Source organism: Clavibacter sp. GW821-FHT01D01 (assembly GCF_059422605.1).
This window is the reverse complement of sequence record NZ_JBWKXC010000009.1, coordinates 55,486-109,093: the sequence shown is the minus strand read 5'-3', so window position 1 is coordinate 109,093 and position 53,608 is coordinate 55,486. Positions and strand designations below refer to the sequence as shown.

General features: G+C 76.0%; 61 protein-coding genes (2 of these 61 running past the window's edge). 30 read left to right on the top strand and 31 right to left on the bottom strand.

All coding sequences use genetic code 11. From position 1 onward, the window contains the following. Window positions 1-216, top strand: the final stretch of a protein-coding gene (locus tag AC07VC_RS12780) for an endonuclease/exonuclease/phosphatase family protein (RefSeq protein ID WP_494675187.1). It extends 606 nt beyond the left edge of the window; only the last 216 of its 822 coding nucleotides appear in the window; its start codon lies beyond the left edge, outside the window; the stop codon is at window positions 214-216. A gap of 107 nt (window positions 217-323) precedes the next feature. Continuing rightward, on the top strand, window positions 324-1,307 hold the full coding sequence (locus AC07VC_RS12775) for an ATP-grasp domain-containing protein (protein WP_494675186.1): 984 nt from the start codon (window positions 324-326) through the stop codon (window positions 1,305-1,307). A gap of 76 nt (window positions 1,308-1,383) precedes the next feature. Here the strand turns inward: AC07VC_RS12775 and AC07VC_RS12770 are convergent, their stop codons facing one another. The 7 genes from AC07VC_RS12770 to AC07VC_RS12740 form a co-directional block, all read right to left on the bottom strand. Continuing rightward, on the bottom strand, window positions 1,384-1,767 hold the full coding sequence (locus AC07VC_RS12770) for a chorismate mutase (protein ID WP_104290379.1): 384 nt from the start codon (window positions 1,765-1,767) through the stop codon (window positions 1,384-1,386). A gap of 85 nt (window positions 1,768-1,852) precedes the next feature. Beyond that, window positions 1,853-2,272, bottom strand: a complete 420-nt coding sequence (locus AC07VC_RS12765) for an organic hydroperoxide resistance protein (RefSeq protein ID WP_094115150.1) — start codon at window positions 2,270-2,272, stop codon at window positions 1,853-1,855. 139 nt (window positions 2,273-2,411) lie between these two features. Next, window positions 2,412-3,134, bottom strand: coding sequence for a response regulator transcription factor (locus tag AC07VC_RS12760; RefSeq protein WP_494675185.1), 723 nt, complete (start codon window positions 3,132-3,134; stop codon window positions 2,412-2,414). Next, window positions 3,131-4,498, bottom strand: coding sequence for a sensor histidine kinase (locus AC07VC_RS12755; protein WP_494675184.1), 1,368 nt, complete (start codon window positions 4,496-4,498; stop codon window positions 3,131-3,133). The genes AC07VC_RS12760 and AC07VC_RS12755 overlap by 4 nt, the downstream gene beginning before the upstream one ends. A gap of 41 nt (window positions 4,499-4,539) precedes the next feature. Next, on the bottom strand, window positions 4,540-6,651 hold the full coding sequence (locus AC07VC_RS12750) for a serine hydrolase domain-containing protein (RefSeq protein WP_494675183.1): 2,112 nt from the start codon (window positions 6,649-6,651) through the stop codon (window positions 4,540-4,542). A gap of 179 nt (window positions 6,652-6,830) precedes the next feature. Next, complete coding sequence (locus AC07VC_RS12745; RefSeq protein ID WP_317231333.1) at window positions 6,831-7,226, bottom strand: VOC family protein; 396 nt, start codon at window positions 7,224-7,226, stop codon at window positions 6,831-6,833. Continuing rightward, window positions 7,223-7,495 carry a hypothetical protein gene (locus AC07VC_RS12740; protein WP_494675182.1) on the bottom strand — a complete coding sequence of 91 codons (273 nt, stop codon included), beginning with the start codon at window positions 7,493-7,495 and terminating at the stop codon, window positions 7,223-7,225. The genes AC07VC_RS12745 and AC07VC_RS12740 overlap by 4 nt, the downstream gene beginning before the upstream one ends. Window positions 7,496-7,698: 203 nt before the next feature. Here AC07VC_RS12740 and AC07VC_RS12735 point away from each other — a divergent pair, with 203 nt between their 5' ends. Beyond that, complete coding sequence (locus tag AC07VC_RS12735) at window positions 7,699-8,334, top strand: hypothetical protein (protein ID WP_494675181.1); 636 nt, start codon at window positions 7,699-7,701, stop codon at window positions 8,332-8,334. Between the two features lie 21 nt (window positions 8,335-8,355). Here the strand turns inward: AC07VC_RS12735 and AC07VC_RS12730 are convergent, their stop codons facing one another. Continuing rightward, the gene (locus AC07VC_RS12730) at window positions 8,356-8,997 is read right to left on the bottom strand and encodes a GNAT family N-acetyltransferase (protein ID WP_494675180.1); all 642 of its coding nucleotides are present in this window, start codon (window positions 8,995-8,997) and stop codon (window positions 8,356-8,358) included. Window positions 8,998-9,067: 70 nt separating this feature from the next. Then, on the bottom strand, window positions 9,068-9,811 hold the full coding sequence (locus AC07VC_RS12725) for a hypothetical protein (RefSeq protein WP_494675179.1): 744 nt from the start codon (window positions 9,809-9,811) through the stop codon (window positions 9,068-9,070). Between the two features lie 146 nt (window positions 9,812-9,957). Here AC07VC_RS12725 and AC07VC_RS12720 point away from each other — a divergent pair, with 146 nt between their 5' ends. The 5 genes from AC07VC_RS12720 to AC07VC_RS12700 all read left to right on the top strand — a co-directional run bounded on the left by AC07VC_RS12720 (window position 9,958) and on the right by AC07VC_RS12700 (window position 14,003). Next, window positions 9,958-10,626: a response regulator transcription factor gene (locus tag AC07VC_RS12720; RefSeq protein ID WP_494675178.1), complete on the top strand. Its 669-nt coding sequence runs from the start codon at window positions 9,958-9,960 to the stop codon at window positions 10,624-10,626. After that, window positions 10,623-12,059, top strand: coding sequence for a sensor histidine kinase (locus AC07VC_RS12715; protein WP_494675177.1), 1,437 nt, complete (start codon window positions 10,623-10,625; stop codon window positions 12,057-12,059). The genes AC07VC_RS12720 and AC07VC_RS12715 overlap by 4 nt, the downstream gene beginning before the upstream one ends. Before the next feature lie 67 nt (window positions 12,060-12,126). Next, window positions 12,127-12,819 (top strand): hypothetical protein, encoded by a 693-nt coding sequence (locus AC07VC_RS12710; protein WP_494675176.1) that lies wholly within the window; start codon window positions 12,127-12,129, stop codon window positions 12,817-12,819. Further along, a complete protein-coding gene (locus tag AC07VC_RS12705) occupies window positions 12,806-13,060 on the top strand; it encodes a helix-turn-helix domain-containing protein (RefSeq protein WP_317230198.1) in 255 nt (84 codons plus the stop codon). The genes AC07VC_RS12710 and AC07VC_RS12705 overlap by 14 nt, the downstream gene beginning before the upstream one ends. A 4-nt stretch (window positions 13,061-13,064) precedes the next feature. After that, a complete protein-coding gene (locus tag AC07VC_RS12700; protein ID WP_494675175.1) occupies window positions 13,065-14,003 on the top strand; it encodes an alpha/beta fold hydrolase in 939 nt (312 codons plus the stop codon). Between the two features lie 10 nt (window positions 14,004-14,013). Here AC07VC_RS12700 and AC07VC_RS12695 read toward each other — a convergent pair whose 3' ends face one another. Then, complete coding sequence (locus tag AC07VC_RS12695) at window positions 14,014-14,442, bottom strand: BLUF domain-containing protein (protein WP_094115137.1); 429 nt, start codon at window positions 14,440-14,442, stop codon at window positions 14,014-14,016. A gap of 157 nt (window positions 14,443-14,599) precedes the next feature. Between AC07VC_RS12695 and AC07VC_RS12690 the strand changes: the two genes are divergently transcribed. Continuing rightward, entirely contained in the window at window positions 14,600-15,196 is a 597-nt protein-coding gene (locus AC07VC_RS12690; protein WP_494675174.1) for a P-loop nucleotide/nucleoside kinase family protein, read from the top strand. Here the strand turns inward: AC07VC_RS12690 and AC07VC_RS12685 are convergent. Next, a complete protein-coding gene (locus AC07VC_RS12685; protein ID WP_494675173.1) occupies window positions 15,159-15,977 on the bottom strand; it encodes a hypothetical protein in 819 nt (272 codons plus the stop codon). The genes AC07VC_RS12690 and AC07VC_RS12685 overlap by 38 nt on opposite strands. Window positions 15,978-16,056: 79 nt before the next feature. Then, entirely contained in the window at window positions 16,057-16,425 is a 369-nt protein-coding gene (locus AC07VC_RS12680) for a VOC family protein (protein ID WP_494675172.1), read from the bottom strand. A gap of 61 nt (window positions 16,426-16,486) precedes the next feature. On the opposite strand from AC07VC_RS12680, the gene AC07VC_RS12675 reads away from it, so the two are divergent. Continuing rightward, on the top strand, window positions 16,487-16,939 hold the full coding sequence (locus AC07VC_RS12675) for a MarR family winged helix-turn-helix transcriptional regulator (RefSeq protein WP_494675171.1): 453 nt from the start codon (window positions 16,487-16,489) through the stop codon (window positions 16,937-16,939). Between the two features lie 233 nt (window positions 16,940-17,172). On the opposite strand, the gene AC07VC_RS12670 is transcribed toward AC07VC_RS12675, so the two are convergent. Next, window positions 17,173-18,462: an adenylosuccinate synthase gene (locus tag AC07VC_RS12670; protein WP_494675170.1), complete on the bottom strand. Its 1,290-nt coding sequence runs from the start codon at window positions 18,460-18,462 to the stop codon at window positions 17,173-17,175. Between the two features lie 91 nt (window positions 18,463-18,553). Continuing rightward, a complete protein-coding gene (locus AC07VC_RS12665; RefSeq protein ID WP_317230191.1) occupies window positions 18,554-19,030 on the bottom strand; it encodes a DUF3151 domain-containing protein in 477 nt (158 codons plus the stop codon). 120 nt (window positions 19,031-19,150) lie between these two features. Between AC07VC_RS12665 and AC07VC_RS12660 the strand changes: the two genes are divergently transcribed. Next, the gene (locus tag AC07VC_RS12660; RefSeq protein ID WP_494675169.1) at window positions 19,151-20,353 is read left to right on the top strand and encodes an exonuclease SbcCD subunit D; all 1,203 of its coding nucleotides are present in this window, start codon (window positions 19,151-19,153) and stop codon (window positions 20,351-20,353) included. Further along, complete coding sequence (locus tag AC07VC_RS12655) at window positions 20,353-23,364, top strand: AAA family ATPase (protein ID WP_494675168.1); 3,012 nt, start codon at window positions 20,353-20,355, stop codon at window positions 23,362-23,364. Before AC07VC_RS12660 ends, AC07VC_RS12655 begins: the two co-directional genes overlap by 1 nt. 13 nt (window positions 23,365-23,377) lie before the next feature. On the opposite strand, the gene AC07VC_RS12650 is transcribed toward AC07VC_RS12655, so the two are convergent. Continuing rightward, window positions 23,378-23,581, bottom strand: coding sequence for a hypothetical protein (locus AC07VC_RS12650; protein WP_317231029.1), 204 nt, complete (start codon window positions 23,579-23,581; stop codon window positions 23,378-23,380). Between the two features lie 313 nt (window positions 23,582-23,894). On the opposite strand from AC07VC_RS12650, the gene AC07VC_RS12645 reads away from it, so the two are divergent. The 5 genes from AC07VC_RS12645 to AC07VC_RS12625 all read left to right on the top strand — a co-directional run bounded on the left by AC07VC_RS12645 (window position 23,895) and on the right by AC07VC_RS12625 (window position 29,097). Further along, window positions 23,895-25,145, top strand: coding sequence for an AraC family transcriptional regulator (locus AC07VC_RS12645; RefSeq protein WP_494675167.1), 1,251 nt, complete (start codon window positions 23,895-23,897; stop codon window positions 25,143-25,145). Between the two features lie 30 nt (window positions 25,146-25,175). Continuing rightward, entirely contained in the window at window positions 25,176-25,577 is a 402-nt protein-coding gene (locus AC07VC_RS12640) for a hypothetical protein (RefSeq protein WP_494675166.1), read from the top strand. An 87-nt stretch (window positions 25,578-25,664) separates the two neighbouring features. Then, the gene (locus tag AC07VC_RS12635) at window positions 25,665-26,336 is read left to right on the top strand and encodes a TetR/AcrR family transcriptional regulator (protein WP_494675165.1); all 672 of its coding nucleotides are present in this window, start codon (window positions 25,665-25,667) and stop codon (window positions 26,334-26,336) included. Next, window positions 26,333-26,995 carry a hypothetical protein gene (locus AC07VC_RS12630; RefSeq protein ID WP_494675164.1) on the top strand — a complete coding sequence of 221 codons (663 nt, stop codon included), beginning with the start codon at window positions 26,333-26,335 and terminating at the stop codon, window positions 26,993-26,995. The genes AC07VC_RS12635 and AC07VC_RS12630 overlap by 4 nt, the downstream gene beginning before the upstream one ends. Then, window positions 26,992-29,097, top strand: coding sequence for a YhgE/Pip family protein (locus AC07VC_RS12625; protein ID WP_494675163.1), 2,106 nt, complete (start codon window positions 26,992-26,994; stop codon window positions 29,095-29,097). Before AC07VC_RS12630 ends, AC07VC_RS12625 begins: the two co-directional genes overlap by 4 nt. A 31-nt stretch (window positions 29,098-29,128) precedes the next feature. Here the strand turns inward: AC07VC_RS12625 and AC07VC_RS12620 are convergent, their stop codons facing one another. Further along, entirely contained in the window at window positions 29,129-29,398 is a 270-nt protein-coding gene (locus AC07VC_RS12620) for a hypothetical protein (RefSeq protein ID WP_494675162.1), read from the bottom strand. Then, entirely contained in the window at window positions 29,395-30,000 is a 606-nt protein-coding gene (locus tag AC07VC_RS12615) for an HD domain-containing protein (protein ID WP_494675161.1), read from the bottom strand. Before AC07VC_RS12615 ends, AC07VC_RS12620 begins: the two co-directional genes overlap by 4 nt. A gap of 72 nt (window positions 30,001-30,072) precedes the next feature. Between AC07VC_RS12615 and AC07VC_RS12610 the strand changes: the two genes are divergently transcribed. Continuing rightward, window positions 30,073-30,384 carry a hypothetical protein gene (locus tag AC07VC_RS12610; protein ID WP_494675160.1) on the top strand — a complete coding sequence of 104 codons (312 nt, stop codon included), beginning with the start codon at window positions 30,073-30,075 and terminating at the stop codon, window positions 30,382-30,384. Window positions 30,385-30,458: 74 nt separating this feature from the next. Here AC07VC_RS12610 and AC07VC_RS12605 read toward each other — a convergent pair whose 3' ends face one another. Further along, the gene (locus AC07VC_RS12605; RefSeq protein ID WP_494675159.1) at window positions 30,459-31,148 is read right to left on the bottom strand and encodes a hypothetical protein; all 690 of its coding nucleotides are present in this window, start codon (window positions 31,146-31,148) and stop codon (window positions 30,459-30,461) included. A gap of 122 nt (window positions 31,149-31,270) precedes the next feature. On the opposite strand from AC07VC_RS12605, the gene AC07VC_RS12600 reads away from it, so the two are divergent. Beyond that, window positions 31,271-33,226: a LamG-like jellyroll fold domain-containing protein gene (locus AC07VC_RS12600; RefSeq protein WP_494675158.1), complete on the top strand. Its 1,956-nt coding sequence runs from the start codon at window positions 31,271-31,273 to the stop codon at window positions 33,224-33,226. A 17-nt stretch (window positions 33,227-33,243) separates the two neighbouring features. On the opposite strand, the gene AC07VC_RS12595 is transcribed toward AC07VC_RS12600, so the two are convergent. From AC07VC_RS12595 to fdxA, 3 genes are all read right to left on the bottom strand, one after another. Next, window positions 33,244-33,783: a DUF8462 domain-containing protein gene (locus AC07VC_RS12595; protein ID WP_494675157.1), complete on the bottom strand. Its 540-nt coding sequence runs from the start codon at window positions 33,781-33,783 to the stop codon at window positions 33,244-33,246. 243 nt (window positions 33,784-34,026) lie between these two features. Next, the gene (locus tag AC07VC_RS12590; RefSeq protein ID WP_494675156.1) at window positions 34,027-34,521 is read right to left on the bottom strand and encodes a flavin reductase family protein; all 495 of its coding nucleotides are present in this window, start codon (window positions 34,519-34,521) and stop codon (window positions 34,027-34,029) included. Beyond that, on the bottom strand, window positions 34,518-34,844 hold the full coding sequence (fdxA, locus tag AC07VC_RS12585) for a ferredoxin (RefSeq protein ID WP_494675155.1): 327 nt from the start codon (window positions 34,842-34,844) through the stop codon (window positions 34,518-34,520). The genes AC07VC_RS12590 and fdxA overlap by 4 nt, the downstream gene beginning before the upstream one ends. Window positions 34,845-34,950: 106 nt before the next feature. Between fdxA and soxR the strand changes: the two genes are divergently transcribed. Continuing rightward, window positions 34,951-35,421 carry a redox-sensitive transcriptional activator SoxR gene (gene soxR, locus AC07VC_RS12580; RefSeq protein WP_317230875.1) on the top strand — a complete coding sequence of 157 codons (471 nt, stop codon included), beginning with the start codon at window positions 34,951-34,953 and terminating at the stop codon, window positions 35,419-35,421. A 41-nt stretch (window positions 35,422-35,462) separates the two neighbouring features. Here soxR and AC07VC_RS12575 read toward each other — a convergent pair whose 3' ends face one another. Together AC07VC_RS12575 and AC07VC_RS12570 are read right to left on the bottom strand one after the other, a co-directional pair. Then, window positions 35,463-36,020: a hypothetical protein gene (locus AC07VC_RS12575; protein ID WP_317230874.1), complete on the bottom strand. Its 558-nt coding sequence runs from the start codon at window positions 36,018-36,020 to the stop codon at window positions 35,463-35,465. Between the two features lie 9 nt (window positions 36,021-36,029). Next, window positions 36,030-37,178, bottom strand: coding sequence for a zinc-dependent alcohol dehydrogenase (locus tag AC07VC_RS12570; protein WP_494675154.1), 1,149 nt, complete (start codon window positions 37,176-37,178; stop codon window positions 36,030-36,032). A gap of 254 nt (window positions 37,179-37,432) precedes the next feature. On the opposite strand from AC07VC_RS12570, the gene AC07VC_RS12565 reads away from it, so the two are divergent. After that, entirely contained in the window at window positions 37,433-38,110 is a 678-nt protein-coding gene (locus AC07VC_RS12565) for an NADPH-dependent F420 reductase (protein ID WP_494675153.1), read from the top strand. Continuing rightward, entirely contained in the window at window positions 38,107-39,243 is a 1,137-nt protein-coding gene (locus AC07VC_RS12560; RefSeq protein WP_494675152.1) for an NAD(P)-binding domain-containing protein, read from the top strand. The genes AC07VC_RS12565 and AC07VC_RS12560 overlap by 4 nt, the downstream gene beginning before the upstream one ends. A gap of 88 nt (window positions 39,244-39,331) precedes the next feature. On the opposite strand, the gene AC07VC_RS12555 is transcribed toward AC07VC_RS12560, so the two are convergent. Then, window positions 39,332-40,750 carry a carboxylesterase family protein gene (locus AC07VC_RS12555; protein WP_494675151.1) on the bottom strand — a complete coding sequence of 473 codons (1,419 nt, stop codon included), beginning with the start codon at window positions 40,748-40,750 and terminating at the stop codon, window positions 39,332-39,334. A 152-nt stretch (window positions 40,751-40,902) separates the two neighbouring features. Between AC07VC_RS12555 and AC07VC_RS12550 the strand changes: the two genes are divergently transcribed. Next, window positions 40,903-41,949, top strand: a complete 1,047-nt coding sequence (locus tag AC07VC_RS12550; protein ID WP_494675150.1) for an NAD(P)-dependent alcohol dehydrogenase — start codon at window positions 40,903-40,905, stop codon at window positions 41,947-41,949. Between the two features lie 87 nt (window positions 41,950-42,036). Here AC07VC_RS12550 and AC07VC_RS12545 read toward each other — a convergent pair whose 3' ends face one another. After that, entirely contained in the window at window positions 42,037-42,564 is a 528-nt protein-coding gene (locus AC07VC_RS12545; RefSeq protein ID WP_494675149.1) for a lipocalin-like domain-containing protein, read from the bottom strand. Between the two features lie 92 nt (window positions 42,565-42,656). Beyond that, a complete protein-coding gene (locus AC07VC_RS12540) occupies window positions 42,657-43,319 on the bottom strand; it encodes a cyclophilin-like fold protein (RefSeq protein ID WP_494675148.1) in 663 nt (220 codons plus the stop codon). A gap of 134 nt (window positions 43,320-43,453) precedes the next feature. On the opposite strand from AC07VC_RS12540, the gene AC07VC_RS12535 reads away from it, so the two are divergent. The 5 genes from AC07VC_RS12535 (at window position 43,454) to AC07VC_RS12515 (ending at window position 47,440) form a co-directional block, all read left to right on the top strand. After that, complete coding sequence (locus AC07VC_RS12535; protein ID WP_494675147.1) at window positions 43,454-44,332, top strand: helix-turn-helix transcriptional regulator; 879 nt, start codon at window positions 43,454-43,456, stop codon at window positions 44,330-44,332. Between the two features lie 113 nt (window positions 44,333-44,445). Beyond that, window positions 44,446-45,654, top strand: coding sequence for an MFS transporter (locus tag AC07VC_RS12530; RefSeq protein WP_494675146.1), 1,209 nt, complete (start codon window positions 44,446-44,448; stop codon window positions 45,652-45,654). Window positions 45,655-45,712: 58 nt separating this feature from the next. Then, the gene (locus AC07VC_RS12525) at window positions 45,713-46,363 is read left to right on the top strand and encodes a histidine phosphatase family protein (RefSeq protein WP_494675145.1); all 651 of its coding nucleotides are present in this window, start codon (window positions 45,713-45,715) and stop codon (window positions 46,361-46,363) included. A 137-nt stretch (window positions 46,364-46,500) separates the two neighbouring features. Then, window positions 46,501-47,085: a hypothetical protein gene (locus tag AC07VC_RS12520; RefSeq protein ID WP_317230473.1), complete on the top strand. Its 585-nt coding sequence runs from the start codon at window positions 46,501-46,503 to the stop codon at window positions 47,083-47,085. Beyond that, a complete protein-coding gene (locus tag AC07VC_RS12515) occupies window positions 47,078-47,440 on the top strand; it encodes a transcriptional regulator (protein ID WP_494675144.1) in 363 nt (120 codons plus the stop codon). The genes AC07VC_RS12520 and AC07VC_RS12515 overlap by 8 nt, the downstream gene beginning before the upstream one ends. A 19-nt stretch (window positions 47,441-47,459) precedes the next feature. On the opposite strand, the gene AC07VC_RS12510 is transcribed toward AC07VC_RS12515, so the two are convergent. Further along, on the bottom strand, window positions 47,460-47,900 hold the full coding sequence (locus AC07VC_RS12510; RefSeq protein WP_494675143.1) for a VOC family protein: 441 nt from the start codon (window positions 47,898-47,900) through the stop codon (window positions 47,460-47,462). A 173-nt stretch (window positions 47,901-48,073) separates the two neighbouring features. On the opposite strand from AC07VC_RS12510, the gene AC07VC_RS12505 reads away from it, so the two are divergent. Continuing rightward, window positions 48,074-49,297 (top strand): MFS transporter, encoded by a 1,224-nt coding sequence (locus tag AC07VC_RS12505; RefSeq protein WP_494675142.1) that lies wholly within the window; start codon window positions 48,074-48,076, stop codon window positions 49,295-49,297. Between the two features lie 38 nt (window positions 49,298-49,335). Here AC07VC_RS12505 and AC07VC_RS12500 read toward each other — a convergent pair whose 3' ends face one another. Continuing rightward, on the bottom strand, window positions 49,336-49,779 hold the full coding sequence (locus AC07VC_RS12500; RefSeq protein WP_494675141.1) for a bleomycin resistance protein: 444 nt from the start codon (window positions 49,777-49,779) through the stop codon (window positions 49,336-49,338). 50 nt (window positions 49,780-49,829) lie between these two features. Then, window positions 49,830-50,093: a hypothetical protein gene (locus AC07VC_RS12495; protein WP_494675140.1), complete on the bottom strand. Its 264-nt coding sequence runs from the start codon at window positions 50,091-50,093 to the stop codon at window positions 49,830-49,832. A 39-nt stretch (window positions 50,094-50,132) separates the two neighbouring features. Between AC07VC_RS12495 and AC07VC_RS12490 the strand changes: the two genes are divergently transcribed. Then, a complete protein-coding gene (locus AC07VC_RS12490) occupies window positions 50,133-51,134 on the top strand; it encodes an adenosine deaminase (RefSeq protein ID WP_494675139.1) in 1,002 nt (333 codons plus the stop codon). A gap of 13 nt (window positions 51,135-51,147) precedes the next feature. Here the strand turns inward: AC07VC_RS12490 and AC07VC_RS12485 are convergent, their stop codons facing one another. Beyond that, the gene (locus AC07VC_RS12485; protein WP_494675138.1) at window positions 51,148-53,049 is read right to left on the bottom strand and encodes an ABC transporter ATP-binding protein; all 1,902 of its coding nucleotides are present in this window, start codon (window positions 53,047-53,049) and stop codon (window positions 51,148-51,150) included. A 326-nt stretch (window positions 53,050-53,375) separates the two neighbouring features. Next, on the bottom strand, window positions 53,376-53,608 hold the 3' portion of the coding sequence (locus tag AC07VC_RS12480) for a MerR family transcriptional regulator (protein ID WP_494675137.1). Its footprint extends 733 nt past the window's final position; the window shows 233 of its 966 coding nt (coding positions 734-966); its start codon lies beyond the right edge, outside the window; the stop codon is at window positions 53,376-53,378.

Here is a 53,608-nt window from a genome sequence, read left to right as displayed (position 1 = left end):
CTCCGCGACTCGTGGCTCGACACCCCGCGGCAGGCGACCCCCGCGTTCGGCACGCAGCCCGAGTACCGGCCGCCGGTCGTGGGCGCCCCGCGCATCGACTGGATCCTCGTGAGCGACCGCGTCGACGTCCGCGCCGCCGCCGTCAACGACTTCGCCTGGCGCGGCCGGTGGATGAGCGACCACCTGCCCGTGCAGGCGCTGGTGCGCCTGCGCTGACGCCGACCCGGCAGCGCGCGTCGGGGTCGGCCGCGGCGCCGCCGCCCGCCGTCGCCGCCCGCCGTCGCGCGCAGGCGCCGCGCGTCCGGGGCTCGTAGCCTGGAGGGATGAGCACCGCACCGAAGGTCTACGCCATCCACGAGAACCCCGAGTGGTTCGGGCCGTTCGCCGCCGCCCTCGACGCCCGGGGCGTGCCCTACGAGGAGTGGCTGCTGACCGACGGGGTGCTGCCGCTCGACGACGCCCCGCCCGAGGGCGTGTTCTGGTCGAGGATCAGCGCGTCGGCGCACACGCGCGACCACGCGCTCTCGAAGGACTACACGCGCGCGCTGATGAGCTGGCTGGAGGCGCACGGCCGCCGGACCGTGAACGGGCGCCGCACGATCGAGCTCGAGGTCAGCAAGGTCGACCAGCTCACCGCGCTCCGCGCCGCCGGCATCGAGGTGCCGCGCACGCGCGCCGTGATCGGCAGCCACCGCATCGTCGAGGCGGCGCGCGACCTGCCGACCCCGTTCATCACGAAGCACAACCAGGGCGGGAAGGGCCTCGGGGTGCGCCGCTTCGAGAGCGTCGACGAGCTGGCCGCCTACGTGGAGGGGCCGGAGTTCGAGGAGCCGCAGGACGGGATCACGCTGCTGCAGGAGTTCCTCGAGGCCGCGACGCCGCGCGTGACGCGGGTCGAGATCGTGGGCGGGTGCTTCGTCTACGCCATCCAGGCCGACACGGCCCGCGGCGGGTACCAGCTCTGCCCGGCGGACGCATGCGAGATCGATCCCGCCACCGGCGCCCTCGTGATGCCGCCCGGGGCCACCATCGCGCAGCAGCCGGGCGACACGATCTTCTCGCTCCGGGAGGACGTGACCGCCGAGCACCCGCTGGTCGAGCGCTACGTCCGGTTCCTCGCGGGGCTCGGGGTGGAGGTCGCCGGGATCGAGTTCATCGAGACGGCCGACGGCCGGCTGGTGACCTACGACGTGAACACGAACACGAACTACAACGCGGGCGTCGAGCGCGTCGCCGAGCGCTCCGGGCCGGGCGCCGTCGCCGAGCTGCTCGAGCGCGTGCTGCGGGAGACGTACCCGGGGGCCTGAGCCGCCCGCCGGTGCTCCGCGCACCGGCCGGGTCCGGGCCGCCGGGCGGGGCGCGCCGGACGAGGCGCGGGCCGGGTCAGGCCGCGGGCCCGCCGTCCTCGGGGGCGACCGCGGAGGTCGCCGCGCCCTGGTCCTCGGCGATGCGGGTGTGGTGGTGGATGACCTCGGCCACGATGAAGCCGAGGAACTTCTCCGCGAAGGCCGGGTCGAGGCGGGACTCCTCGGCGAGGGCGCGGAGGCGGAGGATCTGGCGGCGCTCGCGCTCCGGATCCGCCGCGGGCAGCCCGTGCGCGGCCTTCAGCCGGCCGACCGACTGCGTGAACTTGAACCGCTCCGCGAGCAGGTGCACGAGGGCGGCGTCGATGTTGTCGATGCTGCCGCGGATGTCCGCCAGCTCGTCGAGGGCGGCACGGGCGTCGTCGTCGAGGGGCGCCCCTGCGGGGCCGGTGTTCTCAGGCATGGACCGACCCTACCGATCCGTCCCTGGGACGACGGAGGCGGGCGCACCCGATGGGTGCGCCCGCCTCGCGGGTGGTGCCGGTGGATCAGTCGACGATGGTGACCTTCACCTCGATGTTGCCGCGCGTGGCGTTGGAGTACGGGCAGACCTGGTGGGCCGCGTCCGCGATCTCCTGGCGGCGCTCCGCATCGACGTTCGGGAGGTAGACGTCGAGCTCGACGGCCAGGCCGAAGCCGCCCTCGCCGTTGTCGCCGATGGAGACGCTGGCGGAGACGCCCGCGTCCTTCGTGTCGACGCCGGCGTTCTTGCCGACGAGGTGCACGGCGCCCAGGAAGCAGGCGCTGTACCCCGCGGCGAAGAGCTGCTCGGGGTTCGTGCCGTCGCCCGAGCCGCCCATCTCCTTCGGGGGACGGGTGTCGAAGTCGATGCGGTCGTCCTCGCTGCGTACGTGTCCGTCGCGTCCTCCGCCGGAGGCGTGCGCGATCGCGGTGTAGATGGGTTCCATGCACCCATGACACCACGATCCGGCTGGGAGCGCGCGGCGCGCGCGGCGGGTGTTCGCGGCGGGGACGGTGGATCGCCGCTGGACGCGGCGGGTGCATCGCCGCGTCCGTCGCCGCGTCCGTCGCCGGGCCGGCCCCGGGTCAGGGCAGCAGGCCCGACCGGTAGCCCCAGACCACCGTCTGGAGGCGGTCGCGCGTGCCGAGCTTGGTCATGATCCGGGTCAGGTGCGACTTCACGGTGCTCGTCTCGATGACGAGGCGCCCGCCGATCTCGTCGTTGGAGAGGCCGTCGCCGAGGAGCCGCACGATGTCCTGCTCGCGCGGCGTGAGCACGTCGGCGCCGGGGTGCACGGCGGACGCGGCGCGCCGGCGGGTGAACTCCGCCATCACGCGCCGGGTGGTCACGCCGTCGAGGGCGGCGCGCCCCTCCGCCAGCGCCCGCACCGCCTGGATGAACTCCTCCGGCTCCGCGTCCTTCAGCACGAACCCGCGGGCGCCCGCCTCGAGGGCGCCGAACACGTACTCGTCGAGGTCGAACGTGGTCGCCACGAGGACGGCGGGGGCGCGGTCGGCGGCGGACGGGGACGGGGACGCGGACGGGGCTGCGGTGCCGGACGTGGCGGCGGCGTCCGCGCCGGTGGCGGCGTCCGCTCCGGTGATCGCGCGGGTCGCCTCGATGCCGTCGCCCCCGGGCATGCGCACGTCCATCACGACGACGTCGGGCGCGAGGCGGCGCACCAGCTCCACGGCCTCGCGGCCGCCGGACGCCTCGCCGACGACCTCGATCCCCCCGGCGGTCTCGAGCACCACCCGGAAGCCGGCGCGGACGATGGACTGGTCGTCGACCAGGACCACGCGGATCACGCGTCGCCCCGGGCGTCGCCGGCGACGGGCTCGACCGGCAGCTCGAGGCGCACGCGCCAGGTGCCGGCGGCGGTGGGCCCCGCCTCCAGCCGACCGCCGACCAGCGCGGCGCGCTCGCGCATCCCCAGCAGGCCGTAGCCCGGCGCGGTCGCCGAGGCGGCCGCGGGCAGCGCGTTCTCGACCGTGAGGGCCACGCGCGTCGGGCCGGCCTCGACGGTCAGGGCTACCGCGGATCCCGGGGCGTGCCGACGGGCGTTCGCGAGGGACTCCTGCACCGTGCGGTAGGCCGTGACGTCGGCCAGCGGCGCGAGCGGCGGCGCCGCACCGGTCGCGCGCTCGTCGACCTCCGTGCCGGCGGTGCGGGCGGCCGCCACGAGCCCGGGCAGGTCGGCGAGGCCGGGCACGGGGGCGGTGCCCGCGTCGTCGCCGCCCTCGGCGTCGGGGGTCTGGCGCAGGATCCCGACGATGGAGCGCAGGGCGTCGAGGGTCTCGCGGCCCTGCACGCGGATCCCCCGCAGGGAGTCCTTGGCGCGCTCGGGATCGCGGTCCACGAGCCGCTCGGCCGCTCCGGCCTGCACGACGAGCGCCGTGAGGTGGTGCGCGGCCACGTCGTGCAGCTCGCGCGCCATCCGGGTGCGCTCGGCGGCGATCGCGGCCCGGCCGAGCGCGGCCTGGTGCTCGACGGTCTCCGCGGCCCGCGCGAGCACGTCCTCGTCGTGGCGCCGGCGGAGCGCCACCCAGGATCCGACGGCGGCGCTCGCGGCGGCGATGAGCAGCCCGCTGACGAGGATCGAGGTGGCCGAGACGACCGTGTCGAGGCCGAGGCGGGCATCCACCGCCGTGGGCACGAGCAGCGCCCGCGCCTGGCCCGTCGCCGCCGCGAACGCGCCGACCGCCTCGATGCCGACGGCCGCGACCACGATGCGGACGGCGGACGCCGGCGGCAGCAGCGCCCCGACCGTGTAGGCCGCGACGACGGGCGCGGCGGCCCAGAACCCGAACTGCGGCGGGAGCACAGCCACGAGCGCCGCCTGCAGGACGGAGACGGCCAGGAGGGTCGACCGCGGATGCCGCCGCCGAAACGCCAGGGGCACGCACTGCACGACGGCGAGGACCGCGATGACCGCGCCCTGCGCCGGCGACATGGTGCGCGCGGTGCCGTCCGCCCAGACGAGCGCGGCGAGCACCCCGAGCAGCAGCACGGTGAGGAGCGCCCAGGCGGCGGCCGCGGCGGCGTCGCGTCCGGCCTCGGTGCGGATCCCGACGCGGGCGAGGGCCGCGCGGACCCGGCCGGCCAGGGCGCCCCGCGGTCGGGCGGGGACGGGGGCCGCCGCGTCGGCTCGGTCGGGTGTCGGGTCGGTCACCTCCCGAGCATGCCAGGCGTCGCGCCCGTCGCCGCCGCGCATCAGTAGCTCACGCTCGGGGCGAGGAGGCGGAAGCCGACCGCGAAGGCCGCGATGCCGGCCAGGGCGAGGACCACGAGGATCCGGCCCGCGACGATCCACGCCCCGCGACGGGTGCGGACCGCCTGGACGGCGGCGAGCGCGGCGGGGACCACGGCGAGCGCCCCGGCCAGCTGCAGCGCCTGGAGGGTGCGGAGCGAGACGGCGGACACGTCGACGAAGGACATGGCCTCGAGGGCGGCCACGGTCCAGCCGGCGAGCGCCAGGAGGGTCACCGCCTGGCCGATGCGGGAGAGCAGGAGCGCACGGCTGCGGCGCGGGCGCGGGACCGGCACGGCCTCTCCCGCCGCGTCGGGGCGCGGGGACCGGCGGCGGCCGATGCCGGCGATCGCCGTCGCGGGCCAGGCGACCACCGAGACCAGCAGCACGGCCACGGCGGCGAGGAGCCCGGGGATCGCGACGGACGCGGCCTGCCAGGGCTCGGCCCGGAGGAGCGTGAAGGACGCGCCCCACGAGATGGCGGAGACGGTGCCGTCGGCGTCCTCCCGGGTGGCGAGCACGGCGTCGCCGCCGACCTCCCGCCACAGGTGGTCGCCCGCCCTCTCGTAGACGCCCGTCGTCACGCCGAGCGGCTTCGGGGTGACGGCGACGGTCCCGTCGGCGCGCGGCACGATCTCCGTCTGGCCGCTGAGCGCCAGGAGCGCGCCGGGGTTGGTGACCGGGGACCGGGAGGACGTCCAGGTGCCGGCGAGGGCCGCGGCGGCGGCCGGATCCCCCGCGGGGGCGGTGCCGGCCGCGGCGGTCGCGATGGCCGCCGTGCCCTCCTCGGCATCCCGCAGGTACCGGTCGGCGAAGCCCTGCAGCACGGCCGTGCGCAGCTCGAGCGTGTCGACGGCGTCGCGGCCGTTGCCGTTGAGCGTGAGGAAGATGCCGGCGTCGCTCCCGGGGAACACGCGCAGCGCCGAGTGGAAGACGTTGGTGTCGCCGTCGTGGCCGACGGCCGGGAGGCCCGGCGTGCTGTCGTCGAAGAAGCCGAGCGCCATGCGCTGCCCGGCGGCCAGGGTGCCGAGCTGGTCGGCGTCGAGGGCGGGGCGGTGCATCAGGTCGAGGGTGGCGGGATCCAGGAGCGCCTGGTCCGCGGGGAGGTCGCCCAGGTGGCCGAGCATGAAGCGCGCCATGTCGGTCGCCGTGGCGGAGAGGGCGCCGGCGGGCGCCGCGTTCACGACCTCCACCGGGTACGCCGGCTGCGAGTCGTCGGGGTAGCCCTTCGCCATCCGGGCGGCGAGGTCCTCGGGCAGCGGCTGGGCGAAGGAGGAGGACTCCATGCCCGCGCGGTCGAGCACCCGCTGCTGCACCAGGTCGACGAACGACCGGCCCGCGACGCGCTCGGCGACGTAGCCCGCGAGGCTCGCGCCGTAGTTGGAGTAGGCGGGGGTGGTGCCGGGCACGAAGACCTGGGCGGGCGGATCGGTGCGCATCGCGTCGTCGAGGGACCGCTCGCTGCCGGGCAGCCCGATGAGGCCCGAGATGACCTCCTCGAAGCCGGCCGTGTGCGTGAGGAGGTGCCGCAGGGTGACGGCGCCCTTCGGGGTGTCGAGGTCGAAGTCCAGGTACTGCTGCACGTCGGCGTCGAGGTCGAGCCGGCCCTCCTCCACCAGCTGCATGACCGCCGTGGCGGAGACCACCTTGGAGACGGAGCCGACGCGGAAGAGGGTGCGGTCGGGATCCACCGGCGTGGCGGGCGCGCCCTCCGTGCCGGTGTCGGCGAGGCCGTAGCCGCGGGCGGTGAGCACGCGGCCGTCGGCGACCACGGAGACGGCGGCGCCCGGGATGCCCGTCGTGGCCAGCGCGGAGCCGACGACGCCGTCGAGCCAGGCGTCGACGTCGGCCTGCGTGAGGTCGTGACCGCCGGGCTGGTGCTGCGGCGGGGCCGGGGGCGGCGGATCCGCGGGGGCGGCGCTCGCGGCACCCGCGGCGAGCGGGATCACGAGGGCGAGGGCGAGCGCGCCGACGGTCGCGGCGAGTCGACGCGGACGGCGCGCGCCGCGGGGAGCGCGGGCGCGTCGGCCGTCCGGGGCGGGGCGTGGGGCGGTGGATCGGGGTGTCGTGTCCATGGATCCCACGCTCCCCGGTCGACGCCCGCCGCACAGGGCGCGGGAGTCGGCACCCGGGTTGCGACTCAGGTCGCAGGCGGCGCCGCCGCGGGTGGGCGGGGCCGGGGTCAGGCGGTCAGCGGTCAGCGGTCAGCGGTCAGCGGTCAGCGGTCAGCGGTCAGCGGTCAGATGATCGACGGTCAGGCGTCGGCCACGAGCTCGACCTTCATGCGCTCCCCGTCCTCGAGGAACGCGGCGCGGTGGTCCGGCCCCCCGGCGAACGGGTGGCGGTCGACGTAGAGGTGCGCCCAGCCGTGCTCCGGCGCCGCGACCCAGAGCCGCTCGACGTCGGCGGCGGACCCCGCGTGGAAGGCGAGGTGGCTGAGGCCCGCGCCACGGCGGTCGTGCGGGACGTCCCGCGGAGCGCGGGCGATCACGAGGTACGCGTCGCCGAGGCGCAGCGTGGCGCCGGCGGACCAGCGAGTCTCCTCCGCGTAGCCGAGCTCGCCGAGGAGCCAGCCCCAGGAGGCGAGCGCGGCGTCGAGGTCGCGCACCTGCAGCTCGACGTGGTGCAGGGATCCGCGTGCGGGCGTCACGCGGGGCGCCGGCGCGCGACCGCGTGCTCCGCCAGGAACACGGCGGGCCGGAGGCCCAGCCGCCGGGCGGCCCGGCGCAGGAGGCGCGTCGCCGCCAGGGCGTCGGCGCGGCGCCCCGGGTCGGCCTCCGCGAGGATCCGCGTGGCCCAGTCCAGCGCGGCCGCCGGCGGCTGCCCCGCCGTCGCCGGGGGCCCGCCGTGGAGCGCGTGCAGGCGGACGCGGGGGTCCTCCCGGTCGCCGAGGAGGGCCGCCGCCCAGGTGCTCTGCATGGTCCGTCTCCCGTCGTCACGTCCTCCCCCGACGGTATGGAGGCGGACCCTGCGGCCGCATCCGCCGCACGGGTGAGGCGGCACGGGGGACGGATCGGCACCGCACCCGCGGCGAGCCGGTACGGAGGCCCGCGACGCCGTAGGGTGAGGCCGCCGCCCTGACCCGCAGGGCCGAACGACGCGCCGCCCGACGCCCCCGTCCCGTGCGCGATCTCGTCCTCGACGCACGCGCCGCCGCCCCACCCGGGCCCGACGCGCCGCCCGCGGGACCGGGCACGGCTTCCCGGCCGGACCCGAGCCCGCACCCGCCCCCCCCCGATGCGCGCCCCCGGAGGCCCTCCATCGTCCACGTCCGCACCTACCGCGCCGCCAGCGCCTCGCGGGTTCCCGCCTCGGGCGCCGCCGCCTCCGGTGGCCCCGCCGCCTGCGTCCCCGCCGCCTGCGTCCCCGCCGAGGGCGGTGATCCCGGCCGCTCCGGCCTCCTCGACTTCGCCGTCGTCGCCGACCGCATCGGCCCGCACGCGGTGGCCATCGCCTACGACCACGGCGGATCCGCGCCGCTCGCCCTCGGCCTCGCCGTCGACCGCGCGCAGGCCCGCACCGTGCGCTACGCGCCGCTGGAGCCGGGGACGACGCGGCGCACGACGGTCGTCACCGTGCACCTGCACCGCGGGCCCGGCGTGATCCGCGTGGCGGAAGGGCCGCCGCACGCCCGGCTGCACGTGCACTCGCTCCGCGTCGCCGAGATCGTGCCCGCGCGCGATGCGGCGGCCCCGGGCGCGCATCGCCTGCCGGGCACGCACGACCTGCCGGGGGCGCGTCCCGTCGCGGCGGCGTGAGCCCCGCGCGGGATCGCGCGGTCAGGCGGCCGGGGTCCGGAACAGCACCGGCCGGCCCTCGTGGGCCGCGATGCGGGCGTCGAGCCCCGCGCGGACGGCCGGCCACTCGTCGGCGAGGATCGAGTGGATCGCGGCATCGCGCCAGGTCCCGTCCGCTCGGCGCTGATCGCGACGGCAGACGCCCTCGAAGGTCGCGCCGAGCTTGAGGATGGCCGCGCGCGAGTGCGCGTTCCGGGCATCCGCCTGGAGCTTCACGCGGCCGAAGCCGGAGTCGAACGCGAGGCCGAGGAGGAGCCGCTTGGCCTCCGCGTTCACGACGGTCCCCCAGACGCGCGGGTCGTAGGCGGTCCAGCCGAGGTGCGCGCGCTCGCGGCGCACGTCGAGCTCGGTGAGGCTCGTGGTGCCGACGAGCTCCCCGTCGTGGGGGCCGCCGACGAGGATCACCGCGGTCGGCAGGTCGTCCCAGCGGAAGTAGGTCCCGGCCCAGGCGGCGAAGGCGTCCGCATCGGCGGGGAGGCCGGCTGCGCCGCCGCCGAAGCCGCCGGCGAAGACCGCCGGGTGGCCGATCGCCGCGTGCAGGGCGGGCAGGTGCTCCGGGGTGAGCGGGTCGAGCCGGACGTGGGAGCCGACGAGGGAGGCGGGCGCGGGGACGATGGCGGTCACGGCGCCAGCCTGCCAGACGGCCGGACGGGACCCGCGGAGGTGCGCGGGTCCCGTCCGGGCGCGGAGCCGGTCAGCTGCCGGACGTGGGCGTCGGCGTCGGCGTCGGGGCGGGCGTCGTGGCGGGCTCGCTGCCGGACGTCGATCCCCCGGTCGTGCCGGGTGCGCTCGGCGCCGTCGCGGCGCCCTCCGGACCGTGCGCACCGGGGCCCGCGACGCCGGCGGGGCCGGCGGGCGGGGTGGGCGCCTTCCCGTCCGCGCCGACGGGCGGGGCGAGCGGCGCGCAGCCGTCGGCGGGCGGGGCGGGCGGCGCCGCGGGCGTGCCGTCGGCGTCCGTGGGCGGCGTCGGAGGGGTGGGCGCCGTGCCGTCCTCGGTCGCGGGCGGTGCCGGGACCGTCGCGGACTCGCCGTCCGCGGGCGCGGGCGGGGTGGGAGGAGCGGGGGTCGTGCCGTCCTCGCTCGCCGGCGGCGCCGGAGGGGTGGGCTTCGCGCCGTCCTCGTCCGCGGGCGCGGGCGGGGTCGGGGTCGGCGCCGTCGCGGGTCCGCCGTCCTCGCCGACGGGCGGGGCCGGCAGCGTCGCGGGCGGTGCGGGCGGGGCGCTGCCGTCCGGCAGCGCGGGCGGGGCGGGGCAGGTCGTGGAGGTGCCCGTCGCGGATCCGGCCGCGCCCGAGGAGTCGCCGCCGTCCCCGTCGGCGAAGGCCGCCGAGGAGAGGAGCGCGACGAGGCCGAGGGAGGCGCCGGCGATGCCGACGGCGATGCCCGCGCGGCGCTTCCGGGAGGCGGGCTTCCGCGCGAAGGCGGTGGTCGAGTCGTCCATGGTGTTCCTTCCGTGACCGCCGCGGCTCGGGATGCGCCGTGGTCGGTGTCCCCAGGCTCGGCAGCGGATCTGAAGTCCTGCTTAAGTTCCGCGCCCGGAGCGGACATGCGCCCGGAACCCCCATGCGCGGCTCCTACAGTCGGCACATGCTCCCTCCCGCGCGCGTCCTCGTGGTCGAGGACGACGAGGCCATCCGCGCCGCCGTCGTCTCCACCCTCACCGCCGAGCGGTTCGTCGTGCGCGGCCTCGCGTCGGGCGTGGAGCTGGAGGACGAGGTGCGCGCGTTCCTGCCCGACCTCGTGGTGCTCGACTGGATGCTGCCCGGCCCGAGCGGCATCCAGCTCGCCGAGCGGATCCGTCGCTGGAGCGACGCGAGCGTCATCATGCTCACCGCCCGCGACGCCGTCGAGGACCGCCTGCGCGGCTTCGGCGAGGGCGTCGACGACTACATCGTGAAGCCGTTCGCCCTCGCGGAGCTCGTCGCCCGGGTCGGCGCGGTGCTCCGCCGGCGGGGCCGGCTCGCCAGCGTGGTGGAGATCGGCGACCTGCTGGTGGATCCCGACTCCGGGCTCGCGCAGCGCGACGGCCAGGCGCTCGACCTCACCTCGATCGAGTTCCAGCTGCTCGCCTACCTCGCCGCGCACCGCGGACGCACCCTCTCCAAGACGCAGCTGCTCACGCAGGTGTGGGGCTACGACCACGCCGACCCGAACCTCGTCGAGGTGCACATCAGCGCGCTGCGGAAGAAGATGGAGGCCCGCGGGCCGCGACTCCTCCACACCGTGCGCGGGCTGGGCTACCGGGTGGAGGCGTGAGCGCGGGGCCGCTCCGCACCGGGTCCCTCCGCACGCGCACGGTGCTCGCCGTGCTGGCGCTCCTCGCGGTGCTGCTGGTGGCGCTGTCGCTCACCGTGCAGGCGATCCTCGGGGCCGAGCTGCGGCAGCAGATCCAGGACCGGCTCGCGGACCGTGCCTCCGCCGCCGCCGCGCTCGTGGGCGTGCTCGACGACGAGGACCTCGCCGAGCGGCTGTCGGCGCAGGGCGTGGCCGTGCAGATCACGAGCCCCGACGGCGGCGCCGTGTCGGTCGGACCGGGACGTGATCCCCTGGGCGGCACGCTGCCCGGCCCGCCCGGCGACGGCCCCGGCAGCGCCACGACCCCGGCGCCCGCGCCGGCGACGGGCGACGACGCGGTGACCGTGACCGCCAGCTCGGTCGTCTCCTCGGACCGCGAGATCACGCTCCGCTCGGACCTCAGCGACGGCACGGTGCTCGAGCTGTCCGCGAGCACCGGATCCGTCGACGGCACGCTGGCCTCGCTCCGCGGGATCCTCGCGGGGGCCTCCGCCGTGTTCCTCCTGCTGGCGGCGGTGGCGCTCGTGGTCGTCGTGCGCCGCACGCTCAAGCCGCTCGAGGACATGACGGGCGTCGCCCGCTCCATCGGCCGCGGGGATCGGGGGCGGCGGCTCCGTCCGACGCGCCCCGGCACCGAGCTCGGCCGCACCGCGACTGCCTTCGACGAGATGCTCGACGACCTGGAGCACGCCGAGCACCAGGCGCTCGCGGCCGAGGCGCGGATGCGCGCCTTCGTCGCCGACGCCGCGCACGAGCTGCGCACCCCCGTCGCGGGCATCCGCGCCTCCGCCGACGCGCTCGTCCGCGCGCACCTGTCCGGCGAGGAGCGCGAGCGGCTCTCGGTGCACGTGGTGCGCGAGGCGATCCGGGCGGGCCGCCTCGTCGACGACATGCTCATGATGGCCCGGCTCGACGAGGGCCTGTCCGTCGAGGGCCGGCCCGTGCGGATCCCGCCCGCCGTCGAGGCGGCGGCCGCCCGGCAGCGCGACCGGACGCCCGGCACGCGCGTGGTCGCGGAGGTGCGCGGCGCTCCGCCGGCGGTGCGCGCGGATCCGGACCGGCTGGCGCAGGTGCTCGACAACCTGCTGCAGAACGCGGCCCGCTACGCGGCCGCCGAGGTGCGGGTCGAGGCCGAGGAGCAGGACCCGGACACGGTCCGCATCACGGTCGTCGACGACGGCCGCGGCGTGCCCGACGCCGACCGGGAGCGGATCTTCGACCGCCTCGTGCGCCTCGACGACGGCCGCGACCGCCAGGACGGCGGTGCGGGCCTCGGTCTCCCCATCGCCCGGGCGCTCGCCCGGGCCCAGGGCGGCGACCTGGTGTGCCTGCCCGCGGTCCCGGGCGCGGGGGCGCGCTTCCTGCTGACGCTCCCGGTGGTCGACGCGGGCTGACCCCTTGCGCTCGCCCACCGCATGGTGTTGATTGTCGATGACATCGAAGATCGATAAGGGGAGCGGCATGGCGAGCACGGGCATCATCGAGAGCCGGCCGGTGCGGGAGCGCCCGCGGGCCATGCGGGTCACGCGATTCGCGCTCCTGCTCGTGATGACGTGGACGGTGCTCGCGGACGCGAGCCGTGCCATCACGACGGTCACCGGCCGATACCTGTTCGCGGGCGGAGGCGCCGACCCCGGCCTGCCGCTCTCGGAGCTACCGCAGGTGCGCGACGCCGTCCTCCGAGAGGGCGCGTCGGGGTCGCTGGCCGACGCCGACCTCCTGCTCCGGGTCCTCGGCGCCGTGCCGTCGGTCGTCCACGGCGTGACCGTGGTGCTCGCCGTCGCCTGGCTGCTGCGGGCGCTCCGGGGCATCGCCCAGGGCGAGCCGTTCCACGCGTTCGTCGTCGCGAACTGGCGGCGGCTCGCGATCACGCTGCTCGTCGGCGGCGTCGCGCAGGGGGTGGCCGGCGTGGTCGCCAGCACGTACCTGGCCGCCGGCCTCGGCTTCGGGTTCGGCGGCGGGGGCGCCGTCGGCACGTTCGGCGTCGGCGACCCGGGACGCGAGGGCTTCCTCGGCGTCGACTACGCGACCATCGGCAGCGACCCCGTCGCCTGGCCCGTCGACCTCCTCCTCGCGGGCCTCGTCGCCCTCGCGCTCACGGCCGCGTTCCGCGCGGGCGCGCGCCTCGTCGAGGACGTCGATGGCGTCGTCTGATCCCGGCGCCGGCGACCCCGTCGCCCCGCACCGCATCGCGTGCCACCTCGATGCCGTGCTCGCCGCCCGCGGCATGACGCTCACCGAGCTGTCGGCGCGCACGGGCATCACCATGGCGAACCTGTCGATCCTCAAGAACGACCGGGCGAAGGCCATCCGCTTCACGACCCTCACGCTCATCTGCGACGCGACGGGCGCCACCCCGCAGGAGCTGTTCTCGATCCGGCCGGGCCTACGCTGACGGGATGAGCATCGACGCCCAGGCCCCGCGCACCCTGTCCGACCACCGGCCCCACGACGCGGAGGACCTGACGATCGAGGTGCCGGCCGCACGGCTCTCGGCCGTGCGCGTGCCCGCCCGCACCGGGGATCCGGCCACGGCGCCCGTCGCCCTGCTCGTGCCGGGCTTCACCGGCTCGAAGGAGGACTTCCTCCCGGTCATGGGACCGCTCGCGGACCGCGGCTTCACGGTCGTCGCGTTCTCGCAGCGCGGGCAGTGGGGATCCACCGGTCCCGGCCAGGCCGAGCCGCCCGTCGACTCCTCCGGCTACGAGCTCGAGACCCTCGGTCAGGACGTGCACCACGTGGTCGACGCGCTGGCGGGCCGCGGCGGATCCGGCGGCCGCCACGTCGCCACCGACGCCGCCCCTGCCGCGCCGCTCGGCCCCGTGCACCTGCTCGGCCACAGCTTCGGCGGCGTCGTGGGGCTGCAGGCCGTGATCCGCGACCCCGGCCGCTTCGCCAGCTACACGCACTGGAACTCGGGCCCCCGCAGCCGGGCCGACCGCTCCGAGCAGATCGCCGCGATCCGGGCGGCGGGCAGCGCCGCGCTCTGGCCGCTGTGGTTCCTCCCCGAGCGGCTCGACGGCGACGACCCGGAGGTGGCCTGGTACCGCACGCGCCTGCTCGGCACCGCGTCGGCGCAGCTGCTCGGCGCGCTGGAGATCATGCAGGCGCAGACCGACCGGGTCGACGAGCTGCGGGCCACCGGGCTCCCCGTCCTCGTGTCGCACGGCGACACCGACGACGCGTGGCCGCAGGACTGGCAGCGCGACATGGCGGAGCGCGCGGGCGCCCGCTACGAGGTCGTCGCCGACGCGGGGCACTCGGCCCAGGTCGACCAGCCGCAGGCGAGCGCCGACCTGCTCGCGGGCTTCTGGCGGAGCGCGGTACCGACCGCCTGAGCGGCGTCCGTCAGGACAGTCGGCCGGTGTCCTCCTGGAACCACCGGATCAGCTCGCGGAGCGCCGGCCGGATGGCGTCGTCCGGACGATCGCCCTGCAGGTCGTCGAAGGTGTCGCGGTAGCCGGGGATCCGCTCGGCGACGCGTGCGTCGTACCGCGCGAAGCCCATGGTCCAGTCGGGGAACTGCCGCTCGGCGATCTCCTCCTCCATCAGCGTCGCGATGCGGCCGTGGCGGTCGTCCGCGAGGATCGCGGCCATGCGCTCCCGCACGTCGGCCTCCTCGCCCTCGATCAGCTGGAGGAAGCGCCCCTGCCGGTGGACGAGGAGCCCCGTGAGCCCGTGGGCCTCGTTCGTCGCGCGGCTCTGCGCCATGAGCTGCGCGAGGTCGACGTCGTCGAAGGACGTCTCCGCGGTGCTGGAGTAGACGATGGAGAGCATGGTGTCCTTCCGCGTGCGCGGGATGGCGCGTCGAGGTGCGGGGCCGGGTCCCCGTCGCCCCTCCAGCCTGGCCCGCGCGCCCGTCGTCTGCCAGGACGGGCCGGGATCCGTCGCCCGCCGGATGCCGTCGGCGCACCGCCGCCGATAGCCTCGGCGCATGATCGTCTGGCTGAACGGCACGCACGGGGTCGGCAAGACGACGACGAGCAGGCTCCTGGCGGAGCGGATCCCCGGCAGCCGGGTGCTCGACGCCGAGAAGGTCGGCGAGGTGCTGATGGACATCCGCCCGGGCCTGCCCGCGACCGACGACTTCCAGCACTGGGCGCCGTGGCGTCCCCTCGTGGTCGAGACGGCCCGTCGCGTGCTCGAGTACGCGGGCGGCACGCTCGTGATGCCCATGACCGTGCTCACGGAGGCGTACTGGCGCGAGATCAGCGAGGGCCTCGTCGCCCACGGGATCCCCGTCCGCCACTTCGTGCTGCACGCCGACGCGGACGTGCTCCGCGACCGCATCCAGCACGATCCGGAGCTCGGCCCGTCGGCGTTCCGCTTCTCGCGGATGGAGCCCTACGCGGTGGCCGCGCGCACCTGGCTGCACGCCGAGGCGGAGGTCGTCGACACGTCGCGCATCACGCCGGAGCGGGCGGCGGACCTCATCGCGACCGCGATGCTGGAGGGCACATCGCGCGGGCGGGCCGAGTCGCCGCTGGACGCCCCTACATCCCGGGGCGCAGCCCTACCGGTCGCGGGATGACGAGTCCCGTGTCGACCACCTCGCGGTCCCCCAGGGGAGCCGACAGAGCCACCGTGGACGGCGTGGCCGGGTTCCCCTGGCACGTCGCGCCCTCGTGGCGCGGCCGGACGGCGAAGGCCACCTCGACCCGGTCGCCGGTCTCCTCGAGGGAGACGAGCTGGACGCGGCCGGCCGCGTCCTCCCCGGAGTTGCAGGCGGATTCGGTGACGAGGAACGTGAGCCGATCCGCCGAGGGATCCGGCTCCACCTCGAAGGCGATCATGGGCGGGTCGAGCTCCGCGTAGTCCAGCCGGAGCGCGCACGGCGACGCGGACCACACCGTCCACGCGGGCTCCTCGCCCGGCTGTCCGACGTGCTTCGCCGCGAGGTACTCGTGGTCCGGTGGGATCTCGCCGTTGCCCAGGTCGTACGGCTCGGTGACCGCGCGCATGATCTCGATGTCGGTGGCGGAGGACGCGAGCACGAACCAGCCGTCCTCCGGCGGGAAGCCGGGGTGGCCCTCCCAGCCCCGCGTGGCCTCGGCGAGCGCGGCGGCGCCCTCCTCGCCCAGGCTGCTGAGCGGCTCCCGCTCCGCGAACGCCGCGGGATCGACCGGGCGGATGTTGCAGTCGTAGCCGGTCACCTCGACGGGCGTCGGCACCGCCACGGGATCGCCGCCCGATGACGACGATGCGGGAGGATCCCCGGCGGCGAGGGTCCCCGCCGGGTCGGCGGCCGGCGCGCAGCCCGCGAGGAGGAGGACCGCCGCGAGGGCGGCGGGGACGAGCGGTGAGCGGCGCATGCGGATCCCTCGGTCGGATGCCCTCAGCGTGGCGCTCCCCGAGGGGATCCGCCACCCCGCGTCGCGGGGGCAGCCTCCGTCACGCCCGGTCGTGCAGCGTCACGTGGTAGCCGTCGAGGTCCGCGAAGGCGAACGTGCGGCCGAAGGGCCCGTCGAGGGGCGCGGTGACGATGCGGTGGCCGTCGGCGGCGAGCCGGTCGTGGATCTCCTGCACGTCCGTGGCGTGCAGCCAGATCGCGGCCCCGATGCCGGGCTGCGGGACCGCGTCGAGGTCGGTGCCGGGGATCACGTCGCGGAGCGCGAACGCGATGGGAGCGGTCCGGAAGACGACGGCGTGCGGGGGTCCGTCGGGCGAGCGGACGAGGCCCAGGTAGCGCTCGTAGAACGCCTGGGCGGCGTCGAGGTCGCGGACCTGGAGCGAGATGAAGTCGGGGCCGGTGGCGGGCATGGTGTCTCCTCGGTTGCATGTCAGAAGCCTGACATGGAGGAGCGTATGTCAGAATGCTGACATGACGCAAGGCGACGACGGCATCGACCTCCCGACCTCGCTCGGCTACCTGCTGAAGGAGGCGTCGAGCGCGTTGCGGCAGGCCATGGAGGAGGCGCTGCGGCCCCTCGGCATGACCATCACGCACTACTCGTGCCTCGAGCTCCTGGCCCAGCGGCCCGGATCCTCGAACTCCGACCTCGCCCGCGGCGCCTTCGTGACGCGCCAGTCGATGAACGTGCTGCTGCAGACCCTCGAGCGCGACGGGATCGTCACCCGTCCCGCGGAGGAGGCGGTCGGCCGGGTGCAGCCCACGCGCCTCACCACGGCCGGCCGGAGCCAGCTGGCGGCGGCGTCCGCCGCCGTGCGCGCGGTCGAGCTGCGCATGCTCGACGGCCTCTCGGTGCGCGACCGCGACGAGGCCACGCGCATCCTCCGCGGCATGGTGCGCGCGCTGCGGGCGCACGGCGCGTGACCGCCTAGCGGGTCACCGCTCGACGACGAGCCGCCGCAGCTCCGCCGACGACACGTAGCCGAAGCGGTGCAGCTCGCGCCACGCGGCCACGTACTGCTCCTGCCCCATGTCGAGATCCGCCTGGAGCCGCTCGCGGTTCGTCGTGCGCGCGTCCGCGCGGCTGAGGAACCGCGCGAGGTCCGCCGCATCGGTGCCGAGGCGGGCGTCGTCGGCCCAGCCGTCGTGGATCAGGGTCAGGCCTCGAGGAGGTCGTGCAGCACGACGACCTGCTCGCGCTCCGGGCCCACGCCCACGGCGGAGATGCGGGCGCCGCTCATGCGCTCGATCGCCATCACGTAGTCCTGCGCGTTCCTCGGGAGGTCCTCGAAGCGGCGGCAGCCCGTGATGTCCTCCTGCCAGCCCGGGAGCTCCTCGTAGATCGGGGTCGCGTGGTGGAAGTCGGACTGCGAGACGGGCACCTCGTCGTGGCGCACGCCGTCGACGTCGTAGGCGACGCAGACGGGGATGGTCGCGAGGCCCGAGAGCACGTCGAGCTTGGTGAGCACGAAGTCGGTGACGCCGTTGATGCGGGCCGTGTAGCGCGCGATGGGCGCGTCGTACCAGCCGCAGCGGCGCGGGCGGCCGGTGGTGGTGCCGAACTCGAAGCCCTTCGCGCGCAGGTACTCGCCCGACTCGTCGTGCAGCTCCGTGGGGAACGGGCCGGCGCCGACGCGCGTCGTGTACGCCTTGACGACCGCGATGATCCGCTCGAGCCGGTTCGGCGCGACGCCGGAGCCCGTGGCCGCGCCGCCGGACGTGGCGCTCGAGGACGTGACGAACGGGTACGTGCCGTGGTCGATGTCGAGCATGGTGGCCTGACCGGCCTCGAACAGCACCGTCTTGCCCGCGTCGAGCGCCGCGTTCAGCTCGAGCGACGCGTCGCACACCATGGGGCGCAGGCGCTCCACGTAGGAGAGCAGGCTCTCGACGATCTCCTCCGCCGAGATGGCGCGGCGGTTGTAGATCTTCACGAGCATGTGGTTCTTCGCGTCGAGGGCCGCCTCCACCTTCTGGCGCAGGATGTTCTCGTCGAAGAGGTCCTGGATCCGGATGCCGACGCGGTTGATCTTGTCCGCGTACGTGGGGCCGATGCCGCGGCCCGTGGTGCCGATCTGGCGCTTGCCGAGGAAGCGCTCCGTCACCTTGTCGATGGTGCGGTGGTAGTGCGTGATGATGTGCGCGTTCGCGCTCACGCGGAGCTTCGAGACGTCGACGCCGCGGGCGGCGAGCGCGTCGAGCTCGTGGAAGAGCACCTCGATGTCGACCACGACGCCGTTGCCGATGACGGGCACGACGCCGGGCGTGAGGATGCCGGACGGCAGCAGGTGCAGCGCGTACTTCTCGTCGCCGACGACGACCGTGTGGCCGGCGTTGTTGCCGCCGTTGAACTTCACGACGTAGTCGACGCGGCTGCCGAGGAGGTCGGTCGCGCGTCCCTTGCCCTCGTCACCCCACTGGGCTCCGATGATCACTACTGCGGGCATGGCTCACTCCTCGTCGGGGCGGGTCGGTCGGGTCGGGGTCGGTGGCGTGCGGTGGAGCGGGTGCGGGTTCGGGGGATCCGGCGACGCCGGGTCAGTCCTGGCCGCGGATGACGATGGCCTCCGTGGGCGGCAGGGCCCCCGCGGTCGCGGCCTCGATGTGGCCGGCGGCGGTCGGATCCGCGTCGCGCAGGAAGGCGGTGAGGCGGGAGACCTCGTCCTCCTCGCCGATGGCGGCGGCCGCGCGGCGCAGCGCGTACAGGGAGCGGAGGACGCCGCGGTTCGGCTCGTGGCTCCACGGCACGGGGCCCTGGCCCTTCCAGCCGGACCTCCGCAGCGCGTCGAGCCCACGGTGGTAGCCGACGCGCGCGAACGCGTACGAGGCGATGCGGTCGCCCTGGATGAAGGCCGTGTCCGCGAGCAGCGCCCACACGAGGGACGACTGCGGGTGGTCGGCGGCGATCGCGCCGAGCGTGTCGTGGTCGCCGTCGGCGTTCGCGATGCGCGCCGCCACCTCGGGCTCGTCGGCCAGGCGCGTCTCGGGGACGCCGAGCAGGTTCTCTCCAGTCACACTCGATCCTACCGCGAGGGCCCGGCGGGTCCCGAGGCGGCGCGGTCGCGGCCGGGCGGGCCGTGTCGGAGCCCTCCGGTAGCGTGACGGGCACCGCCGCCCGCCCACGGAAGGACCCGCGTGCGCATCCTCCACACGAGCGACTGGCACCTCGGGCGCACCCTGCACGGCGAGGACCTGCACGCGCACCACGCCGCGTTCCTCGACCACCTCGTGGAGGTCGTGCGCGAGCGCGCGGTCGACGTGGTGCTCGTCGCCGGCGACGTCTACGACCGCGCGGTGCCCGGCGTGCCGACGGTGCGGCTGCTCTCCGACGCGCTCGGGCGGCTGAGCGCGCTCGCGACCGTCGTCGTCACGCCCGGCAACCACGACTCGGCGGCGCGCCTCGGGTTCGCGTCGGCGCTGCTGCGCGACGGGCTGCGGATCCTCGCGTCGGCGGAGGCGCTCGACGAGCCCGTCGTCATCGACGACGCGCACGGGCCGGTCGCCTTCTACGGGCTGCCCTACCTCGACCCGGACGCGGTGCGCGCGTCGCTCGCTCCCGCCGGGTCCCCTCCCCTGCCGCGCTCGCACGAGGCCGTGCTGGGCGCCGCCATGGACCGCGTGCGCGCCGACGCCGCCGGCCGGCCCGACGCCCGCGTCGTCGTGGTCGCGCACGCGTTCGTCACCGGCGCGGAGCCCAGCGAGAGCGAGCGCGACATCCGCGTCGGCGGCTTCGACCAGGTGCCCGCCGCGGCGTTCGCGGGGGCCGACTACGTGGCGCTCGGGCACCTGCACGGGGCGCAGGAGGTGCGGGCGGCGGGCGCGGGGGTCGGGGCACCGCCCATCGGCGCCCCGCGCATCCGGGCCCCGCGCATCCGATACTCCGGCTCGCCGCTCGCGTTCTCGTTCGGGGAGCGGCTGCAGCGGAAGTCGAGCGCGCTCGTGGAGCTGGCGGCGGACGGCTCCACCGCGGTGGAGCTGATCCCGGCGCCCGTGCCGCGGCGGCTCGCGGAGGTGACGGGGACGCTCGCCGAGATCACCGACGGGCGGCACGCCGACCTCGCCGACGCCTGGCTGCGCGTGCACGTCACCGACCCCGTGCACCCGGCCCACCTCGTGGCGCGGGTGCGGGAGGCGCTGCCCCACGCGCTCGTCGTGCTGCACGAGCCCGAGGGGCGCGTCGAGGGCGTGCGGTCCCGCGTGGTCGACGCGACGACGGATCCGCTCGAGGTCGCCGCCGACTTCGTGGAGTACGCGACCGGCGCGGCGCCCACCGAGCCCGAGCTGCTCGTGCTGCGCCAGGCCTACGAGGACGCCCTCGCCGCGGATGGGAGCGCCTGATGGACCTGCACCGCCTCACCCTTCAGGCCATCGGGCCCTTCGCCGGGGAGCACGTCATCGACCTCGCCGAGCTCGGGCGGTCGGGGCTCTTCCTGCTGGAGGGGCCCACCGGATCCGGCAAGTCGACGCTCATCGACGCCGTCGTGTTCGCGCTGTACGGGTCGCTCGCGAGCGACGGATCCAGCCGCGACCGCCTGCACAGCCACCACGCGGCGGCCGGGGTGGAGCCGTACGTGGAGCTCGTCTTCGAGACGGCCGCGGGCATCCACCGGGTGCGCCGGAGCCCGCAGCACCAGCGCCCGAAGGCGCGCGGCACGGGCACCACGAGCCAGAACGCGTCCGCGACCCTCCTGCGGCTCTCGTCACCGGACGCGGACGCCGGCGAGGTGCTCGGCACCAGCACGCAGGAGGTGGGCACCGAGATCGCGCGCATCGTCGGGCTGACGCGCGCGCAGTTCGTGCAGACCGTCGTGCTGCCGCAGGGCGAGTTCGCGGAGTTCCTGCGCTCGACCGGCGAGCAGCGGCGCCTCGTGCTGCAGTCGCTGTTCGGCACGGCCGTCTACGACGCGACCGCGAAGCGGCTCGCCGAGATGCGGACGGCCGCGAAGCAGCGCACCGACGCGGCCGACGCGAGGGTCGCCGAGGCGGTCACGGGCCTCCGCGAGGCGACGCGCGTGGATGCGCTGGACGTGGCCGACGCACCCGACGTCGTGCGCGTGCTCGCCGAGGCCGCGGACGCGGCGGACGACGCGCGGGCCGAGGACGAGCACGTCCGCCGGGACGCGGCCGCCGCGCTCGCCGACGCCGAGCGCGTGACCCGGGCTCTGGCCCGGCGGCGGGCGCTCATCGTCCGCGAGGAGGCCGTGCGGGACGCCGCCGAGGAGGTCGCCGGCCTGTCCCGGCGGGTGGAGGAGGCCCGGCGGGCCGCCGCGGTCGTCGGCCCGCTGGCCGCCCGCGACCGGGCGGAGGCGGCGCGCGTCGCCGCGGAGGACGCCGACGACGCGGCGCGCGCGGCCTGCCGTGCGGCGCGGCCGGAGCTCGCGGACGCGACCGCCGCGGCGCTGGCCGCCCGGCGCGACGCGCTGGTGGCCGAGCTGGCCACGCTCGCCGACGCCGAGGCGCGCGAGCGCGCCCTGCCCGGCCGGCGTGACGACGTGCGGGCCGCCGAGGAGCAGGTGGCGGCGCGGGAGGCGGTCGCGGACACCGCGGAGGCCGAGCTCGCGGAGCGGCCCGCCGGACGGATCCCGCTGCTGGAGGCCCGCGAGCGCGCGGCGGCCGCAGCGGGCGGCGTTGAGGCGGCGCGCACCGAGCTCGCCGAGGCGGAGGCGACGAGGCGCCGCGTCGCCGAGCTCGCGGGGCTGGAGGCGCGGGTCGTCGCGGCCCGCGGCACCGTCGACGACCGCTCGGCGGCGGCGATGTCGGCCGTGCGGCACGAGGCCGAGCTGCGGGAGCGGAAGATCCGGGGGCTGGCGGGCGAGCTGGCGCGCGAGCTCGCCGACGGGATGCCGTGCCCGGTGTGCGGCGCCGTCGACCACCCCCGCCCCGCGCCGAGCGCGCCGGGGCACCCCGACGACCAGGAGATCGAGGCCGCGGCCGATGCCCGCGCCGCCGCCGAGCGGGCGCAGGGCGAGGCGGTCGCCGCGCTCTCCGGCGCGAGCGCCCGGCACGAGGTCGCCGCGTCCGCGCTCGACGGCGTGACGGCGGCGTCCGCCGACGCCGAGGTCGCCGCCCGCGCGGTCCGGCTCGCGGAGGCCGAGGCCGCCGGTGGCGCGCTGCGATCCGCGGAGGCCGCGCTGGCCGCCCACGACACGGCGACCGAGCGGATCCGCACGCGCCGCGACGACGCCCGCGCCGCGCTCTCGGGCCTCCGCGAGCGCGTGATCCGCGCCCGCGAGCTGTGCGCCGACGACGAGGAGGCCGTGCGCGCGGTGCTCGCCGCCCGTCCCGCCGACCCCGAGCGCGACCCCGGGGACGTGCGACCCCGCGTCGCCGCCCTCGTCGCCGACCGCGCCGAGGAGCGCGCCCTCGTGGAGCGCCTGGTCGCCCTCGCCGCGACGCGCGAGCGCACGGCGTCCGAGGCCGCGTCGCGCGCCGACGAGCTCGCCCGCGCGCTCGTCGACCAGTCCATCGCCACCGAGGAGGCCGCACGCGCCGCCGCCCTGCCGGTGCCGGAGCTGCAGGCCCTCGCCCAGCGGGTCGCCGCGCACGAGCGCGAGCAGGCCGTCGTCGCGGAGGGCCTGGTGGATCCCGAGGTCGCGGCGCTCACGGGCGCCGAGGACGCGGATCCGGACGCCGCCCGCGAAGCCCTCGACGCCGCCCAGGCCGCGGCGCGCACCAGCGCCGAGCGGGCCGCGCGCGCCCGCGACCGGGCCGACCGTGGCGCGTCCGCCCTCGCCCGGCACGAGGAGGCCCGACGGGAGAGCGCCCGCGCGGGCGACCGGGCGCGCGCCGCGATCCGCATGGCCGAGATCGCCAACGCCGTCACGCCGGAGAACTCGCGCGGCGTCACCCTCGGCACCTACGTGCTGCTGCGCCGGTTCGAGGACGTGGTGCAGGCCGCCAACGCACGGCTGCGGGTCATGTCGAGCGGGCGCTACGAGCTCGAGGTCAGCGAGGAGCGGGAGGCGACCAGCCGGTCCCGGAAGACGGGGCTGGCCCTGCAGATCCGCGACCACGTCGTCGACCGCGTGCGCGAGCCCGCGAGCTTCTCCGGCGGCGAGACCTTCTACGCGTCGCTCAGCCTGGCGCTGGGCCTCGCCGACGTGGTGCAGGCGGAGGCGGGAGGGCTGCAGCTCGGCACGCTCTTCGTCGACGAGGGGTTCGGCACGCTCGACCCGGAGACGCTCGACGCGGTCATGTCCGAGCTCGGGCGGCTGTCCTCCGGCGGCCGCACGGTCGGCATCGTCAGCCATGTGGAGGAGCTGAAGCAGCGGGTGGCCGACCGGATCGAGGTGCGCCGGCGTCCGGACGGGTCGTCGACGCTCACGTCCACGGTCTCCGACCCCGCGTGACGCGCCCCGCGGGTCAGCTGAAGGGGTCGCGCCGCTTCGCCGCGAGGTGGCGCCGCCAGTAGAACGCCGCCGCGCCGCCGAGGCCCGCCGCCAGCACGAGGGCCACGACGCCCACGATGCCGAGGCCGCCCCCGGTCTGCGCGGTGACGACGCCGAGCGCCACCATCACGAGGCACGAGCGCAGCAGGATGAAGGCCAGGGACCGGTCGCTCGTCATGCGGCGCCTCTCGGGTGATCGGGTGCGCGCGGGCGGTGCGCGGGGACGAGCCTAGGCGCCCCGGCCGTGCGGATCCGGTGCGCGCCCGGCACGTCGCCCGGGCGCCCGCCGCACGCGCGGTGGCCGGGCGACGCAAGCGATCGGGGGACGCCGTTTCGCTCAGTGGATATCCGCTGAGCGACGACCCGCTCTCCCGCGGGGCCGCGCCGAAGCACCCGCAGCCCCGGGGATCCCCGGAGGCGCCCTGCCGCGGGACCACCATGCATGATGAGCGGGAGGGCGGAGACGATCGACGCCGGAGACCGCAGGGACCATGACGACAACGCTGACCCCCATCGGAACGAGGGATCCCTCGCGCCGACCGCGCACGCCGCACGCCGACACCGCCGCGTCCGACGCCGCATCCCTCGTGGATCCGACCGTCGCCGGCACCGCCTCCCTCGGCACCGGGCCGCTCTCGGTCGTCGCCGCCGCCGGCACGGCGATCCTGGGGATGGACGCGGACGACGCGCACCCGACCACGGCATCCGCGACGATCACCGCCCCGGCGGCCCCGGCCGCCCCGGCGGCCCCGGCCGACGCGCTCGCGGCCCCCGACGCCGCGCCGTCCGACGCCCCGGTCGAGCCCTTCCTCCGCGCGGTCATGGCGGGGTCCGACATCGACGAGGCCACCGCGAGCTTCGGCGCCGTGCTCGAGGGGATCCGCTTCGCCCCCGACCGTCGCACCGGCACCTTCTCCTACCGCTACGCCATCCTCGGCGGCGACCGCGTCACCCTGCGCACCTCGCGCATCACGGGCACGCAGTGGGCCGAGAGCCCCCAGCGCCCGGAGCACGTCGTCACCTGGTTCCTCGAGGGCAGGATCACGGTCGACCGTGGATCGCGCTCCGTCTCCTCCCAGGGGCAGCTCCCCTTCCTCTTCCCCACCGGACGCCCGTTCCAGTACCAGGCGAGCGCCACCCGCCAGAACTGCGTGCACCTCGACGCGGGCTTCCTCGAGCAGACCGCGACGGAGTTCCACCACGGCCCGGCCCGCCCGCTCCTCTTCGAGCACCGCAGCGTTCCGAGCATCGAGACCGCGGCCGTGTGGCGCCGGGCCGTCGCCGCCGCGGCGCCCGTCATCACCGACCCCGACGCCTCCCCGCTGATGCGCCTCGAGGCCGACCTCTCCCTCGCCCGCGCGACGCTGCGCCTGTTCCCGTGGGACGACGTGGAGCTGCCCGACGAGCTCCGGGCGCCGCGCATGGCCCACATCCGCGTGGCCGTGGAGTACCTGCACCACAACGCGCACCTCCCCATCACGCCCGCCGAGGCCGCGGCCGCCGCCGGCATCTCCACGCGCGTGCTCCAGCTGGCGCTGCGCCGCCACCACGGCCAGACCCCCACCGAGTACCTCCGCGGGATCCGCCTGCGCCGGGTGCGCGCGCAGCTCCGGGACGCGACCCCCACCACCACGACGGTCCGCAGCGTCGCCGAGGAGTGGGGCTTCGCCCACCTCGGCCGGTTCGCCGCCTCCTACTCGCAGGCCTTCGGCGAGCTGCCCAGCGAGACGCTGCGGCGCTGATCGCGCGCTCCCGTCGCTAGGGTCGGCACGATGACCGAGGCGATGGAGCGGAGACGGGGACGGGGCGCGCTGATCGCGGTGCTCGTCGTCGTGGCCGTGGTCGCGGCCCTCTACCTCCTGCGGCTCGGCGCCCTGGCGGTCTCCGCCACCGAGGGCGACGTCCCGGCGGTGTCGGCCATCCCGCTCCCGGAGGGCAGCACGGTGGTCGAGCGCCGCGAGGAGTGCGCATCCGGCGGATGCTGGATGACCGTCTCGGTGCTCCCGCCCGCCGGCACCACCCCGGGCGAGCTCGCGGCCGAGCTGGGCGCGACGCCCCAGGCCCGCCTCCCCGGCATGCCGTGGGACCCGCGCACCGTCTCGCTCCGGGCCGAGGTCCGGGCGGAGCTCCTCGTGATCCAGGCCGACCTGTGGTCGCAGGAGGACGTGCCGTGACGCGCCCCGGCTGCGCGCCCGGGCACCGGCGCTGGGAGCGCGCTGCATAACTTGCACAGCGGTGTGCAGGATCACTAGCCTGGGTCCATGACCTCCCTCGCCTCCGCACGCGCGCCCCGCAAGGACGCCGCGAGCAACCGCCAGGCCCTCGTCGACGCGGCGGTCGTCGCGCTCGACCGCGACCCCGACGCCTCGCTCGAGACCATCGCCGCCGCCGCCGGCCTCAGCCGCCGCGCCGTCTACGGCCACTTCGCCACGCGCGACGACCTCGTCCGCGAGGTGCTGCAGCGCGGCGCCCGGCGCATCGTCGAGTCGCTGGCGGGCATCGCCCACCCCGACAGCCGCATCCACGTCGCGCTCATCGGCGCCCGCCTGTGGGCGGAGGTCGAGCAGGTGCGCGTCATGGCGCGGGTCGCCGTGCGCGGGCCCCTCGCCCGCGAGGTCGCCGCCGAGCTCGCGCCCCTGCGCGCCGAGCTGCAGCGCGTCGTCGAGCGCGGCATCGCCGCGGGCGAGCTGCGCGGCGACATCCCCGCCCCCACGCTCGCGCGGCTCGTCGAGGGCGGCGCGCTCGCCGTGCTCGACGAGGCCACCCGCAGCGACATCGGCCGCGCCGAGGGGCACGCCCTCGTGATCCTCACCTCGCTCGCCCTGTGCGGCCTCGACTGGCGCGCCGCCGGGGACCTCATCGCCGCCACCCCCGAGCTCCGCGAGGCCCCGCCGCGCGTCGCCGCCGTCCCCCGGATCGAGGCGGCCCGGTGATCGTCACCCTCACGGACGCCCGCGTCGGCGACGGCCCCGCGCCCGCCCTCCCCGCGATCTCGCTGTCCTACGGCGGCCCGGCCCCCGTGGTCGCGGTCGCCGAGACGGAGCTGCGGCCGACGGTGCTGTCGCTCGTCGCGTCGGGCCGCATGCGGATCGACGGCGGCACCCTCGCCCTCGACGAGGACGGATCCGCGGGCGTCGCCGCGCGCATCGCCGAGCGGGTCGCGCTCGTCGACACCCCGCGGATCAACGAGCCCGCCGACGACGTGACCCTCCGCGCGGTCGTCGCCGAGGAGCTCGCCCTCGCCGGCCACCGCTCCGGGCGGCACGAGGTGGGCGTCATCCTCGACGACCAGCAGCTCGCCGACCTCGCCCGGGCGCCGTTCTCCGCGGTCCCCGCGGTCGCCCGCATCCGCCTGCTCACGACGCTCGCGGCCTCCCGCGCCGGCGTCGAGGCCGTCGTCGTCACGTCGCCCGAGCGGCACGGCGGCGCGGTCGCCGAGTGGATGCGGGTCCTCCGCGACCTCGCCCGCTCCGGCACCGGCGTCCTCGTCGTCACGAGCGAGGCCGCCGCCGAGGCGATCGCCGCGCTGCCCGCGGACGACGCCCCCGACCCCTCCCCCACCCCCTCGATCGACGGAAGCCCGACCCGATGAGACTCCTCCCCCTGGTGCGCGCCGAGCTGACGCGCCTCACCGCCACCACCATGTCCAAGGTCGCGCTGGTCGCGCTCGTGCTGGTGCCCGTCCTCTACGGCGGCCTGTACCTCTGGGCGAACCAGGACCCCTACAGCAGCCTCGACGAGGTGCCCGCCGCGCTCGTCATGGCCGACCAGGGCACCACCGTCGACGGGGAGGCGGTCGACTACGGCACGGACGTCGCGTCGGACGTCCTCGACGACGCCTCCTTCGACTGGCACGAGGTCTCCTCCGCCGAGGCGCGCACGGGCCTCGAGGACGGCACCTACGACTTCACGCTGACGATCCCGGCCGGGTTCTCCGCCGCGCTCGCGTCGTCCTCCGGGACGGACCCCCAGCAGGCCCGCGTGATCATGGCCACCGACGACGCGAACAGCTACCTCGCCACGACCATCGCCCAGCAGGCCGGTGCGCGGATCACGAAGTCCGTCGCCGCGCGCGTCGGCACGGAGGCCGCGGGCAAGCTGCTGCTGGGCCTCGCCGACGTGCGCTCGAGCCTCGGCGACGCCGCGTCCGGCGCGCAGCAGCTCGTCGACGGCACCGCCAGCGCGCGCACGGGCGCCGACGGCCTGGCGGACGGGAACGCGCAGCTGGCCACGGGCGCCGACACCCTCTCCTCCGGCCTCGCGCAGCTCCGCACGGGCACCGCCCAGCTGCCCGCGCAGACGCAGCAGCTCGCCACCGGCGCCGACCAGGTCGCGAGCGGCGCGGACGCGCTCTCCTCCGGGGCGGCCGAGCTCTCCACGGGTGCCGCCGCGCTCACCCCGGGCGCGCAGCAGGTCGCCACCGGCGCCCGCCAGGTCGCCGACGGGAACGCGCGGATCGCGGCGCTCGGATCCACCGCCTCCGCCGGCGCCGACGACCTCGCCGCCGAGGTGCCCGCCATCCGCGCCGACATCGTCGCCCGCATGACGGCCGCGGGGATCCCGCAGGCCGAGATCGACCAGGCCCTCGCCCGGCTCGACGGGCTGGGGAAGGGCATCACGGACGCGGCCGCGAAGACGGACGGCCTGAGCGCCCAGCTGACGACCCTGGCCACGGGCAGCGAGCAGGTCGCCCAGGGCAGCGCCCAGGTGGCCGACGCCGCCGGGCAGCTGCAGAGCGGCTCCGCGACCCTCGCCCAGGGCGCGGGCACGCTCGCGACCGGCAGCCGCCAGGTCGCGGACGGCGCCGACGCGCTGGCCGGGGCGTCGCCCGCGCTCGCGTCGGGGATCGCGCAGGCCGCGGACGGTAGCGCGAGCCTCGCGACCGGCGCGCACTCCGCGTCCGACGGCGCGACGGACCTCGCCTCCGGCCTCGGCACCCTGCAGGACGGCGCGACGCGCCTCCGCGACGGCCTCGACTCGGGGCTCGACCGGATCCCCGCCTCCACCGACGCGCAGCGCAACGCGCAGGCCGACACCATCGGCGACCCGGTGGCGCTCCGCCAGGACGCCGTGACGAAGGCCGGCGTGTACGGCGCGGGGCTCGCGCCGTTCTTCATCAGCCTCGCCGCGTGGATCGGGATCTACGCGCTGTTCCTCATCGTCAAGCCGCTGTCCCGGCGCGCGATCACGGCCCGGAAGGCTCCTCTGCGGATCACGCTCGCGGGCTGGCTCACCCCGGCGCTCCTCGGGATCGTGCAGATGGCGGGCCTGTACGCGATCGTCGCGGGGGCGCTCGGCTTCCGCGTCGCGCACCCGCTCGCCATGTACGGGACGATGGCGCTCGCGTCGATCACGTTCGCGGCGATCATCCTCGCGCTCAACGTGCTGCTGGGGAGCGTCGGCCAGTTCCTCGGGCTCGTGCTCATGGTCGTGCAGCTCGTGACCGCCGGCGGCACGTTCCCCTGGCAGACCCTCCCGGCGCCGCTCGCCGCGCTGCACCACGTGCTGCCCATGAGCTACGCGGTGGATGCGCTCCGCCAGCTCATGTACGGCGGCGACCTCGGGGCGGCTGCTCGGGACGCGGGCGTGCTCGCGCTGTGGCTCGTCGGCGGGCTCGCGGTGGCGCTGGCCGGCGCCATCCGCATCACGTCGCACCGGACGCTGCGGGACCTCCGGCCGTCGCTGATCGGGTGATCGGCGGCGGGAGCGCGGCGGCGGCGTCGTCCTAGCGGTCGCCGCCGCGCCGCCCGACGCGCAGCCCCGCCCAGAACGCGAGGAGGACCAGCCCCGCGGCGAGCACCCCGGCGGCGACGAGCGTCCCGGTCGCGAGGATGTGGACGCCCGGGGTCGTGAAGGTCTCGCCCGACAGCGGTGCGTAGGCGAAGAACCCGAGCGACACGGGCTGCATGAGCGATCCGACGAGTGCGAGCACCCCGCCCACCACGGCGAACGCCGCGACGACGAGCAGCGCGGTCCTGCCGCGGGCGCCGCTCACGCGAGCCGCTCCAGCGGGTTCTCCGCGAGCTTCCGCTCGAGCCCGCCGTCGATCAGGCGGCGGGCGGCCGTGTCGGGCTTCCGCTCCGCCTGGTCGCGCACGCACGCGCCGAACTCCGCGGCGAGCGCGCCCCGCGGGTGGGCGGCGAGCACCTCCCGCAGATACTCCTCGGGCAGCGCGTCGGGGCGGGCGCCGGAGATGTCGAGGCCGGTGGCGACCTCGAGCAGGTGCCCCTCGACGTCGAGCTCCGGATCCACGGACGGCCAGTTGTGCCGCACGATCGCGTCGAGCACCCGCTGCCGGCGCGCGGCCGGCCAGCCGGCGCCCGCGGTGAGCGCGACGCCCACGTGGCCGCCGGCGTGCTCGTAGGAGATCGCGTGGGCGTCGAACGCCGTCACCGTGCCCATGTCGTGCAGCACTGCGGAGACGTAGAGGATCTCGTGGTCGACCCCCGTCAGCCCGTCGACGACCGCGAAGGCCTCCGCCCACAGCCACGAGCGGATCCCGTGGGCCGTGATCGCGGCGGACTGGTACTCGGTCGCGAGCTCGAGGGCGCCGCGGGCGGCGGCGGTGTCGGGCACGGGGAAGTCGGCGATGCGCATGGCCCATGCTGGCACGCGCGCTGCGCCGGATCCGCACCCGGACCGGCGCGCGTCCGTCCCTAGGCTGGGCGGATGGACCCCTCCCGCCGCGTCCGCGCCCTGCGCACCGCCGCGGTCGCGGCGCTCGTGGTCGCCGCGTGCGCGGTGCCCGTGGCGTTCCTGCCGCTGTGGGGATCCGCGGGCGGCCGCCTCGTGCCGCTGGCGCTCATCCCCGGAGGCGGAGGGGTCGCCGTCGCCCTCGCGGTGCGGCTGCTCACCGGAGCCGCCCGGCACGACGCGCGACCCGCGCGTGCGGACGTCGCGCTGCTCGTGCTCGGCGCCTCCGTGGCGCTCCTCGGGCTCCCCGCGCTGCTCGGGACCGTGGTGCTCGTCGCGGGGCCCTGAGCCGAGTCCGCCCACCGGGCCGCTCGCCGGACCTGTCGGTCGCCGGGCCGGCTGGTCACCGGGCCGGCCGGGCGCTAGGCCGGCCGCGGGCGCGTCACGAACGCGAGGCGGACGTGGGCGAGCTCGGCCCGCGCGACGACCGCGGTGAGGATCCGATCGCCGACGCGGGCGCCGACCGCGACGACGTCCGGGTCGTCCGCGAGCCGCAGTCCGTCGACGAGGACGCCGTCGACCTCGATGGACGCCGGCTCGAGGCCGTCGGGACCCGGTGGGGACGACACGACGGGCGGGAACGTCCCGTCCGTGCGCCCGGCGCGGAAGCCGTTCACCACGATGTGCGCGGCGTGGTCGAGCAGCGCCCCGGGGAGGACGGGCACGTGCACCCCCGCGTCGGCGGGGTGCACGGGCGTCGTGCGGACCGCCTCCCACAGCGTCGCCCAGCGCATCCGCTGCCGGACCTCCTCGAAGGCGGGCGGGAGCGGATGCGGCAGGGGCGCGTCGAGCGCCGCCGTCTCCGCCTCGGTGAGGGTCCCGCGGTTGCGGGGGTCGTCGCGGTCGGCCGGCTCCCGCCACAGCGTGTACACGAGGCTCGCCTCCACGAGCACCTCCGGGCGCCCGTCGGGGATCTGCGTGCCGGCGCTCACGCCCCACTCCTCGACGGACGGCTGCGGGGCGAAGGTGAGGAGGTCGACGCCGAACCGCGCGGTGACGCCGTCCGCGGTCGGCAGCTCGGGGAAGTCGAAGGGCTCGTCGTGGATCCGCATCGTCCCAGGGTGGCGGGTCGACGTCGCCCACGGCAACGGCTGGCGCCCGGCGGCGGGGCTGCCGCCCGCCGTCCACGCCCCGGAACCCGCGCGTTCACCCGCCGCCCCTACCGTCGTCCTCCGTGACCACGGACCCGAACACCACGCCCCGCTCCGAGCCGTCCCGATCGGCCCCGTCCCGATCGGCACCGTCCCGTTCGGCGCTGTCCCGCCGGGGGTTCCTCATCACGGGCGGTGCCGCCGGCGCGCTCGGCGTCGCCGGGCTCGGCGGTGCGCTCCCCGCGACCGCCGCGGATGCGGTCGCCGCCGCTGCTCCCACCGCCGCGAAGGCGCCGCCCGCCCAGCAGGGACCCGGCGCGCGCTGGAAGCCCGACACGGCGTCGCCGCGCTTCACGATCGCCGTGCTGCCCGACACGCAGTACCTGTTCGACGGCGCCGCGATCCACCCGGAGCCGCTCGAGGCCTCGCTGCGGTACGTGCTCGCGGAGCGCGACCGGCACAACATCGTCTTCCTCGCGCACCTCGGCGACGTGACCCAGAACGGCGCCGCCGCGGAGGTCCAGGCCGCGAGCGCGCAGTTCACGCTCCTCGACCGCGCGGGCGCGGCCTACAGCGTGCTCGCGGGCAACCACGACGTGCCGGGCGACAGCGACGACCAGCGCGGCCGCACGCCGTACCTCGACGCGTTCGGCCCGAAGCGCTTCGCGAAGTCGCCGAGCTTCCGCGGATCCAGCCCCGACGGCTACAACACGTTCCACACCTTCACGGCGGGCGGCCGCGACTGGCTGGTCCTCGCCCTCGACTGGCGCACCAGCGCCCGCGGCGTGGAGTGGGCGCGCGGCGTGCTCGCGGCGCATCCGACGCTGCCGGTGATCCTCACGGCGCACGCCGTCGTCGACTCGCGGCCCGACGGATCCGCCGCCCTCGACGACCACGGCCAGGGCCTCTGGGACTCCTTCATCGCGGACCACGACCAGGTCTTCCTCACGCTCAACGGCCACTACTGGAAGCCCGGCCGCACGACGCTGGCGAACCGCGCCGGCCACGACGTGCACCTGCACCTCGTCAACTACCAGGACCGCTACTACGGCGGCGCCGCGATGATCCGGCTGTACCACGTGGACCTCGAGCGGGACGCGATCGACGTCGAGACCCTCTCGCCCTTCATCCTGGGCGGCGGCCTCGGCACCGGCAACGAGCTGGCGGACGAGGAGGCGCGCCTCTCCGGCGACGTCGACCGCTTCACCGTGTCCGTCGACTTCGCGCGGCGCTTCGCCGGCTTCGCGCCGGTCCCCGCACGGGCACCCCGCCCCGCCGCGGAGATGCTGGTGCCCGGCACGGTCGCGTACTGGCGCTTCGACGGGCAGCCGGACGGATCCGCGCTCGGCCCCGCCACCCGCATTCCGGACGCCTCCGGCCACGGCAACGACCTGGTGGTCGCGGACCGGGCGGGCGCCGCCCCCGGATCGCTCCGCTTCTCGGCGGAGCACCACGACGACTCGCCGAGCGCCGGCAGCCTCACGCTCACGGGCGGCAAGGCCTCGGGCGACCACCTGCGCACCGTCGACGGCGCACCCCTCGACGCGGCGACCTTCCGCCAGGGCTACACGTTCGAGGCCTACCTGCGGATCCCGGAGGGCTACGGCGGTGGGGACGCGTGGAGCTCCATCGTCTCCCAGTCGGCGTCCGCGAGGGACGCCGGCAAGGCGGCCGCCTCGGGGGACCCGGACGAGCCCGCCGTGGTCCTCACCGTCTCCGGCAGCCGCGAGATGCAGTGGTGCGTCTACCCGACCAGCCAGGACGGATCCCTCACGAGCTGGTCGCACGAGCTGCCGGCGGCGACGTGGTGGCACGTCGCCGTGGTGAACGACAGCCAGCACACGACCATGTACGTCGACGGGAACCCGGTCGTGCGGAACCCCACGACGCCGAACCGCGGGCTCGCCTCGGCCGGCAGGTCGTGGCTCGTGGGCGCCAACCACTACGGAGGCCGGCTCGACCACGTGTTCCCCGGCTCCATCGGCGACATCCGCATCGTGGAGCGCGCGCTGGAGCCCTCGGAGTTCATGAACGCCTGACGCGAGGGCGACCGGGGTCAGGAGGGCTGTCGATCGATGAACGCAGCAATCCACGGCACGGTGAAGGCGATCCGTCCATGCTCGGGTGCGTAGATGATGCCCTTGTCGGTCAGGTTCTGGCGGATCTCGCTGAGGCGTTGCGTGGTGCGGTCGAGTCGGCGTGCGACGTCGGCGGTCGTGGATCCGGTGTCGCCGTCGGCAGCCATGGCGCGGAGGTATTCCTTCTCCAGGGGTGTGGCCCGGTCCCAGCGGGTGCGAGAGAAGCCGTCGTCGAGGTGGCGGAGGGCGACTCCGGCGCAGTTCTGTGCGTCGTCCCGGGAGATCGGCGATGACGCGGCCTCGAGCCAGGCTTCCGAGCCGTATTCCTGGAGGAAGTAGGGATACCCGCCGGTGAGCGTGACCACGAGGTCGATGGCGTCGTCGGTCCATGCGACACCTTCGTCGGCAGCGGGCACCGTGAGTGCAGAGGCGGCGGCTTCGGGTTCGAGTTCGCGGATGTGCCGGTACGGGAAGAGGCGCTCGGAGTAGGACGTGGCGCGAGTGCGGGGGGCGGGCACCGGCGCCGGGCGCCTAGGGGTCCGTTGTGCCGTCCATGGTCGATCTCCCCTCGTCTCCCTGCGTCTGTCGGATCTCGACAGACACGGGGATGCATCGACAGATCCTCGCTCGACCGTCGTCGCTCGGGCACGACCGGCGGCGATCCACTCCGCGATGCCTGCCCGAGAGCCAGGGAGGCCGGGCGGCCGGGCGGCCGGGACGGCCGGCTTCGAGGATGAGCTCGCCGGGGCGACCGCCTGGGCCTACAGCTCCGGGTGGTCGTCCTCGAGCAGGTGGAAGCGGCGGTCGCGGTAGACGAGCGGCGGGGCGGGCTCGCCGAGGATGACGTCGAGGACCTCGGCGACGACCAGCACGGATCCGCCCACGGGCACGGTCTGCAGGGTGCGGCAGCGGAGGGCGGCGCGGGCGTCGGCGAGCAGCGGCTCACCGGTCGGGAGCTCCTGGAACCCCTGCTCGGCGGTGAAGCGCGGCGAGCCGGAGACCGCGAAGGCCCGGGCGAGGGCCGCGTGCTGCCCGCCGAGCAGGTGCACGAGGTAGGTGTCGGCCTCGAGGATCGCGCCCGCGGATCCCGTGGCGCGCGTCACGGAGAAGGAGAGCGCCGGCGGGTCCACCGAGAGCGAGGCGACGCTCGACGCGGTGAGGCCGGAGGGCCCGTCCGAGGTGCGCGCCGTGATGAGCGCGACGCCGGCCGGGTGCCCGCGGAAGGCCGCCTTGAAGAGGTCGGGAACCGCGCTCACGCGTGCTCGCCCTGGGGCGGGAGGGCGGCGATGACCGGGTGGTCGGTCGGGACGACGCCGATCTTGGTGGCGCCGCCGGGCGAGCCCATCTCGGCGAAGAACTCGACGTTGGCGGTGTAGTAGTCCGACCACTTGTCCGGGAGGTCGTCCTCGTAGTAGATCGCCTCGACCGGGCACACCGGCTCGCAGGCGCCGCAGTCCACGCACTCGTCGGGGTGGATGTAGAGGGACCGCTCGCCCTCGTAGATGCAGTCCACCGGGCACTCGTCGATGCAGGCGCGGTCCTTGACGTCGACGCAGGGCAGGGCGATCACGTAGGTCACAGGGCGTCCTCGCGGGTGGGGGCCGACGCGGCGGCGGAGGTGGGGATGCGCATGGTCTCCAGGTTAGAACCTCACGTACCCTTGAGGTCAATCGAGGGGAGACGTCGTGGCGGATGCGCAGGCGGGGCCGCGGCACGCGCCCGGCGAGCTCCTCACGGTCGGCGAGATGAGCCGCCGTACCGGGGTGGCCGCGTCCGCCCTCCGCTTCTACGAGGACCTCGGCCTCATCGCCGCCGAGCGCACCGCCGGCAACCAGCGCCGGTACGCCCGGCACATGCTGCGCCGGGTGTCGCTGATCACGGTGGCCAAGCGGCTCGGGATCCCGCTCGCCGACGTGCAGGCCACCTTCGACGACGTGCCGCTCGACCGCCCGCCGAGCCACGCCGACTGGCAGCGCGCGTCGCGCCGGTGGAAGCGCCTGCTCGAGGAGCGGCGGCGGAGCATCGAGCGGCTGGAGCGCGAGCTCACGGGCTGCATCGGCTGCGGATGCCTGTCGATGAAGGCGTGCGGCCTGCTCAACCCCGACGACGCGCTCGCCGACCGCGGCGCGGGGCCCGTCCGGGTGCAGGGCGGCTGATCACGCCGCACACGGCACGCGGCACGCGGCACGCGGGAGGATCAGCGGCGCTTCCGCCGCGCCACGAGCAGGAGCGCGACCGCCGCGATGGGCCACGCGCCGACGATCACCGGATCCATCCACATGTGCTTCATGTCGGCCCGCCCGCGTCCGACCCGCGACGACACGGGGTGGTGCCGCGGCTCGCTCAGCACGCCCGTCTCGGTGAGCGGGTCGTCCGGGTGCCCGGTCACGAGCGACCCGAGGTGCGCGCCCGCCGCGTCCACGCGGTCGCCGAGCATGAGCAGCAGCCAGTGCACCGAGCGGCCCTCGCTGAACCTGGCGTAGGCGACGCGCTTGATGGCGCCCGAGACGCCGTGCAGCGGCGCGACGGTGCCGAACACGGGCGGCATCTCCGTGTGCTCGATGGAGCGCTCGCGCGGTATGCGCTGCTCCTGCGCCTCCGGCATGTCCCAGTGGGCGCCGGACACGAGATCCGTGCGTTCGCGCGGGAACGCGGGCCGGTCGGCGGGGTCGAGGTCGGTGCCCCAGCCGGGGATGCGCGCCCGGAGCGCGTCGGCGTCGATCGGGCGGTGGTGGTCGCTCGCGCGGTACGGCATCGTCGGCTCCTAGTCCTCGTCGAACGTGATGACGGTCTTGATGCAGTCGTCGAGCTTCGCGGAGAACGTGTGGTACCCCTCCGCGATGTGCTCGAGCGGGATCCGGTGGGTCACGATGTCGCGCGGCGTGATGTGCCCGGCGCGGATGTGCTCGAAGAGCCGCGGCCACTGGCGCTTCACGGGCGCCTGGTTCATGCGCATCGTGATGCCCTTGTTCACGGCGTCGCCGAACTTGATGGCGGCGGGGACGGGCCCGTAGGCGCCCAGCACGCTGACGGTGCCGCCCTTGCGGACGCCGTCGATCGCCCAGTTCAGCGCCACGGGGGATCCGCCCTGCACCTTGACCTTCGTGCCGGTGATCTGGTGCAGCGCGTGCCCGTCCGCCTCCGCCCCGACGGCGTCGATGACGACGTTGGCACCGAGCCCTCCGGTCACGCGCTTGAGCTCCAGCACGGTGTCGTCCACCGCCGAGAAGTCGAGGGTCTCGGCGTGCGCGAACGACTCGGCCTTCCGCAGCCGGTAGTCGAGCTGGTCGACGACGATCACGCGGCCGGCGCCCATGAACCACGCCGACAGCGCGGCGTACAGGCCGACGGGACCGGCGCCCAGCACGGCGACCGTGTCGCCCTCGGCGATGTCGCCGATCTGCGCGCCGAAGTACCCGGTGCTGAGCGCGTCGGTCATGAGGAGCGCGTCCTCGTCGTGGATGTCGTCGGGGATCAGCTGGGGCCCGACGTCGGCGAACGGCACGCGCACGTACTCCGCCTGGCCGCCGTCGTAGCCGCCCGTGGTGTGCGAGTAGCCGTAGATGCCGCCGACGGCCGTCGCGTTCGGGTTCACGTTGTGGCAGTTCGAGTAGAGGCCGCGGGCGCAGAAGAAGCACGACCCACAGTAGATGTTGAACGGCACCATCACGCGGTCGCCGACCGACAGGCTCTCCACCGAGGAGCCGACCTCGTGGACGACGCCGATGAACTCGTGGCCGAAGGTGGTGCCGACCCGCGTGTCCGGGAGGAGCCCGTGGTACAGGTGCAGGTCGGAGCCGCAGATCGCGGCCCGGGTGACCCGCACGATCGCGTCGTTCGGATGCTCGATCCGGGGGATGTCCTTCTCCTCGACGCGGATCCTGTACGGCCCGCGGTACACCATCGCCTGCATGTCGCTCCATCCGGTCGGTCCGTCCAGCACACTCCGGCCGCCGGGCGCTGCCTACCCCTTGACACTGGCGGCGGCGCCGGTCAGCTGCGCGTCGGCCCGCCGGGCGGAGCGCCGGACCGGGAGTTGACATGTCCACCACATCGGCGGATAGTTGACGTGTCAACACAGAGGAGCACGAGCATGCAGCACCCCGCGACCGGCATCGACACCGGAACCGACACCCCCTCCGCCGTCGCCCGCGAGGCGGTGGCCGCGTGAGCGCCGCGACGCCCGCCACCGTCGGGATCCTCGGCGCCGGCAAGGTCGGCACCGTGCTCGCGCGCCGCGCCGTCGCCGCGGGTCACCCGGTGCTCATCTCCGGCTCCGGCGACCCCGCGCGCATCGAGCTCATCGTCGACGTGCTCGCTCCCGGCGCCGTCGCCACCACCTCCGCCGACGCCGCGGCCCGCGCCGACGTCGTGATCCTCGCCCTCCCCCTCGGCAAGCTGGCGAGCGTCCCGGCCGCCGAGCTCGCGGGCCGGCTGGTGGTCGACGCCATGAACTACTGGTGGGAGGTCGACGGGCACCGCGACGACCTGGCCGACCCCGTCTCCTCCACGAGCGAGCTCGTCGCGGACCACCTGCCCGACTCCACCGTCGTCAAGGCGTTCAACCACATGGGGTACCACGACCTCGACGAGGGACCGCGTCCGACCGGCGCGCCCGGGCGGAAGGGCATCGCGCTCGCGGGCGACGACCCCGCCGCGCGCGCCGCCGTCGCGGCCCTGGTGGACGCGTTCGGGTTCGACCCGGTCGACATCGGACCCCTCGCCGCCGGCCGCGTGCTCGAGCCCGGGCACCCGCTGTTCGGGGCGAACGTGGACGCGGACGAGATCCGCCGCGTGGTCGCGACCGCGCCGCTCGACGCGGACGCGTCCCGCCCGGCCGCGTGAGCGACCCGGGCGCCGGACCCTTCCCCGGGGCCGCCGTCACCGTCATCGGCGGCGGCCAGGCGGGGCTGTCCGCCGCCCACCACCTGCGGCTGCGCGGCTTCGCGTCCGCGCTCGAGGACCCCGGCGCCCGGCGCTCCTTCGCCGTGGTCGACGCGAACCCGCGGCCCGGCGGCGCGTGGCAGCACCGCTGGGAGTCGCTGCGCATGGCGACCGTCAACGGCATCTTCGGCCTCCCCGGCATGCCCGTCCCGCCCGTCGACCCGACGGAGCCGAGCCGCACCGCCGTGCCGCGGTACTTCGCCGACTACGAGCGGGAGGAGGGCCTGCCGCTGCTGCGCCCCGTGCGCGTGCTCTCGGTGGCGCCCGTGGACGCGGATCCGCGCGGCGACCTGCGGGTGACGTCGACGGCCGGGTCCTGGCGCACCGCCGCCGTCGTGAACGCGACCGGCACCTGGGACGCGCCCGTCGTCCCGGACATCCCGGGGCGCGACGGATTCCGGGGGCTCCAGCTGCACACGCGCGACTACGTGGACGCCCGCGCGTTCGCCGGCATGCGCGTCGCCGTGGTGGGCGGCGGGATCTCGGCCGTCCAGCTCCTCGAGGAGATCAGCCGGGTGACGGACACCCTCTGGTACACGCGCCGCGAGCCCGTCTTCCTCGACCACGAGTTCCGCCCCGGCGAGGACGGCGTCGACGTCGAGCGCCGCGTCGCCGCGGACGCCGCCGCGGGACGGCCGCCGCGCAGCGTGGTCTCGTACACGGGCCTCGGCTGGACCGGCTACGCGCGGGCAGCGCGCGACCGCGGCGTCCTCGTCCGCCGGCCCCTGTTCCACGCCGTCGGCGCGCGGCACGTCGTCGAGGCGGACGGGTCGTCGACCAGCGTCGACGCGATCCTGTGGGCCACCGGGTTCCGCGCCTCCCTCGCGCACCTCGAGGGGCTCGACCTGCGCGGACCGCTCGGCGGGATCCCGCTGGTGGGCACGCGCGCGGCCCGGGAGCCCCGCGTGCACCTCGTGGGCTACGGCCCGTCGCAGTCGACGGTGGGCGCGAACCGGGCGGGACGCGCCGCGGTGCGCGAGCTCGCGCGGGACCTCGCCGACCCGGCCGCGGCCCCGGTGCCCGTGCGGGCCTGACGCGCGGGCGGCGTCGCGCAGCGCCGATCGGCGCCGATCCGCACCGCGCGGTACCGCGCGGGTCCCTCGCCCGGTGCCGTCGACCGGATCAGCCGGGGTCGGCGGATCTCGACCGCCGCCCGCCGCGGTCGAACCGCATCCCGCAGGCGCGCGCGTCGACGTCGGCGGCGACCCCGCCCGTGCGCGCGAACTCCGCCCACACGCGCCGTACCGCGCGACCGCGCTCCGCGACCTCCGGCCAGGCGGCGGTCCCCACGAGGTCCATCGACGTCCACGCCTCCCGCGTGCCGAGGACCAGCGGCACGTCCGAGGTGTGGCCGGCGCCGATGGGGCTCGACGCGGGCGCCGCCCGCAGCACGTACCGCACGGCCCGCCCGCCCGCGGCCCGGTGCCGTGCGGCGAACGCGGTCACGGGCCGCGTGTAGACGAGGCGGGTCGTCGGCCGGACGACCGCGCGCATCAGCACGGCCCGGAGCGCCCGGCCGACGACGGGCAGGCGCAGCAGCGGCGCGATCACGGGGAGCGCCGGGAGGTACATGGCGGTCTCGTCGCGCGTGGTGCCGATGAGGAGGTCCACGTCGGGCGCGACCGCGGCCCACGCCGCCTCCCGGTCGGCCTCGGCGGGCAGCGGCGCATGGCCGTAGCGCGGCCCCCAGGGCAGTCCCGCGCGGATCCCCGACGCCCACGACGCCCGCTCGGCCCGCGCCTGCCGGCGCATCACGTCCGAGAGCGGGGCGTCGGCGGCGAGCGTGCGCGTGGCGCGCGCCATCGCCCGGAACATGCGCTCGCGCCCGGCCGTGATCCCCACCGGCGGGCTCTGCACGATCGCCCGGCGGAAGAGCCCGCGCGCGCCGTCGCTGATCATGAGGTGCAGGATCGCGTCGCCGCCCGCCGACTGCCCCATCGCCGTGACCTGCCCCGGGTCGCCGCCGAACGCGGCGATGGAGTCGCGGACCCAGCGGAGCGCCTCGAGCTGGTCGAGGAGCCCGAGGTTCGCGGGCGGGCCGTCGTGCGGGCGGCGTCCCCCGGATCCCCCTCCGCCGAATCCGAGGAGCCCCAGCCGCGCCGTCACGGCCACGACGATCACGCGCTGCTCCACCACGAGCGCGCGCGGGTCGTGGATGGCCAGGTCGCCCGCCCCCGTCGTGTACCCGCCGCCGTGGAACCACACGATCACGGGCAGCGTCTCACCGGGCCGCAGGTCGGCGGGCAGGGTGATCGACAGGCGCTGGCAGTCCTCGGAGCGCGCGACGCCCGCGAGCGCCCCGCGCATGAGCGTGTCGAGGATGCGCGAGGACGGCTGCGGGCACGCCGGCGCCGGCCGCACGGCCGCGAGCACGAGTGCCTCGCCGTCGGATCCGCGAGCGGGCCGGGCGGGCACCGGCGGCTCGCCGCGCCCGGCCGTCGCGTAGGGGATACCCAGGTAGCGGATCACGTCGCCGTCCGCGCGGCCCGTGACCGGCCCCGATCGCGTCGCCGTCGGGCCGAGGGAGGAGGGCGCGGGCATCCCGCCACGCTATCCGCCCGAGCCCGGGTCGGCGCCGTCGGTCCGGGTGGGGCCTCGGGCAGGCGTACCGTCGAGGGGTACCGCATCCGAAGAGGGCGCGGCCGGATCGACCCGATCCTCCCCCTCCCCCACCGGACAGCTCAAGGAGAACCATGCGCACCGTCAACGCCTACGCGGCCACGTCCGCCACCGATCCCCTCACCAAGACCACCATCGAGCGCCGCGACGTCGGCCCGAAGGACGTCTCCATCGACATCGCCTACTCGGGCGTCTGCCACTCCGACATCCACACCGTCCGCGGCGAGTGGGGCCCCATCCAGTACCCGCAGGTCGTCGGCCACGAGATCGTCGGCCGCGTCACCGAGGTCGGGTCCGACGTCACCAAGCACCGGGTCGGCGACCTCGTCGGCGTCGGCTGCATGGTCAACTCCTGCAAGGAGTGCGAGCAGTGCACGGCCGGCCAGGAGCAGTACTGCCTGAAGGGCAACATCCAGACGTACGGCGGCACCGACCCGGCCGACGGCACCATCACGCAGGGCGGCTACTCCGAGGCCGTCGTGGTCGACGAGGACTTCGTGCTCCGCGTCCCCGAGTCCCTCGACGTCGAGAAGGTCGCCCCGCTGCTCTGCGCCGGCATCACCACCTACTCGCCGCTGCGCCACTGGAACGCGGGCCCCGGCACCAAGGTCGCCGTCGTCGGCATGGGCGGGCTCGGCCACATGGCCGTGAAGATCGCGCACGCCATGGGCGCCGAGGTCACCGTCCTCTCGCAGACGCTCTCCAAGAAGGAGGACGGCCTCCGCCTCGGCGCCGACCGCTACTTCGCCACCAGCGACGAGTCGACCTTCGAGGAGCTCGCCAGCTCCTTCGACCTCATCATCAACACGGTCTCCGCGAAGCTCGACATGTCGAAGTACATCGGCCTGCTCGCGATCGACGGCACGCTGGTGAACGTCGGCGCCCCGTCGGAGCCGCTCGAGATCCCCGCCTTCGCGCTCATCCCCGCGCGCCGCAGCTGGGCCGGCTCCATGATCGGCGGCATCGCCGAGACGCAGGAGATGCTCGACTTCTGCGCCGAGCACGGCATCGTGCCGGAGACCGAGCTCATCTCGGCCGACCAGGTCAACGAGGCCTACGACCGCGTCCTCAAGTCGGACGTGCGCTACCGCTTCGTCATCGACGCGAAGACGTTCGCGTAACCACCTCGCGCGTCACGCGCGCGGAAGGGCGGCAGTTCAACTGCCCGGGGCCGGCCACGCCGATCCCGGGCGGGTCCGCCCCCGGGATCAGCCCTGCCGCCGGTAGGTGGCCCGGAACCCCTCTGAGGGGTCGGTGGGCGTCAGCACCAGCGTGTCGCCGGTGACCGCGAAGTCCCGCGCGAGCGTCTGGCCGACGAGGGCCGGGGCGAGGGCGGAGTCGACCTCGACCGTGAGGGAGTCGTCGTCGACGGACGTGACGGTTCCGGAGAAGGCCTCGTAGCCGCCCACCGTGTACGGACCGTCGGGCGCGGCGGCGTCGGGGTTCCGGGCCTGGACCGACATCGTGCCCGCGTCGGTGAACACGACCTGGCCGGAGTAGGGGACGGGGGCGAGGTCGCCCGCGGTGCCGACCTCGAGGCGGGTCATCTCCCAGGCACCCGCGAGAGCGCTGAGCGGCGCGGTGCCGGTCGCGGATCCGCTCGGCGTTGCTTCGGCGGACGGCGCGGTGCCCGGGGCCTGTGGCGGGGTGGAGCACCCCGCCAGCGCCAGGGCGGCGCCGAGGGCCAGGGTCGCGGCGGCGGTCCGGAGGTGGGGGGTGGTGTCGGCGGTGCGCATGCGGGGCCTCTCGTGGGGTGGTCCGGCCGGGGATCCGGTCGCGGGGGTGGGGGATGCGGACGGGGAGGAGCGCGGGTGCGAGCCGCGAGGGCTCACTCGACGACCTCGATGGTCACGTCGGCGTCGTCGAACGCCGCCAGCTGCGCAGGCGTCGCGTCGTAGCGGCCCAGGTGGATGGTCTCCGCGGCGAAGCCGATGCCCGCGGCATCGTAGTAGAAGCCGAGGTTCCCCCAGGGAGAGAAGTAGATGAGGTCGCCGTCCTCGGGGTCGGATCCGGGCGACCCCTCGACCGCGAGCCCGGGCTCGGGGTACGCGATCTTCTCCCGCCCCGCGAACTCCGCGAAGCGCAGCGTCGTGGGCAGTCGGCCGACGAGGTCGCGCGAGGTGGGGTTGTCCTCGCCGAGCGTCACGTCGACCACCTGCCCGCCGCCCGTGAAGCGGATCACCGTGCCGACGACGGGCCGCTCGGCCGCGTCGCGGTCCGCGGCGATCGCCTCCGGGGTGCCCGCCGCGGCGGGGCTGGCCGGCGCGGACGGCGACGCGGACGCGGCGGCGGAGGCCGATGACGACCTCGCTCCCCCCGCCCCGCCCGCGGGCGCCCCGGCGCAGCCGGCGAGGAGCGCGGCGAGGACGACCCCCAGCGGCAGAGCGGCCCCCATCGAGAGGAGGAGCCGCGCCCGCGTCGCGGGCAGGGGCATCGGCGAGGGCACCGGCCGGGGCGCGGACGCGGCGGGGGATGTGACGCTCGGTCGCATGCGGGGCTCCTGACTGCCGGCGGGTCCCGGTCGCCTCCCACTCCATCCGCTGCGCCCCGCACGAGGAAGGCCCTGCCCAGACGGGTCACGGCAGAGCCTGTCTCCGGCCGGGCGACGCCCGTAGCGTGGAGGGCATGGACAACCGAGCCGATGCACGCGAGTTCCTCTCGACGCGCCGCGCACGGCTCACGCCGGAGGCGGTGGGCATCGTGGCCGGCGGCCGCCGACGGGTCCCCGGCCTCCGCCGCGACGAGGTCGCGGTCCTCGCCGGCGTGAGCGTCGACTACTACACGCGCCTGGAGCGCGGGAACCTCGCCGGGGTGTCCGAGGGCGTGCTCGACGCGATAGCCCGAGCGCTCGAGATGGACCAGGCCGAGCGCGACCACCTGCACGACCTCGCCCGCGCGGCGGGGCCCGTCCCCCGCCGCACGCCGACGGGCGCGACGGCGCGGTTCCCGTCGCCGCCCGTCCAGCGCATGCTCGAGGCGATGGTCGGCGCGCCCGCGATGATCACGAACACGCGCATGGACCTCGTCGCCGCCAACCGCCTCGGCTACGCCCTCTACTCCGACATGCTCCAGGGGTCCGTGCGCCCGGCCAACCACTCCCGATTCATCTTCCTCGACCCGCGGGCCCACGACCTCTACCCGGACTGGGAGCGCGCGGCGAACGTGAACGTGGCGATCCTCCGCCGCGACGCGGGACGCGATCCCCACGACGCCGGCATCGCCGCGCTCGTCGGCGAGCTGTCCATCCGCAGCGACGAGTTCCGCTCCCGCTGGGCCGCCCACGACGTCCGCCGCCACTACACGGGCGCGAAGGAGTTCCGGCACCGCGCGGTCGGGATCCTCGAGCTCGACTTCCAGGCCATGGAGCTGCAGGACGCCCCCGGCCACACGATGACCGTCTACACCGCGGCGGCCGGATCCGCGACCGACGAGGGCCTGCGCCTGCTCGCCACGTGGGCGGCGACGGAGGACGTCGTGTCCCGCGCCGCCGACGCCGTGACCTGATCCCGACCACCGCACCGACGGGCGCCGCGGGCTCGCCTGCCCCTCCGCCCCCACCCCGTCCGCTCCCGCGCCGCCCCCGAGGGCTCCGCGCCGCGCTGCCCGAGAGGCCACCCATGACGTCCCCCACCGCCCCGGTCCGCGGCGCCGCGCCCGCGCCCGCCGCGCCGATCCGCCGGCTGCCGCTCGTCTCGCTCGTCGTCCTCGCGACGACGGGGTTCATCCTGGTCGCGATGGAGACGATGCCCGCCGGCCTCCTCCCCGTCATGGCCGGCGGCCTCGGCACCGACGAGGGCAGCGTCGGGCTCCTCATCAGCGCCTACGCGCTCGGCACGGTCATCGTCACCGTGCCGGCCATCACCCTGACGCGCGGCATGCGCCGTCGGCCGCTCCTGGCCGTCGCCCTCGTGGGCCTCGTCCTGGCGAACGCGGTCACCGCCCTGTCCCCCGGCATCGGCGTCGCGCTCGCCTCCCGGTTCGTCGCCGGCGCGTTCTCCGGCACCATCTGGGGGATGCTCGCCGCCTACGGGCGCCGCATCAGCCCGCCCGACCGGGCGGGCCTCTCCCTCGCGATCGTCTCGGCCGGCGCACCGGTCGGGTTCGCCTTCGGCACGCCGCTCGGGGCCTTCCTCGGCACGGCCCTCGACTGGCGCTGGTCCTTCGCGGGGCTCAGCCTCCTCGGCGTCGTGGTCCTCGCCCTGGTCCTCACCGTCGTGCCGGACGCGCCCGCGGTCCCCGCCACGGTGCGCCTGCCGCTCCGCCGCGTCATCCGCGTCCCCGGCATCGCGATGATCCTCGCCGTCATCGCCGCGTGGATGGTCGCCCACAACACCCTTTACACCTACATCGCGCCGTACCTCCGCGCGGGCGGCTCCGGCCTGGGCGCCGATGTGACGCTCCTCGTCTACGGGGTCGCGTCCATCGGCGGCATCGTCCTCACCGGCGCGCTCCTCGACCGGCACCCGCGCCCGGTCGTGCACGGCAGCGTCGCCGTCTTCGTCCTCGCGGGCGTGGTCCTCCTGGTGGGCGGCGCCTCCGCCCCCGCGGTGCTCGCGGCGGCCGTGCTGTGGGGCCTCGCCTTCGGCGGCTCGTCGGCGCAGATGCAGGCGGCGCTGACGACCGCGGGCGGCGACGACGCGGACGTCGCGAACTCGTTCCTCCCCGTGGCCTTCAACGTCGCGATCTTCGCCGCCGGCATCCTCGGCGCGGGCCTCCTCTCCCGGACGGACGCGCTCGTGCTGCCCGGCGTGATGGTCGGCTTCGGCGTCGTGGCCCTCCTCCTCACGCTCCGCGGGCGCCGCGACGCGTTCCCCGTCCGGTTCTGACGCCCGGGCGCCACGCCGCCCCCCGAGGCGCGCGGCGCCTCCCGGTAGCGTCGGGGTCATGCGCCTGATCCTGATCCGCCACGGCCAGACGAGCTCGAACGTCGCCGGCCTCCTCGACACCCGCATCCCCGGCCCCGGGCTCACCGAGCTCGGCCGCACCCAGGCGTCGCTGCTGCCGGGTGCGCTCCAGGGCGAGGACATCGGCCGGATCCACGTCTCCACCATGCGGCGCACGCACGAGACGGCCGCGCCGCTCGCGCGGGCGCTCGGCCTCACGCCGGTCGAGAGCGCGGGCATCCGCGAGATCTCCTCCGGCGACCTCGAGATGCGCGGCGACCGGGCGGCCGTCACGGAGTACGTCGAGACGATGGTCCGGTGGGTCGACGGCGAGCACGACCTGCGCCTGGCGGGCGGCGAGACGGGGCGCGGGTTCGCGGCCCGGTTCGACGCCGTCGTCGCCGAGGCGGAGGCCTCGGGACACGGCACGGTCGCGCTCGTCAGCCACGGCGCCGCCATCCGCTCGTGGACGGGCCTCCGCGCGCACGGCGTCGACGCGGCCGTCGTCGCCGACCACCCGCTCGAGAACACGGGCGTCGTCGTCCTCGTCGGATCGGGGACGGACTGGGAGCTCGAGTCCTGGGAGGGCGAGCCCGCGGCGGGCGCGGGAGCGGACGCCCCGTCCGGGCCGGCGGGCGAGCCCGCGCCCTAGCCGGCGCGCCGCCTCCGCGCGTCCCTGCGGCCGCGAGCCGCGCGCCGCGGTCACGGCCCTCGACCGCCCTCCCCCATTGCGCTCTGCATCGCAGAGTGAGAGGCTCTGCACCACAGAGCGACCGATGGAGGAGCACCATGACGACGCGCACGATCGACCTCCACGCGCGCGTGCACGCCCTGCGGCGCGTGTCCTCGATCCCCCTCATCGTCGTCGGCTCGGCCGTGGCGCTGGTCGCGCTCCTCGTCGGCAGCGCGCTGCCCGTCGCCGGCCCGGTGTCCGGATCCGTGGTCACGGTCCTCGCGGCGGTCGCCCTCTGGCTGGCCCTGCGGGTCGTCTCCGCCCGCCAGGGCCTCGGCATGGGCAGGGAGCGCATCGGCGTCGTGGTGCTCGTCGCGTGCGCCGCGGCGACCCTCCTCATCGTCCCGTTCCTGCTCGGACCCGCGTTCCTCCTCGGCGTGCTGCTGTTCGCGGTCGGGTGGCGCCTGGAGGACCGTCGGCAGTGGATCACCGGCGCGGTCGTCGCGGTCGTCGCCATCCCCCTCAGCCGTCCGCTCCTCGAGGACGCCATCGCGCCCTACGGCCGGTTCGTCACCGGCGACCCGCTCATCCGCGCGTCGGCGGACGACGTCGTGCTCCTGATCATCGGGTTCGCGGTGCTCGGCATGGGGCTCCTCGCCTGGCGCCGGGAGGACCGGATCACGCGGGCGCCGCGTGCCTGACCCCGTCCCCGCGGAGGCGTCCGACCACGCGGCCTCCTTCCGATCGCTGGACGACGCCGTGCACCAGCGCACCCGCCTCGGGATCCTGACCGTGCTGCTGGAGGCCGGCGAGGCCGACTTCCGGTTCCTCAAGAGCGCGCTCGACCTCACCGACGGGAACCTGGGGCGGCACCTCGAGGTCCTGTCGAGCGCCGGCTACGTGACCACGCGCCGCGGCTACGACGGCCGCCGCAGCAAGGCCTGGGTCGCCCTCACCTCGCGCGGCGCCGACGCCCTGCGCATCGAGGCGGACGCGCTCCGCGCCATCGTCGCCCGGCTCGACGGCGGCCGCCCGCTCGCGGGCGGCGACGCGTGAGCCGCTCCGCGCGCCGCCCTCAGCCGATGCGCTCCGCGAGCGCCACCGTGATGCCCTCGGGGCCGCGCACGTAGGCCATCCGCCAGACGCCCTCGTGCTCGCCGATCCCGCCGATCAGCACGTAGCCGTCCGCGGCGAGCGCCGCGACGCGCGCCGCCAGCCCGTCGACCTCGAAGGCCACGCTGCGGATCCCGAGCTCGTTCGCGAGCGCGCGCGGCGACCCGGGCACCGCCTCGGGCCGTGCGAACGAGGACAGCTCCACCGCGGTGCCGCCCTCGGGCGTCCGCAGCATCGCGATCTCGGACCGGGCGTCCGGGATGCCCGTCACCGTGTCGATGAAGCCGCCCTCCACCACCGTGCGCCCCTCGACCTCCAGGCCGAGCGACACGAAGAAGGCGATCGCCCCCTCGAGGTCCCGGACCGTGATCCCCACGTGGTCGAACCGCACCGTTCGCGTCATCGTCGCCTCCTCCGGGCGGTCGCGGCCGCCTGGTCCGGAGCCTACGACCGGCTCGTCGCGCCGGGAAGCGCGCGGCCTCGCGGATCACCGCGCGGGCGCCCGGGTGCACCGCGGGCGCGGCGGCCCGGGAGGCGGCACTGGCGCCCCCGCCCGGAACCCGCTTGAGTGGCGTCATGGCGACGGCGGGCGGGAGCGGCTCGGACGCGGATCCCTGGCACCTGCGGCACCCGGACCCGGGGCGGCTCCTGTGGCCGACGGCCGCGTGGTCCTGGGCGCTGCAGTTCGCCGTCCTCAATCCGCTCCTCGCCGTGCTCCTCGTCTCCCTCTGCGGCGCCAGCCCCGCGCAGGTGGGCGTCGTCCTGGGCGTCTACAACGCGGGCGGCTTCGTGGCGTCGCTGCTGATCCCGACCCTCGCGGACCGCCGCGGCGACTACCTGCGCCCCCTCGTGATCTGCGCGATCACGGGGGTCGCCCTGGTGGTCGTCCTCTCGGTGACGACGGCGCTGCCCGTCGCCGTGATCGCCCTCGTCGTCCTCGGCGGGCCGCCCGGCGTGGGCTCGACCCTCCTGTTCGCGCAGCTGCGCCACGAGGGGGCGCCGCCCGCCCGGATCATCCGCACGCGCGCGATCGTCTCGTCCGCCTGGGTGGTCGGGCCGCCGCTCGCGACGCTCGTGACCGGCGCGGCCGGGACGCCGTCGGCCCTCCTGCTCCTCCTCGGGATCAGCGGCGTCAACGTCGTCACCGCGCTGCTCCTCCTCCGCCGCCGTGGGCCGGTGCCCGCGCGCGACCCGGCCGCGGTCCGGCCGTCGCTCCTCGCGCAGCTGCGCGGCTGGTCCAGGTGGCGGGTCGTGACGGCGTTCACCCTGCTGCAGGCCACGAACAGCGCGACCGTCACCGTGCTGGCCCTGTTCGTCGCCGATGACCTGGACGCGCCGATCGCCTGGGCCGGCATCGTGCTGGGCGCCGCGGCGCTCGTGGAGATCCCCGCGCTGCTCGTCATGGGCCGGCTGCACGAGGGGACGTCGACCCGTCTCCTGCTCGGCACCGGCTGGGCCTGCGGGATCCTGTACTACGGGCTCGCCGCGGCCGCCCGGGAGCCGTGGCAGCTGCTCGCCCTCCAGCCGCTCAACGCGTGGTTCTTCGCGTCGGTGGCCGGCGTCGGCCTGACCGTGTTCCAGGACGCCTTCGCGAACCCCGGCCTCGCGTCCGGCCTGTTCACGAACACGCGGCGGGTCGGATCCGTCCTGGCCGGGCTTCTCATCGCCGGGCTCGGCGGCCTCCCCGCGCCGTATCGCGGGGTGTACGCGGCCTCGGCAGCGGTGGTGCTGCTCGTGCTGGTCGGCGCGGCCGTCGTGCAGGCGGTCGGCCGCGGCCCCGCGCGGGAGGGCGCGGCGTAGGCCGCGCGGCCGGCGCCGCGACGGCGACCGTGACCGCGTCAGTCGACGGGAGGATCCTGCGCCGGTCGCTGCCCGATCGACGACTGGAAGCGCACCAGGTAGCCGTCGGGATCCTGCACGAGGAGCTGGCGGACGCCGGCCTCCTCCTCGCCGATCCGGTACCAGGTCGTCTCCGGCTCCAGGTAGAGCGCGACACCCGCCGCGGTGAGCGCCTCCGCGACGACGTCGGCGTCCTCGACGGCGACCTGGAGGTTGATCCCGCGCCCGTACGGCCGCTCCAGCGGCCCCGTCACCCATTTCCGGAGGATGCCGGACTGCTCGAGCATGAGGTGCGCGCCGCCGCGGGCGATGTACGCGAAGCCCTCGGCCGGCCGGTCGTAGACCACGGCGAAGCCGCAGAGGTCGCGCCAGAAGGCGAGGCTCGCGGCGAGGTCGGTGACCAGCAGCTCGGGGACCAGGTCGGGCTCGGCGTGGGCATCCATGCGGCCATGCTCGCAGACGGCCCGTGCGTCGCGGCGGTCCCGCCGCGCCCTCACCCCGCGTCGCGGCAGCGGACGGGGACGAAGCCCGGGAAGTCCTCGCCGATCCCGCCGGGCTCGGAGGAGCCGTCCACGAACGCGGTCGCCTCCGCGACCAGCTGCTCGCGCGTGAGCCGCCCTCCCCCGATGGTGAACCCGTACTCACCGCCGCCCGGCCCGCTCAGCCAGGTGAGGTCGTAGGCCGGCGTCGCCCCCGCCGGCGCGCGCTCGGCGATCCGCCAGCGCTCCCCGCGCACCCGGACCTCGAACGCCTCCACCCGACGAGCCTACGAGCGGGCTCCCGTTAGCGTGGACGGATGATCGCCACGAACCCGCCCACCGCCGAGCTGCACCTGCACGTCGAGGGGACGCTCGAGCCCGAGCTGGTGTTCGAGCTGGCCGAGCGCAATGAGGTGGAGCTGCCGTACGCGGGCATCGAGGACCTCCGCTCCCGCTACGCGTTCACCGACCTGCAGTCGTTCCTCGACCTCTACTACGCGTGCACCGCCGTGCTCCGGACGCGCCGCGACTTCCACGACCTCGCGGCCGCGTACCTGGAGCGGGCGGCCGCGGACGGCGTCCGCCACGTGGAGATGTCGTTCGACCCGCAGGCGCACACGATGCGGGGCGTCCCGATCGGCGACGTGATCGACGGCCTCCTCGACGCGCTCCGCGACGCGCGGGTGCGCCACGGCCTCTCGGGCGGCCTCATCCTCAGCTTCCTCCGCGACCGGCCGGTGGCGGAGGCGATGGCGACCCTCGAGTCCGTCGCGCACCGCGCGCACGACCTCCTCGCCGTCGGCCTCGACTCCGCCGAGGTCGGCTACCCGCCGTCCCTGTTCGTCGAGGTCTTCGCGCGCGCCCGGGAGCTCGGCCTCCACGCCGTGGCCCACGCCGGCGAGGAGGGCCCGCCGTCCTACGTCCACGAGGCGCTCGACCTGCTGCACGTGGAGCGGGTGGACCACGGGGTGCGCTGCCTCGAGGACCCCGCGCTCGTGGACCGGCTGGTCGCCGAGCGGATCCCGCTCACGGTCTGCCCGCTCTCCAACGTGCGGCTCGGCGTGGTCGGGACCCTCGACGAGCACGCCCTGCCGGAGCTCCTCGAACGCGGCGTGATCGCGACCGTCAACAGCGACGACCCGGCGTACTTCGGCGGCTACCTCGGCGAGAACCTCCGCCAGCTGCGCGCGGCGCACGCGTTCGACGACGACCGGATCGCCCTGCTGGCCCGCAACTCCTTCGAGGCGTCGTTCCTGCCGGAGGACCGCCGGGCCGAGCTGCTCGCCGCGGTCGACGCCTGGCGCGCCACCGCCCTCTGATCCGCGATCGCGCCTAGGCCCCGCTGCGCGCCTGCTCGTCCGGCGCGACCGCCTCCCGCACCGCGAACTGGGTGCGGTGCAGCTCCTCGTAGCGGCCGCCCGCGGCCAGGAGCTCGTCGTGCGTGCCGCGCTCGACGATCGCGCCGTCCTCGACCACGAGGATCAGGTCCGCGCTGCGGATGGTGGAGAGGCGGTGGGCGATCACCATCGCCGTCCGCCCCTCGAGCGCCTCGCTGAGCGCCGCCTGCACGGCGGCCTCCGACGTCGAGTCGAGCGCCGCCGTCGCCTCGTCGAGGATGACGACGCGCGGCTGCGCGAGCAGCAGCCGCGCGATGGTCATGCGCTGGCGCTCGCCCCCGGAGAGCCGGTAGCCGCGCTCGCCCACCATGGTGTCCAGCTGGTCCGGCAGGGACCGGACGAGCGGCTCGAGCCGCGCGCGGCGGACGGCGTCCCACACCTCGTCGTCGGTCGCCTCCGGCCGCGCGAGGCGCAGGTTGGACAGGATCGTCTCGTGGAACAGGTGGCCGTCCTGCGTCACCATGCCGAGGGTGCCCCGCATGGACGCGGAGGTGACGTCCCGCACGTCCGTCCCCGCGAGGCGCACGGCACCGCTGTCCACGTCGTACAGGCGCGAGAGGAGCTGCGCGATCGTGGACTTCCCGGCACCGGAGGTGCCGACGAGGGCGACGGTCTGCCCCGGCTCGATGCGGAACGAGACGCCGTGCAGCACCTCCTCGCCGCCCCGGGTGTCCAGCGTGGCGACCTCCTCGAGGGAGGCGAGCGACACCTTGTCCGCGGAGGGGTAGGCGAAGCGCACGTCGTCGAACTCCACGGCCACCGGGCCCGCCGGGACCTCGACGGCGTCCGGCGCCTCCTGGATGAGCGGCTCGAGGTCCAGCACCTCGAAGACGCGCTCGAAGCTGACCACCGCGCTCATGATCTCGACCCGTGCGTTCGCGAGGCTCGTCAGCGGCGCGTAGAGGCGCGTGAGGAGGAGCGCCAGGGTGACCACCTCGCCCGTGTCCAGCTGGCCGGCGAGCGCGAGGAAGCCGCCGAGCCCGTAGACGAGGGCGAGCGCGAGGGCGGAGACGAGCATCAGCGCGGTGAAGAAGACGAACTGCAGCATCGTGCTCCGCACCCCGATGTCGCGGACGCGGGCGGCGCGCACGCGGAACTCCTCGGACTCCTCGTCGGGCCGGCCGAACAGCTTGACGAGCGTGGCGCCGGGCGCCGAGAACCGCTCGGTCATCTGGGTGCTCATGGCGGAGTTGTGGTCGGCGGCCTCGCGCCGGAGGGCGGCGAGCCGGCCGCCCATGCGCCGGGCGGGGATGAGGAACACGGGGAGCATGATCACCGCGAGGACCGTCACGAGCCAGGACGTGCTCAGCATGACGACGAGGGTGAGGATCAGCGCGACGAGGTTCGTGACCACGCCGGACAGCGTGCCGCTGAAGGCCTGCTGGGCGCCGATCACGTCGTTGTTGAGGCGGCTCACGAGGGCGCCCGTCCGCGTCCGGGTGAAGAACGCGATCGGCATCCGCTGCACGTGGTCGAAGACCGCGGTGCGGAGGTCGAGGATCACGCCCTCCCCGATGCGCGACGAGTACCAGCGCGTCACGAGCGACACGGCGGCGTCGGCGACGGCCACGAGGGCGATGACGACGGCCAGCCGGACGATCGTCGCGACCTCGCCCCGCGCGACGATGACGTCGACCACCTGGCCGGCGAGCACGGGCGTCGCGACCGCGAGGAACGCGCCGACGACGGACAGCGAGATGAACACCAGGAGCTGGGTCCGGTAGGGCACGGCGAAGGTCAGGATCCGCCGCACCGACGCGCGGGAGATGCTGTGCGTGCCGCCCTGCGTGCTCGAGATCTTGTAGAGCGAGCTCCAGGCCGCGCCTTCCATGCTCATCGCGGTTCCTCACGTGGGCATGCGCCCGGTCTGCGTGGCGGATCCCGGGCCCGGGATCCTCCCGTCGGCGGCGAGCCGGGAGACGGGCCCGGGAAGGGGCTCGGCCGGCGACGCCCGCGACGTCCTGTCCGGGCTCGCAGGCGCGGCGCGCGTGGAGGTGCACCTGCCGGCACCGGCATGTCCATCATGCGCCACGGATCGCGGCGCATCCGTCCCGGCGGTCCCTCAGCGGATGCCCGGGAGCGCGCGCACCACGCGGGCCGGGCGGCGCGGCGGCGCGGCGGCGCGGCGGCGCGGCGGCGCAGCGCAGCGCAGGCGGGGCCCGCCTAGGTCGTCGGCGCGGCGGCCTCCGTGCCGAGGCGCAGGGCGAGCTCCATGCAGCGCACGCGGGCCGGGGAGAGGTCGTAGGGCATGCTCCGGATGACGTCCGCCGCGCTCCGGGCGCGCGCGCCGTCCGTCGACCGGGGGCGGGACGCCGGGGCCTCCTCCTCGGGCGGGTGCGCCGCGTCCCACGCCGCGAAGAGGGCGTCGTCCTCCTCCGGCTGGCCGGACTCCTCGA

What these genes read in the sequence shown, in the direction of transcription:
- AC07VC_RS12520 (WP_317230473.1), top strand. Translation starts at nt 46,501, where the DNA reads ATGACGACGCGCACGATCGACCTCCACGCGCGCGTGCACGCCCTGCGG.
- AC07VC_RS12650 (WP_317231029.1), bottom strand. Translation starts at nt 23,581, where the DNA reads ATGACGAGCGACCGGTCCCTGGCCTTCATCCTGCTGCGCTCGTGCCTC.
- AC07VC_RS12655 (WP_494675168.1), top strand. Translation starts at nt 20,353, where the DNA reads ATGGACCTGCACCGCCTCACCCTTCAGGCCATCGGGCCCTTCGCCGGG.
- AC07VC_RS12710 (WP_494675176.1), top strand. Translation starts at nt 12,127, where the DNA reads ATGGCGAGCACGGGCATCATCGAGAGCCGGCCGGTGCGGGAGCGCCCG.
- AC07VC_RS12765 (WP_094115150.1), bottom strand. Translation starts at nt 2,272, where the DNA reads ATGGAACCCATCTACACCGCGATCGCGCACGCCTCCGGCGGAGGACGC.
- AC07VC_RS12555 (WP_494675151.1), bottom strand. Translation starts at nt 40,750, where the DNA reads ATGCCCGCGCCCTCCTCCCTCGGCCCGACGGCGACGCGATCGGGGCCG.
- AC07VC_RS12705 (WP_317230198.1), top strand. Translation starts at nt 12,806, where the DNA reads ATGGCGTCGTCTGATCCCGGCGCCGGCGACCCCGTCGCCCCGCACCGC.
- AC07VC_RS12605 (WP_494675159.1), bottom strand. Translation starts at nt 31,148, where the DNA reads ATGCGGATCCACGACGAGCCCTTCGACTTCCCCGAGCTGCCGACCGCG.
- AC07VC_RS12485 (WP_494675138.1), bottom strand. Translation starts at nt 53,049, where the DNA reads ATGAGCATGGAAGGCGCGGCCTGGAGCTCGCTCTACAAGATCTCGAGC.
- AC07VC_RS12545 (WP_494675149.1), bottom strand. Translation starts at nt 42,564, where the DNA reads ATGCGCACCGCCGACACCACCCCCCACCTCCGGACCGCCGCCGCGACC.
- AC07VC_RS12510 (WP_494675143.1), bottom strand. Translation starts at nt 47,900, where the DNA reads ATGACGCGAACGGTGCGGTTCGACCACGTGGGGATCACGGTCCGGGAC.
- AC07VC_RS12695 (WP_094115137.1), bottom strand. Translation starts at nt 14,442, where the DNA reads ATGCTCTCCATCGTCTACTCCAGCACCGCGGAGACGTCCTTCGACGAC.
- AC07VC_RS12720 (WP_494675178.1), top strand. Translation starts at nt 9,958, where the DNA reads ATGCTCCCTCCCGCGCGCGTCCTCGTGGTCGAGGACGACGAGGCCATC.
- AC07VC_RS12540 (WP_494675148.1), bottom strand. Translation starts at nt 43,319, where the DNA reads ATGCGACCGAGCGTCACATCCCCCGCCGCGTCCGCGCCCCGGCCGGTG.
- AC07VC_RS12770 (WP_104290379.1), bottom strand. Translation starts at nt 1,767, where the DNA reads ATGCCTGAGAACACCGGCCCCGCAGGGGCGCCCCTCGACGACGACGCC.
- AC07VC_RS12500 (WP_494675141.1), bottom strand. Translation starts at nt 49,779, where the DNA reads ATGGATGCCCACGCCGAGCCCGACCTGGTCCCCGAGCTGCTGGTCACC.
- AC07VC_RS12690 (WP_494675174.1), top strand. Translation starts at nt 14,600, where the DNA reads ATGATCGTCTGGCTGAACGGCACGCACGGGGTCGGCAAGACGACGACG.
- AC07VC_RS12610 (WP_494675160.1), top strand. Translation starts at nt 30,073, where the DNA reads ATGGACCCCTCCCGCCGCGTCCGCGCCCTGCGCACCGCCGCGGTCGCG.
- AC07VC_RS12775 (WP_494675186.1), top strand. Translation starts at nt 324, where the DNA reads ATGAGCACCGCACCGAAGGTCTACGCCATCCACGAGAACCCCGAGTGG.
- AC07VC_RS12645 (WP_494675167.1), top strand. Translation starts at nt 23,895, where the DNA reads ATGACGACAACGCTGACCCCCATCGGAACGAGGGATCCCTCGCGCCGA.
- AC07VC_RS12525 (WP_494675145.1), top strand. Translation starts at nt 45,713, where the DNA reads ATGCGCCTGATCCTGATCCGCCACGGCCAGACGAGCTCGAACGTCGCC.
- AC07VC_RS12675 (WP_494675171.1), top strand. Translation starts at nt 16,487, where the DNA reads ATGACGCAAGGCGACGACGGCATCGACCTCCCGACCTCGCTCGGCTAC.
- AC07VC_RS12685 (WP_494675173.1), bottom strand. Translation starts at nt 15,977, where the DNA reads ATGCGCCGCTCACCGCTCGTCCCCGCCGCCCTCGCGGCGGTCCTCCTC.
- AC07VC_RS12670 (WP_494675170.1), bottom strand. Translation starts at nt 18,462, where the DNA reads ATGCCCGCAGTAGTGATCATCGGAGCCCAGTGGGGTGACGAGGGCAAG.
- AC07VC_RS12535 (WP_494675147.1), top strand. Translation starts at nt 43,454, where the DNA reads ATGGACAACCGAGCCGATGCACGCGAGTTCCTCTCGACGCGCCGCGCA.
- AC07VC_RS12615 (WP_494675161.1), bottom strand. Translation starts at nt 30,000, where the DNA reads ATGCGCATCGCCGACTTCCCCGTGCCCGACACCGCCGCCGCCCGCGGC.
- AC07VC_RS12550 (WP_494675150.1), top strand. Translation starts at nt 40,903, where the DNA reads ATGCGCACCGTCAACGCCTACGCGGCCACGTCCGCCACCGATCCCCTC.
- AC07VC_RS12725 (WP_494675179.1), bottom strand. Translation starts at nt 9,811, where the DNA reads ATGGACGACTCGACCACCGCCTTCGCGCGGAAGCCCGCCTCCCGGAAG.
- AC07VC_RS12575 (WP_317230874.1), bottom strand. Translation starts at nt 36,020, where the DNA reads ATGCCGTACCGCGCGAGCGACCACCACCGCCCGATCGACGCCGACGCG.
- AC07VC_RS12635 (WP_494675165.1), top strand. Translation starts at nt 25,665, where the DNA reads ATGACCTCCCTCGCCTCCGCACGCGCGCCCCGCAAGGACGCCGCGAGC.
- AC07VC_RS12640 (WP_494675166.1), top strand. Translation starts at nt 25,176, where the DNA reads ATGACCGAGGCGATGGAGCGGAGACGGGGACGGGGCGCGCTGATCGCG.
- AC07VC_RS12750 (WP_494675183.1), bottom strand. Translation starts at nt 6,651, where the DNA reads ATGGACACGACACCCCGATCCACCGCCCCACGCCCCGCCCCGGACGGC.
- AC07VC_RS12700 (WP_494675175.1), top strand. Translation starts at nt 13,065, where the DNA reads ATGAGCATCGACGCCCAGGCCCCGCGCACCCTGTCCGACCACCGGCCC.
- AC07VC_RS12490 (WP_494675139.1), top strand. Translation starts at nt 50,133, where the DNA reads ATGATCGCCACGAACCCGCCCACCGCCGAGCTGCACCTGCACGTCGAG.
- AC07VC_RS12680 (WP_494675172.1), bottom strand. Translation starts at nt 16,425, where the DNA reads ATGCCCGCCACCGGCCCCGACTTCATCTCGCTCCAGGTCCGCGACCTC.
- AC07VC_RS12530 (WP_494675146.1), top strand. Translation starts at nt 44,446, where the DNA reads ATGACGTCCCCCACCGCCCCGGTCCGCGGCGCCGCGCCCGCGCCCGCC.
- AC07VC_RS12625 (WP_494675163.1), top strand. Translation starts at nt 26,992, where the DNA reads ATGAGACTCCTCCCCCTGGTGCGCGCCGAGCTGACGCGCCTCACCGCC.
- AC07VC_RS12505 (WP_494675142.1), top strand. Translation starts at nt 48,074, where the DNA reads ATGGCGACGGCGGGCGGGAGCGGCTCGGACGCGGATCCCTGGCACCTG.
- AC07VC_RS12740 (WP_494675182.1), bottom strand. Translation starts at nt 7,495, where the DNA reads ATGCAGAGCACCTGGGCGGCGGCCCTCCTCGGCGACCGGGAGGACCCC.
- AC07VC_RS12570 (WP_494675154.1), bottom strand. Translation starts at nt 37,178, where the DNA reads ATGCAGGCGATGGTGTACCGCGGGCCGTACAGGATCCGCGTCGAGGAG.